The 56,882-nt window shown below is 72.0% G+C and carries 50 protein-coding genes (1 of these 50 running past the window's edge); 30 read left to right on the plus strand and 20 right to left on the minus strand.

The features are described 5' to 3' along the window. Window positions 1-100: 100 nt before the first annotated feature. The 3 genes from ACWD38_RS17060 to ACWD38_RS17070 are packed head-to-tail and all read right to left on the minus strand — an operon-like array spanning window position 101 to window position 4,115. On the minus strand, window positions 101-1,465 hold the full coding sequence (locus ACWD38_RS17060; protein ID WP_343071319.1) for a cytochrome P450: 1,365 nt from the start codon (window positions 1,463-1,465) through the stop codon (window positions 101-103). Next, the gene (locus ACWD38_RS17065) at window positions 1,462-2,541 is read right to left on the minus strand and encodes an alpha-hydroxy acid oxidase (protein WP_450124433.1); all 1,080 of its coding nucleotides are present in this window, start codon (window positions 2,539-2,541) and stop codon (window positions 1,462-1,464) included. Before ACWD38_RS17065 ends, ACWD38_RS17060 begins: the two co-directional genes overlap by 4 nt. After that, a complete protein-coding gene (locus ACWD38_RS17070; RefSeq protein ID WP_450124404.1) occupies window positions 2,541-4,115 on the minus strand; it encodes an NAD(P)-binding domain-containing protein in 1,575 nt (524 codons plus the stop codon). The genes ACWD38_RS17065 and ACWD38_RS17070 overlap by 1 nt, the downstream gene beginning before the upstream one ends. 210 nt (window positions 4,116-4,325) lie before the next feature. Between ACWD38_RS17070 and ACWD38_RS17075 the strand changes: the two genes are divergently transcribed. Together ACWD38_RS17075 and ACWD38_RS17080 are read left to right on the plus strand one after the other, a co-directional pair. Continuing rightward, window positions 4,326-5,864, plus strand: a complete 1,539-nt coding sequence (locus ACWD38_RS17075) for a class I adenylate-forming enzyme family protein (RefSeq protein ID WP_450124405.1) — start codon at window positions 4,326-4,328, stop codon at window positions 5,862-5,864. Window positions 5,865-6,218: 354 nt separating this feature from the next. Then, window positions 6,219-6,950 (plus strand): NPP1 family protein, encoded by a 732-nt coding sequence (locus tag ACWD38_RS17080; RefSeq protein WP_184485074.1) that lies wholly within the window; start codon window positions 6,219-6,221, stop codon window positions 6,948-6,950. Window positions 6,951-7,239: 289 nt separating this feature from the next. Here ACWD38_RS17080 and ACWD38_RS17085 read toward each other — a convergent pair whose 3' ends face one another. Next, a complete protein-coding gene (locus tag ACWD38_RS17085; RefSeq protein ID WP_450124406.1) occupies window positions 7,240-7,425 on the minus strand; it encodes a hypothetical protein in 186 nt (61 codons plus the stop codon). A 124-nt stretch (window positions 7,426-7,549) separates the two neighbouring features. On the opposite strand from ACWD38_RS17085, the gene ACWD38_RS17090 reads away from it, so the two are divergent. Next, window positions 7,550-8,578, plus strand: a complete 1,029-nt coding sequence (locus ACWD38_RS17090; protein ID WP_450124407.1) for a GlxA family transcriptional regulator — start codon at window positions 7,550-7,552, stop codon at window positions 8,576-8,578. A gap of 104 nt (window positions 8,579-8,682) precedes the next feature. Here ACWD38_RS17090 and aztA read toward each other — a convergent pair whose 3' ends face one another. Beyond that, a complete protein-coding gene (gene aztA / locus ACWD38_RS17095; RefSeq protein WP_343071318.1) occupies window positions 8,683-9,414 on the minus strand; it encodes a zinc ABC transporter ATP-binding protein AztA in 732 nt (243 codons plus the stop codon). A 48-nt stretch (window positions 9,415-9,462) separates the two neighbouring features. Here aztA and aztB point away from each other — a divergent pair, with 48 nt between their 5' ends. The 6 genes from aztB to ACWD38_RS17125 all read left to right on the plus strand — a co-directional run bounded on the left by aztB (window position 9,463) and on the right by ACWD38_RS17125 (window position 14,805). Further along, window positions 9,463-10,326 carry a zinc ABC transporter permease AztB gene (gene aztB / locus ACWD38_RS17100; RefSeq protein ID WP_184478654.1) on the plus strand — a complete coding sequence of 288 codons (864 nt, stop codon included), beginning with the start codon at window positions 9,463-9,465 and terminating at the stop codon, window positions 10,324-10,326. 235 nt (window positions 10,327-10,561) lie between these two features. Then, window positions 10,562-11,740 carry a hypothetical protein gene (locus tag ACWD38_RS17105; protein WP_184478653.1) on the plus strand — a complete coding sequence of 393 codons (1,179 nt, stop codon included), beginning with the start codon at window positions 10,562-10,564 and terminating at the stop codon, window positions 11,738-11,740. After that, window positions 11,737-12,657: a zinc ABC transporter substrate-binding protein AztC gene (gene aztC / locus ACWD38_RS17110; protein WP_184478652.1), complete on the plus strand. Its 921-nt coding sequence runs from the start codon at window positions 11,737-11,739 to the stop codon at window positions 12,655-12,657. The genes ACWD38_RS17105 and aztC overlap by 4 nt, the downstream gene beginning before the upstream one ends. Window positions 12,658-12,707: 50 nt before the next feature. Further along, window positions 12,708-13,871, plus strand: a complete 1,164-nt coding sequence (gene aztD / locus ACWD38_RS17115; RefSeq protein ID WP_184478651.1) for a zinc metallochaperone AztD — start codon at window positions 12,708-12,710, stop codon at window positions 13,869-13,871. Window positions 13,872-14,016: 145 nt separating this feature from the next. Next, window positions 14,017-14,313 carry a hypothetical protein gene (locus ACWD38_RS17120; protein ID WP_184478650.1) on the plus strand — a complete coding sequence of 99 codons (297 nt, stop codon included), beginning with the start codon at window positions 14,017-14,019 and terminating at the stop codon, window positions 14,311-14,313. 198 nt (window positions 14,314-14,511) lie between these two features. After that, entirely contained in the window at window positions 14,512-14,805 is a 294-nt protein-coding gene (locus ACWD38_RS17125; RefSeq protein WP_184478649.1) for a hypothetical protein, read from the plus strand. Between the two features lie 24 nt (window positions 14,806-14,829). Here ACWD38_RS17125 and ACWD38_RS17130 read toward each other — a convergent pair whose 3' ends face one another. The 3 genes from ACWD38_RS17130 to ACWD38_RS17140 form a co-directional block, all read right to left on the minus strand. Continuing rightward, window positions 14,830-15,627, minus strand: a complete 798-nt coding sequence (locus ACWD38_RS17130) for a DeoR/GlpR family DNA-binding transcription regulator (protein ID WP_184478648.1) — start codon at window positions 15,625-15,627, stop codon at window positions 14,830-14,832. A gap of 136 nt (window positions 15,628-15,763) precedes the next feature. Next, window positions 15,764-17,119: a GntT/GntP/DsdX family permease gene (locus tag ACWD38_RS17135; protein WP_450124408.1), complete on the minus strand. Its 1,356-nt coding sequence runs from the start codon at window positions 17,117-17,119 to the stop codon at window positions 15,764-15,766. After that, on the minus strand, window positions 17,119-18,507 hold the full coding sequence (locus ACWD38_RS17140; protein ID WP_184478646.1) for a homoserine dehydrogenase: 1,389 nt from the start codon (window positions 18,505-18,507) through the stop codon (window positions 17,119-17,121). Before ACWD38_RS17140 ends, ACWD38_RS17135 begins: the two co-directional genes overlap by 1 nt. A 296-nt stretch (window positions 18,508-18,803) precedes the next feature. Between ACWD38_RS17140 and otnK the strand changes: the two genes are divergently transcribed. Together otnK and ACWD38_RS17150 are read left to right on the plus strand one after the other, a co-directional pair. Then, complete coding sequence (gene otnK / locus ACWD38_RS17145; RefSeq protein WP_450124409.1) at window positions 18,804-20,060, plus strand: 3-oxo-tetronate kinase; 1,257 nt, start codon at window positions 18,804-18,806, stop codon at window positions 20,058-20,060. Next, window positions 20,057-20,695: a class II aldolase/adducin family protein gene (locus ACWD38_RS17150; RefSeq protein WP_184478644.1), complete on the plus strand. Its 639-nt coding sequence runs from the start codon at window positions 20,057-20,059 to the stop codon at window positions 20,693-20,695. The genes otnK and ACWD38_RS17150 overlap by 4 nt, the downstream gene beginning before the upstream one ends. A 395-nt stretch (window positions 20,696-21,090) precedes the next feature. On the opposite strand, the gene ACWD38_RS17155 is transcribed toward ACWD38_RS17150, so the two are convergent. Next, window positions 21,091-23,430, minus strand: a complete 2,340-nt coding sequence (locus tag ACWD38_RS17155; protein ID WP_450124410.1) for a GH92 family glycosyl hydrolase — start codon at window positions 23,428-23,430, stop codon at window positions 21,091-21,093. A gap of 533 nt (window positions 23,431-23,963) precedes the next feature. Continuing rightward, on the minus strand, window positions 23,964-24,569 hold the full coding sequence (locus ACWD38_RS17160; RefSeq protein WP_184478642.1) for a TetR/AcrR family transcriptional regulator: 606 nt from the start codon (window positions 24,567-24,569) through the stop codon (window positions 23,964-23,966). Between the two features lie 55 nt (window positions 24,570-24,624). On the opposite strand from ACWD38_RS17160, the gene ACWD38_RS17165 reads away from it, so the two are divergent. The 8 genes from ACWD38_RS17165 to ACWD38_RS17200 all read left to right on the plus strand — a co-directional run bounded on the left by ACWD38_RS17165 (window position 24,625) and on the right by ACWD38_RS17200 (window position 30,856). Further along, window positions 24,625-24,708, plus strand: coding sequence for a putative leader peptide (locus tag ACWD38_RS17165; RefSeq protein WP_416309450.1), 84 nt, complete (start codon window positions 24,625-24,627; stop codon window positions 24,706-24,708). Window positions 24,709-24,791: 83 nt separating this feature from the next. Next, entirely contained in the window at window positions 24,792-25,328 is a 537-nt protein-coding gene (locus tag ACWD38_RS17170) for a DUF4242 domain-containing protein (protein WP_184478641.1), read from the plus strand. A 3-nt stretch (window positions 25,329-25,331) separates the two neighbouring features. Beyond that, window positions 25,332-26,411, plus strand: a complete 1,080-nt coding sequence (locus tag ACWD38_RS17175; RefSeq protein ID WP_450124411.1) for a hypothetical protein — start codon at window positions 25,332-25,334, stop codon at window positions 26,409-26,411. After that, window positions 26,387-27,130 carry an ABC transporter ATP-binding protein gene (locus tag ACWD38_RS17180; RefSeq protein WP_450124412.1) on the plus strand — a complete coding sequence of 248 codons (744 nt, stop codon included), beginning with the start codon at window positions 26,387-26,389 and terminating at the stop codon, window positions 27,128-27,130. Before ACWD38_RS17175 ends, ACWD38_RS17180 begins: the two co-directional genes overlap by 25 nt. Beyond that, window positions 27,127-28,308: an ABC transporter substrate-binding protein gene (locus ACWD38_RS17185; protein ID WP_450124413.1), complete on the plus strand. Its 1,182-nt coding sequence runs from the start codon at window positions 27,127-27,129 to the stop codon at window positions 28,306-28,308. The genes ACWD38_RS17180 and ACWD38_RS17185 overlap by 4 nt, the downstream gene beginning before the upstream one ends. Next, a complete protein-coding gene (locus ACWD38_RS17190; RefSeq protein WP_450124414.1) occupies window positions 28,305-29,108 on the plus strand; it encodes an ABC transporter permease in 804 nt (267 codons plus the stop codon). Before ACWD38_RS17185 ends, ACWD38_RS17190 begins: the two co-directional genes overlap by 4 nt. Continuing rightward, window positions 29,108-29,281, plus strand: coding sequence for a hypothetical protein (locus ACWD38_RS17195; protein WP_450124415.1), 174 nt, complete (start codon window positions 29,108-29,110; stop codon window positions 29,279-29,281). Before ACWD38_RS17190 ends, ACWD38_RS17195 begins: the two co-directional genes overlap by 1 nt. A 42-nt stretch (window positions 29,282-29,323) precedes the next feature. Continuing rightward, window positions 29,324-30,856 carry an alpha/beta hydrolase gene (locus tag ACWD38_RS17200; protein WP_450124416.1) on the plus strand — a complete coding sequence of 511 codons (1,533 nt, stop codon included), beginning with the start codon at window positions 29,324-29,326 and terminating at the stop codon, window positions 30,854-30,856. 237 nt (window positions 30,857-31,093) lie between these two features. On the opposite strand, the gene gdhA is transcribed toward ACWD38_RS17200, so the two are convergent. From gdhA to ACWD38_RS17220, 4 genes are all read right to left on the minus strand, one after another. Then, the gene (gene gdhA / locus ACWD38_RS17205) at window positions 31,094-32,443 is read right to left on the minus strand and encodes an NADP-specific glutamate dehydrogenase (RefSeq protein WP_184478635.1); all 1,350 of its coding nucleotides are present in this window, start codon (window positions 32,441-32,443) and stop codon (window positions 31,094-31,096) included. Between the two features lie 421 nt (window positions 32,444-32,864). Next, window positions 32,865-34,286, minus strand: a complete 1,422-nt coding sequence (locus ACWD38_RS17210; protein ID WP_450124417.1) for a sodium:solute symporter family protein — start codon at window positions 34,284-34,286, stop codon at window positions 32,865-32,867. Further along, window positions 34,283-34,549: a hypothetical protein gene (locus tag ACWD38_RS17215; RefSeq protein ID WP_450124418.1), complete on the minus strand. Its 267-nt coding sequence runs from the start codon at window positions 34,547-34,549 to the stop codon at window positions 34,283-34,285. The genes ACWD38_RS17210 and ACWD38_RS17215 overlap by 4 nt, the downstream gene beginning before the upstream one ends. Window positions 34,550-34,894: 345 nt before the next feature. Beyond that, window positions 34,895-35,857: a 2-hydroxyacid dehydrogenase gene (locus ACWD38_RS17220; RefSeq protein ID WP_184478632.1), complete on the minus strand. Its 963-nt coding sequence runs from the start codon at window positions 35,855-35,857 to the stop codon at window positions 34,895-34,897. Window positions 35,858-36,352: 495 nt separating this feature from the next. Here ACWD38_RS17220 and ACWD38_RS17225 point away from each other — a divergent pair, with 495 nt between their 5' ends. The 7 genes from ACWD38_RS17225 (at window position 36,353) to ACWD38_RS17255 (ending at window position 45,407) form a co-directional block, all read left to right on the plus strand. Beyond that, window positions 36,353-37,978, plus strand: coding sequence for an ABC transporter substrate-binding protein (locus ACWD38_RS17225; protein ID WP_450124419.1), 1,626 nt, complete (start codon window positions 36,353-36,355; stop codon window positions 37,976-37,978). A 1-nt stretch (window position 37,979) separates the two neighbouring features. Further along, entirely contained in the window at window positions 37,980-38,909 is a 930-nt protein-coding gene (locus tag ACWD38_RS17230; RefSeq protein ID WP_450124420.1) for an ABC transporter permease, read from the plus strand. A gap of 235 nt (window positions 38,910-39,144) precedes the next feature. Then, window positions 39,145-41,196: a dipeptide/oligopeptide/nickel ABC transporter permease/ATP-binding protein gene (locus tag ACWD38_RS17235; RefSeq protein WP_221315767.1), complete on the plus strand. Its 2,052-nt coding sequence runs from the start codon at window positions 39,145-39,147 to the stop codon at window positions 41,194-41,196. Further along, a complete protein-coding gene (locus ACWD38_RS17240; RefSeq protein WP_450124421.1) occupies window positions 41,189-42,166 on the plus strand; it encodes an ABC transporter ATP-binding protein in 978 nt (325 codons plus the stop codon). Before ACWD38_RS17235 ends, ACWD38_RS17240 begins: the two co-directional genes overlap by 8 nt. Then, the gene (locus tag ACWD38_RS17245) at window positions 42,139-42,879 is read left to right on the plus strand and encodes a TSUP family transporter (RefSeq protein ID WP_221315766.1); all 741 of its coding nucleotides are present in this window, start codon (window positions 42,139-42,141) and stop codon (window positions 42,877-42,879) included. The genes ACWD38_RS17240 and ACWD38_RS17245 overlap by 28 nt, the downstream gene beginning before the upstream one ends. Before the next feature lie 72 nt (window positions 42,880-42,951). Then, complete coding sequence (locus ACWD38_RS17250; protein ID WP_450124422.1) at window positions 42,952-43,857, plus strand: alpha/beta fold hydrolase; 906 nt, start codon at window positions 42,952-42,954, stop codon at window positions 43,855-43,857. Between the two features lie 344 nt (window positions 43,858-44,201). Next, complete coding sequence (locus ACWD38_RS17255; protein WP_450124423.1) at window positions 44,202-45,407, plus strand: lipase family protein; 1,206 nt, start codon at window positions 44,202-44,204, stop codon at window positions 45,405-45,407. Window positions 45,408-45,543: 136 nt separating this feature from the next. Here the strand turns inward: ACWD38_RS17255 and ACWD38_RS17260 are convergent, their stop codons facing one another. Continuing rightward, window positions 45,544-46,524 (minus strand): DMT family transporter, encoded by a 981-nt coding sequence (locus ACWD38_RS17260; RefSeq protein ID WP_450124424.1) that lies wholly within the window; start codon window positions 46,522-46,524, stop codon window positions 45,544-45,546. 74 nt (window positions 46,525-46,598) lie between these two features. On the opposite strand from ACWD38_RS17260, the gene ACWD38_RS17265 reads away from it, so the two are divergent. Then, window positions 46,599-47,522, plus strand: a complete 924-nt coding sequence (locus ACWD38_RS17265; RefSeq protein ID WP_450124425.1) for a LysR family transcriptional regulator — start codon at window positions 46,599-46,601, stop codon at window positions 47,520-47,522. Between the two features lie 253 nt (window positions 47,523-47,775). Here ACWD38_RS17265 and ACWD38_RS17270 read toward each other — a convergent pair whose 3' ends face one another. The 4 genes from ACWD38_RS17270 to ACWD38_RS17285 form a co-directional block, all read right to left on the minus strand. Then, window positions 47,776-48,594 carry a siderophore-interacting protein gene (locus ACWD38_RS17270; protein WP_450124426.1) on the minus strand — a complete coding sequence of 273 codons (819 nt, stop codon included), beginning with the start codon at window positions 48,592-48,594 and terminating at the stop codon, window positions 47,776-47,778. A 92-nt stretch (window positions 48,595-48,686) separates the two neighbouring features. Then, a complete protein-coding gene (locus ACWD38_RS17275) occupies window positions 48,687-50,552 on the minus strand; it encodes an arabinofuranosyltransferase (protein WP_450124427.1) in 1,866 nt (621 codons plus the stop codon). Between the two features lie 582 nt (window positions 50,553-51,134). Beyond that, entirely contained in the window at window positions 51,135-51,779 is a 645-nt protein-coding gene (locus ACWD38_RS17280) for a response regulator transcription factor (RefSeq protein ID WP_450124428.1), read from the minus strand. Then, window positions 51,776-52,897: a sensor histidine kinase gene (locus ACWD38_RS17285; protein ID WP_343071308.1), complete on the minus strand. Its 1,122-nt coding sequence runs from the start codon at window positions 52,895-52,897 to the stop codon at window positions 51,776-51,778. The genes ACWD38_RS17280 and ACWD38_RS17285 overlap by 4 nt, the downstream gene beginning before the upstream one ends. Window positions 52,898-53,028: 131 nt before the next feature. Between ACWD38_RS17285 and ACWD38_RS17290 the strand changes: the two genes are divergently transcribed. Next, window positions 53,029-53,706, plus strand: a complete 678-nt coding sequence (locus ACWD38_RS17290) for a methyltransferase domain-containing protein (protein ID WP_184478426.1) — start codon at window positions 53,029-53,031, stop codon at window positions 53,704-53,706. Continuing rightward, window positions 53,706-54,341, plus strand: coding sequence for a DedA family protein (locus tag ACWD38_RS17295; RefSeq protein ID WP_184478428.1), 636 nt, complete (start codon window positions 53,706-53,708; stop codon window positions 54,339-54,341). Before ACWD38_RS17290 ends, ACWD38_RS17295 begins: the two co-directional genes overlap by 1 nt. A gap of 2 nt (window positions 54,342-54,343) precedes the next feature. Here the strand turns inward: ACWD38_RS17295 and ACWD38_RS17300 are convergent, their stop codons facing one another. Beyond that, complete coding sequence (locus tag ACWD38_RS17300; RefSeq protein ID WP_184478430.1) at window positions 54,344-55,165, minus strand: BTAD domain-containing putative transcriptional regulator; 822 nt, start codon at window positions 55,163-55,165, stop codon at window positions 54,344-54,346. A 611-nt stretch (window positions 55,166-55,776) separates the two neighbouring features. Between ACWD38_RS17300 and ACWD38_RS17305 the strand changes: the two genes are divergently transcribed. Next, window positions 55,777-56,882, plus strand: partial view of an MFS transporter gene (locus ACWD38_RS17305; protein WP_343071309.1) — the 5' portion only. It continues 265 nt past the right edge of the window; 1,106 of the gene's 1,371 nt are visible here — the first part of the coding sequence; the start codon lies at window positions 55,777-55,779; the stop codon falls past the right edge of the window.

Genomic DNA, 56,882 nt, shown 5'->3' on the forward strand with positions numbered 1-56,882 from the left:
CAGCGTTCTTCTCGCGAGGACAGCTTTTTCCCTCGTGGCGGAGCCACTTGGGAAAAAGATCCCGCAGCGAGAAGAACGCTGAGGTTCCGCCACCCAACCCCTACGCAGGCCGATGCGCGGGACACCCCGGAGGCGGCTCGAAGTAGCGACCGGCGAGGCGTTGGCTGCGGGCGTCGAGCACCATCCAGGTTCCCAGCACCAGCTGCCGGAGGCTGCGCTCGACGTCCTCCCACCGGTCGCGCACGCGCAGGAAGCCGAGCACCGCCGCGGTCGCCCGCTCCGGCGCTCCCCTGCGCACCAGCAGGCACGGCCCGCGCGAGGGCAGCGACCGGGTGTGGCGCACGCTGGAGTCGAGCCGGAACCGGCGCAGCACCTCCCCCGCCACCGCGCGCATCACCAGCGGCGACAACCGCCACGCCGGGCAGGGCCGGTTCGCGGCGATGCCGAACGGGATGTGCGGCACGTCCTTGGCGGAGAGCTCCGCCCAGCGGGACGGGTCGAACACCTCCGGGTCCTGGTGGCCGCTCGCGTGGTACTCGGGATAGCTGAAGCACAGCACCGATCCGCGCGGCAGCGTGGTGCGCTCGTCCACGTCGATGTCGCCGGTGGTGATGCGGTGTGCGATCCCGAACAGCGGGAACACCCGCAGCGTCTCGTCGAGGACGTGGGAGAAGTAGCGCTCGTCGGACGGGTTAGCCGCGAGCCGGCGCTGCACGTCGTGGTGCTGGGCGAGCACCAGCAGCAGGTGCGCCATCGCTTCCGAGAGCTGCACGACCGAGGTGTTGAAGAACGTGCCCTGCAGGTAGTGCACCTGCTCGGTGGTGTCCAGAGTGGACGGCAGCTCGTGCACCACGTCCCCGGCTTCGACACGGGCCCGCAGGTAGCGGGTGAGCCGGGCGCGGCGTCCGGGGTGGCGCAGGCCGGTGCACTTGAGCGCGTCGACGACGTCGGTGGCGTTGCCGACGATGAGGTCCCGCGCGGGCCGCGGGCAGGGTTCGCCGAAGACGAGCTCGTAGTTGAACTCGGCCCAGATCGGCATCATCAGATCCCGCAGCCGCACGGCGGTCACGTCCCGCCGGACCTGCTCGTCGAGCACCGCCGCCGCGCACCGGGCGGCGGTCGCCGCCAGCGATGCGCTGCTCCCGGCGAGGAAGCGCTGGGTGGTGCGGGCGACGTCGTCGTAGCGCGGGCCCGCCTCGAGGTGCTCCTGGTGCACTTCGGGGCCGGGCGAGAGCCAGTACCAGAACAGGTCGGAGAGCCCGGCGCCTTCGCTGCGCCCGCCCGCGTTGGGGTGCGAGTAGATCTCGCGGAACTTCTCGGGCCCGAACCGCTCGTCGGGCAGGGTGATCGCGTTGTCGCCGTTGACGAGTTCGAAGACCTTGCCGCGCAGCGCCACCACGCGCCGCGGCAACCAGCGCGGCGCGGTCAGCACCGCGGCCGCGGCCAGCACGGGGATCACCTTCACCAGCCACCTCCGAAACCCCGGCGCACCACCAGGTCGCGGGTCAGGTCGCCGCAGCGGCGCCCGCCGCACAGCGCCAGCGCCTGGTCGAACTCGTCGCGCAGCCGCTCCAGCACGTCTCGCACGCCCTTCTCCCCGTCGGCGGCGAGCCCCCACACCACGGGCCTGCCGACGCCGACGGCGGTGGCGCCGAGGGCGAGCGCCACGGCCACGTCGGTGCCGCGGCGCACCCCGCCGTCCAGCAGCAGCGGGATCGCGCCGCCGACGGCGTTCGTGATGTGCGGCAGCACCTCGATGGGCGCGGGCGTCGCGTCCAGCTGCCGCCCGCCGTGGTTGGACACGATGATCCCGTCCACGCCGAGACCGACCGCGAGGTGCGCGTCGTCGGGATGCAGGATTCCCTTGAGCAGCACCGGCAACCGGGTCATGGCCCGCAGCGATTCCACGTGCCGCCAGGAGATCTCCGGGGACATCTCGATGTCGCGGGTGCCTTCGGCAGGGCCGCCGGGCAGGCCGCGCATGTTCTCCGCCGCGTACCCGTCGGGCAGGTCGTGGAACCCGTTGCGCCGGTCCCGCTCGTGCCGGCCGAACACCGGCGAGTCCACGGTCACCACCAGCGCCGAGCAGCCCGCGCGTTCGGCGCGTTCGACGAGCGCGGCGGTGACCTGCTGATCGGGTTGCAGGTAGAGCTGGAACCACACCGGCGCCTCGGCGCGCACCTGGTGGGCTGCCGCGACGACCTCGTCGATGGCGACCGTCGAGGCCATGCTGGAGATGAGCACGGTGCCCGCCGCGGCGGCGGCTCGGGCCGTGGCGAGTTCCCCCTCGGGGTGGGCGAGGCGGTGGAACGCGGTCGGCGCCACCATGATCGGCAGCGCGTCCGGCGCGCCGGGCAGGCGCACCGCCAGGTCCCGGTTCGCCCCGCCTCGCAGCACCCGGGGAAGCAGCGCCAGCCGCGCGAAGGAGTTCTCGTTGTCCGCCAGGGCGCGTTCGTCGCCCGCGCCGCCCGCGAAGTAGTCGTAGGCGACCGGGTCGAGCACTTCTTTCGCGCGGTCGTGCTGTTCGGCGAACCCGTTCATCACGCGCCCGCCGGAACCGTCAGCCTGCCGCGCAGGAACTCGCGCAGCGGCGCGCGGTGCACCTGCTCGCCGTCCCACTCGTTCTCGAGGTTCTCGGTGATGTGGTGCTCGGCGAGCAGTTCCCCGCCCCGGAAGTGGCGCACCACCGGGTGCAGGTACCGGCCGTCGAGCCCGGCGGTGTCCTGCTGGGACACCCGGCCGGCGGTGACGTCGAACGGGTTGATCCGGTCGTGGTCCTCGCCGTACTCCAAGGTGATCGTCAGGTACGACTCGACGTCGCCGAACGCACCGTCGCCCGCCGCGTCGTGCAGGTGGTCGACCGGGACCTCCTCGGCGTAGCGCGGGCCATCCGGTCCCAGCAGCACGGCGTCACCGAGGAAGCCGAACAGCTGCCACAGCGCGGAGGTGCGGTTGACCCGCTCGATCACGGCGTCGGTCACGGCTTCCGGTGTCGCGGCGAGCGGGCGCACCGGCCAGGCCACGCCGTGCTCGCGGTGCTCCAGGATGCGGTGCAGCGCGCGGACCCCGTAGCGGAATCCGTGGATGAATCCGTTCGTCGACTTCTTGAAGTCGAGCACCTGGGTGATCGTGCCCGCGAAGTGCAGTCCCGGCACGTTCGTCGATTCCCAAGAACTGTCCTGCGCCGGGAACCGGTCGTTGACGGTGAGTTCCGGGCGGCATTCCGGCGCGAACATCGACGCGTCGAACCGGAATCCGGTGGCTAGGATGACCCGGTCGTAGCGGATTTCCTTCACGACTTCGTCGACGCGTTCGAAGCTCACCCGCACGAGCAGGCCGTCGCCGTCCCGCCGGATGCTCAGAATGCGACCGTCCAGCACCGCGTTCTGCGATTTCAGCTGGTAGGTGTCCAGGAAGTTGTTGTTCACCGCGCGCAGGTGCCCGACGAAGTGCGTCTGCCAGGCCAGCTTCAGCGATCCCGACCCCGCCACGTGGATGACGGACGCGTTCTCGATGAGGTTGTCGGCGGTTTCGAAGGCCGAGTTGCCGCGGCCGATGATGAGCACCCGCTGCCCGGTGAAGTCCGCGGGGTCGACCGACACCTCGGTGTAGGGCTCGGCGAGCTCGACGCCCTCGATCTCGGGGACGTTCGGCCGGGTCACCCCGGTCGCGACGATCACCCGCTTCGCCCGGTAGGTGTTCCCGTGCTGGTCACGGGCCAGGAAGTCGTCCGGCTTGGTGATCTCGACGATGCGGGTGCCGAAGTGGACGACCAGTCCGTGGGCGGCGGCGAAGTCGGCCAGGTAGCGCACGTAGTCGTCGGCGGCGGGGAAGTAGCGCGGCGTGTACTCGGTGAACAGCGGCGCGTTCTCCTCCGACAGCAGCGAGTTCCAGTCGGTGCGCAGGTTCAGCTCGGGATCGTCCGTGCCGGTGTGCACCTTGTTGATGGAGATGAGCTGCCGGTGCCGCGGGTACTCGGTGAAGAACGTTCCGGGGGATTCCCCTGATTCTAAGATCGCATAATTGCGACCGGCGCGTTGCAGGAAATATCCCGCTTGCAAGCCGGCGGGACCGCCACCGATAACGAGATAATCAAGCGAGTAGTCTTCGGCCACGGGTTCGTTCGCCTCCGGACTGGGCGGGAAGTTTCTTACTTGAAGCTTAAAACACTACCCCGGAGTAGTTGTTGGTGATGCACATCACACGTGCACCATGTGGTTGAACCACTGTTTCGATGATAGAGATCCACGTGCCGGGACCGCTCGTTCGAAACCGATGAGCCATGCGCCCGAAAACGTTCGACTATTCGACGGAAAGCGGTAAAAATGGGAGCAGCGAATCCCGCAGGTGATCATCACCACGAAGATCGGGCACAACCTTTTCCGCAAGCACTGCTCGACGCGCTCGGCGCCGACCCGCTCACCCCCGCGTTCGAGCAGGACGGTCGCGTCCTCGTCCGCGGCGAACTGCTGGAGCTCGTCGGCCGGTGCACCGCGGGGCTGCGCGCCGCCGGGCTCGGCAACCGCAGCGGAGTCGCGATCGCCACCGCCGTCAGCGCCGAGGGCTTCGCCGCGCAGCTCGCCGCGCACGTGCTCGGCTGCCGCGTCGTCGTGCTGCGGCCCGGCCTCACCCCGCAGCAGCTCGCCCACATCCTCGACCAGGACATCGACGCCGTCGTCACCGACGACCCCACCACCCGGCTGCGCACCGCCGCGGGCGGGGCGACCGTGCTCACGATCGGCCCGGAACTGCTGCGCGACCAGGAAACACCCGTGGCGCGCGGCGAACTCGACGACCCGGCGATCATCACGTTCACCAGCGGCAGCACCGGAACACCGAAGGGGACGGTGTTCGACTACCGCGCCCTCACCCGGCACTGGTCCTGGCAGCTGCCGGAGTGGACCGACGAGACCGCGCGGCTCGCCGCGAACTACCGCCGCTTCCTGCTGTTCGGCACGCTCAGCAGCGCCGTGGTGCAGGAACACCTCGCGCTGTGCCTGAACTCCGGCGGCACCGCGGTGATCCCCACCGGCACGCCGGAATTCCCGGACGTGCTCGCGGAACTGTCGATCACGGCCTGCCTGCTCACCGTGGCTCGGCTGCACCAGATCCTCGACGACCTCTCCGAGCGCGACGTGGACCTGAGCGCGGCGCGGATGCTGCTGGTCGCCGGGTCACCGCTGGAACCGCACCGGCTCGCGCAGGCGCACGCGCGGATCGGCTCCGCGGTGCACCTGGGCTACGGGCAGACCGAACTCGGCATGATCAGCCTGCTCTCCGCCGACGACATCGCGGCCCACCCCGCGGCGGCGCACTCCGTCGGGCGCCCGCGCGACGGCGTGGAACTGGAGATCCGCGACGACACGGGCGCACCCGTGCCCATCGGCGCGGACGGCGAAGTGTGGGTGCGGGTGCCGAACGCCCTGTCCGGGTACTGGCGCGCACCGGAGGAGACCGCCGCCGTGCTGCACGACGGCCGGGTCCGCACCCGCGACCTCGGCCACCTCGACCACGACGGATTCCTGCACCTCACCGGGCGCACCCGCGACGTGATCATGGTGAACGCGGTGCTGCACTACGCGGGCCCGATCGAACGCGTCCTCGCCTCGCACCCCGACGTCGATCAGGCCTACGTGGCCGGAGCTCCCGACGCCCGCACCGGGGAGGCCGTCCACGCCTACCTGGTCGCCGCCGGCGCGCGGAACCCGGACCACGAATCGTTGCGCGCGCTGGTGGCCGCCGAACTCGGCGCGGGCGCGGTGCCCGCCACCATCACCGTGCTGCCCGAGGTGCCGCTGACACCGGCGGGCAAACCGGACAAGAACGCGCTGCTGGCCCTGCGCACCATCCCGGCTCCGCGCTGACCCCGCAGCCGACCGGCGGTGCCGCCGGGTCCTCCGCAGCGGCGCCGCCGGTTCGCGCCCGGACCGGATCTCGAGCAGCCGAACGAGAAAAGCGACGGATCTTATGTCCGACCATCCAGCACTGCGAACGAATGTCCAATATTCGCCACGGCTGTATCGGGAGAAAGGTGAACCGGCCGTGAACCCGGCCGAACGCATCGGCCGACGCACTATCCAGCCCCACCACCGGACCATATGATCATGCCGATCTTATCGGCGCGATCGGAAGGCTCTGCTGCGATGGGAACACTGGAGACCGACAGAACGCGGAAGAACCCCCGGCGGTTCGGGAAGTCCTCGTTCGCGTTCCGCGCGATGGTCGGGACGGCCGTGCTGTTCATCGGCCTGCCGCCCGCCGCGGCCCTGGCCGACCCGCCGCAGGCGCTGCCGGGCAGCGCCACCGACGCCGACGCGAAATGGCAGCCCGCATTCGATTACGACGGTGACGGCTGCTACCCCACTCCGGCGATCGGACCGGACGGAACGCTCGCTCCCGGACTGGAACCGTCCGGCGCGCTCAACGGCAATTGCCACGACAAGTCCGACCTGGACAACACCAATTCCTACGTGCGCACCAAATGCGACAACGACTGGTGCGCGTACATGTACGACCTGTACTTCGAGAAGGACCAGGCCCTCGACGGCGTGCACGACGCGTTCGGGCACCGCCACGACATCGAGCACGTCGTGGTGTGGGTGAACGAAGACCAGGCCAAGTACGTCTCCACCTCGGCGCACGGCGACTTCTCCACCTACCCCGCGTCGGACGTCGGCTTCGAGGACACCCACGCGAAGATCGTCTACCACAAGGACGGTGCCAGCACGCACTGCTTCCGCCTGGCGAAGACGGACGAGGAGCCGGAGAACGACTACGGCACCTGGCAGTACCCCGACCTGGTCAGCTGGGACAACTACCCCGAAGGCATCCGGGACAAGCTGACCGGCGCCGACTTCGGCAGCGCCAGCCTCGGCATCAAGGACGGCAGCTTCGAGGACAACCTCGCCAAGGCCAAACCCTCCGACATCGAATTCAACCCGGGGGCCTGAGTCCGGCCTGCCTGGGTGGTCCGGTGGCGGAACCTCAGTTGCTTCCTCGCTGCGGGATCTTTTTCCCAAGTGGCTCCGCCACGAGGGAAAAAGCTGTCCTCGCGAGGAAGCCACTGAGAACCCGCGGGTGGTCGTTCTGCTTTGGTGGTCACTGCTCAGCGGCTTCGCCGCTGACAAGACAATGACCGCGACCGCGCTCACCTGGAGCGACTAGAGCAGTCGGTCGTTGGTGGTTTTCCTTTGGTAGGGCGGAAAGCGGTGCGGTTCCGGGGTGGAGCCGCACCGCTTTTCACTGGTCGGGGCAGGGGCGGTGGTTCGGGGCCAGGTCGGCGAGGTTTCGGGTCCCCGTCCGGCGGTCGGACGGTTGGGGGCGGGCTCGGTCGGTCCAGTTGCGCTGCGCCCAGGTCGCCAGGGCCGCCGCGAGGGTGACTGCCGCCGCGGACTCGATCAGCAGCGCGATCCACACCAGTGCCATCGTCGGTTCCTCTCCAGCCGCCCGAGACGGGCGCCGTTCGCTTTCGGGTCCGCCCGCCGGATGGGCGGGGGCATCGTCGTGGCATTCATCGTGGGCCTGCGGCGGAGCCGGGACGAGCGGCCCGATGGCCAACATGTGCAAGGATCGGGCCATGGGTGCTCATCGCCGTCCGGGCCGGTGCCGCGTCGCGGTGCTGGTGCGACCGGGGCTGCTGCCGATGGAGCTGGGCTTCGTGCACCAGCTGTTCTCACTCGCCCGCGATCCCGCCGGGGAACCGCTGTACGAGGTGGTGACCTGCGCGGTGCACCCGGGCGAGCTGCGCACCACCACCGACTTCGCCGTGCGCGTCGAGCACGGGCCGGAGGTGCTCGCGGCGGCCGACATCGTGTTCGTGCCCGCCGCCGACGAGGACTACGCGCCGCGAACCGAGCCGGATCCCGAACTGCTCGCCGCGCTCGCGCGGATTCCCGAGCACGCGCGGATCGCCTCGATCTGCACCGGAGCGTTCGTGCTCGCGGGGGCGGGCCTGCTCGACGGCAGGACCGCGACCACGCACTGGAACGCGGCCGAACGGTTCCGGCGGGCGTTCCCGGAGGTGGAGCTCGACCCGTCGGTGCTCTACGTCGACGAAGGTCCGGTGCTGACCTCGGCCGGCGAGGCGGCGGGCATCGACCTGTGCCTGCACATGATCCGGCAGGAGCACGGCGCGACGGTCGCCAACGACGTGGCCCGCAGCGCCGTCGTGCCCGCGCACCGCGACGGCGGGCAGGCGCAGTTCATCCGGCGCGCGGTGCCGGAGCCGCGCAGTTCCTCCACCGGCCGGGCGCGCGCGTGGGCGCTGGAGAACCTGCACCGGGCGCTGCCGCTGCGGGAACTCGCCGACCTGGAATCGATGAGCGTGCGCACCTTCACCCGGCGGTTCCGCGACGAGACGGGACTGTCACCGGTGCAGTGGCTCACCGGGCAGCGCGTCGAACGGGCGCGGCAGCTGCTGGAGGAGACCGACCTGCCGGTCGACCAGGTGGCGGCGGATTCCGGGTTCGGGACGGCGGCCTCGATGCGCCAGCACCTGCGCGCCCGGCTCGGCCTCTCCCCCAGCACGTACCGCAGCACCTTCCAACCGGGTCGGCTCGGCGACGCCGAGTCCGCCTGATCCCGCTACCACCGGCGGCGAATCCCCTGCGGCAGCAGGAATCGCGCACCTGATCCCGGTGGTCGGAACGCTAATTCCCCAGCGCCGCAACGACTTCCGGCGCGTCAGAACGCGGGTACGCCGCCCCAGACGGTGCTCAGCACGTCCCGGGTGAGGACGTCGCCCGGCGGCCCCGCCGCGAGCAGGCGGCCGTCGCGCAGCACCAGGCAGTGATCGGCCTCGCGCGCTTCGGCGAAGTCGTGGGTGACCTGCACGACCGTGGTGCCGCAGGACCGCTCCTGGTCGAGCGCCGCGGTGATGTACCGCTGCGCGGCGACGTCCAGCCCGGCCGCCGGTTCGTCCAGCAGCAGCAATCCCGCCCGCTGCGCCAAGCCCTGCGCGACGAGCGCTCGCTGCCGCTGACCGCCGGACAACGCGCCCAGCGAGCGATCCGCCAGGTCGGCCACGCCGAGCCGTTCGAGGCAGTCCGCCACGACCTCCCGGTCCCGCTTCGACAACCGGCGCCACGGTCCGGTGCTCGCCCACCGCCCCATCTCGACGGCGGCGCGCACCGTCAGCGGCAGCGCGTCCGACACCGAGGTGCGCTGCGCGACCAGCGCGGGCCCCGCCGAACCGGGCCGCCGCACGGTGCCGGACAGGACCGGGAGGACTCCGGCGAGCACGCCCAGCAACGTCGACTTCCCGGAGCCGTTCGGCCCCACCACCGCGGTCCGGCGCCCGGCCGGGAACTCGGCGGTGACGTCGTGCAGCACGGGGTGCCTGCGGTATCCGGCGCAGACCCCGCGCAGGGCGGCGGGGCGGTCGTCGGTGGTCACGTCGTCGGTGATGGCTCTCACGACGCTCACCCTACAACGAAAATCATTTTCACTATAGGGTGATCTGTCATGGATTGGTTATTCGTCCCTTTTGAGGTCTCCTTCGTGCAGCGCGCGCTGTGGGCCGGGGTGCTGGTCTCGCTGATCTGCGCGCTCGCGGGGACCTGGGTCGTGCTGCGCGGCATGGCCTTCCTCGGGGACGCCATGTCGCACGGGATGCTGCCGGGAGTGGCGCTGGCCGCGCTGCTCGGCGGGGACCTGCTGCTCGGCGCGGCGCTGAGCGCGGGCGTGATGGCCTTCGGCGTGACCGCGCTCGGGCGCTCGCAGCGGTTGTCGCGGGACACGAGCATCGGCCTGCTGTTCGTCGGGATGCTGTCGGCCGGCGTGATCATCGTGTCGCACTCGCAGTCGTTCGCCGTCGACCTCACCGGCTTCCTGTTCGGCGACGTGCTCGCGGTGACCGCGCCGGAACTGGGGAAGCTGGCCGCGGCGCTCGCGGTGGCGGTGATCGTCTCGCTCGCGGGACACCGGGCGTTCGTGGCGCTCTCGTTCGACCCGCGCAAAGCCCGCACCCTCGGACTGCGCCCCGGCCTGGCGAACGCGCTGCTGCTCGGGCTGGTGACGCTCGCGATCGTCGCCTCGTTCCGCATCGTCGGCACGCTGCTGGTGTTCGGCCTGCTCATCGCCCCGCCTGCGGCGGCCGTGCTGTGGGCCAAGCGCATCCCGGTGGTGATGGCGGCAGCCGCGGTGCTCGGCATGGCCGCCACCGCGATCGGACTGCTCGTCTCCTGGCACTGGGGGACCGCCGCCGGAGCGACCATCGCCGCCACCGCCGTCGTCCTGTTCTTCCTGTCCGCCCTCGGCGCCGAACTGCGCGACCGGGTCCGGGCAGTCCCGGAGAAGACCAACACGGAAGTCGAGCACGCACTGTGAGAAGTCCTTTCAGAACGACCTGCGTAGCTGGTCGCTCAGCGGAACCTCAGCGGCTTCCTCGCTGCGGGATCGATTTCTCATGTAGCTCCCTCCACCACGAAATCGCTGTCCTCGCGAACGAAGCCGCTGAGAACCCGCCGGTGGTCGGCCTGCTCTAGCCGGTCACTGCTCAGCGGCTCCCCCGCTGACAAGACAACGACCAAAAGATCATTCTGAAAGGGCCCCTGTGAGACAGATGAAATCCGCCGCGTTCGCCCTCGCGCTCGTCGCGCTGGCCGCCACCGCCTGCGGCTCCCCCGGCGGCGAAGCCGCCCCGCCACCGGACGTGCCGCACGGCTACGTCGAAGGCGCCGAGGAAGCCGCCGAAGCCCAATCCCGCCTCGTCGTCGCCGACGGCGACACCGGCGCGGTGCGGGTGCTCGACCTGATCACCGAGGAGGTCGTGGAGCTCGGGGCGGTACCGGGCGTCCAGGACATCACCGACGACGGCCGCTACGCCTACCTGACCGGGGACGGCGGCACCCGCGTCGTGGACAGCGGCTCGTGGATGGTGGACCACGGCGACCACGTGCACTACTACCGCGCCGACATCCATGAGGTCGGCGACCTCCCCGGCCGCACCTCCGGCGCGCACAACGACACCGGCGTCGCCGTCGTGTCCACTTCGGACGGTTCGGCGACGCTGTTCGACCGGGCCGCGCTCGACGGCGGCACCCTCACCGAGGTCGGCCGCGCCGAGCTCGCGCCGGGCACCGCCGCCGTCCCCTACGAGACGCACGTGCTGACCGCCGCCCCCGACGGCGCGGTGCGAGTGCTCGACCGGGAGGGCCGGGTCACCGGCACCGTCGAGCCGTCCTGCCCGCGGCCGAGCGGCGAGGCGCTCACCCGGCGCGGAGTCGTGTTCGGCTGCGCCGACGGCGCGCTGCTCGTCTCCGAGGACGGCGGCGCCTTCCGCGGCGAGAAGATCCCGTACCCGCGCCCGGTCGGCGAGGACGAACGCGCCCGCGAGTTCCAGCAGCGCCCCGGCAGCGCCACCCTCGCCGCGAAGGCGGGCGAGCACGGCACGTGGTCGCTGGACCTCTCGGACCGGAAGTGGACGCACGTCGAGACGGGTCCCGTCGTGGCCGTCAACGCGGTCGGCGAGGGCGGCCCGCTGCTCGCGCTCACCGCGGACGGCGTGCTGCACGCCCACGACGCCGAAACCGGTGCCGTCACGGCGAAAACCCGCATCACCGAACGTCCCGTCGACACCTCGGAGCCGCTGCCGGTGATCCGGATCGACACGACCCGCGCCTACGTCAACGACGTCGACGCCGGAACGATCCACGAGATCGACTACAACGATTCGCTGCGCCTGGCCCGCGAATTCCGGCTCGGCGGCAAGGCCTCGCACCTCGCGGAGACCGGGCGATGAGCCGGCGGATCACCGCGGCGCTCGCCGCGACCGCGGCGGCGGTGCTGCTCGTGCTCACCGGCTGCTCCGGCGGCGGGCCGCAGCGCGCCCAGGTGGTGGTGACCACCAACATCCTCGGCGACATCACCCGCAACGTCCTCGGCGACCAGGCCCAGGTGTCGGTGCTGATGCGGCCCGGTGCGGATCCGCACTCGTTCGGCATCTCCGCCCAGCAGGCCGCGGAGTTCGAACTCGCCGACCTCGTCGTCCACAACGGACTCGGGCTGGAGGAGGGCGTGCTGCGCCACGTCCGGGCCGCGGGGTCCGCCGGGGTCGCGACGCTGCCGGTGGGCGAACGGGTCGACCCGATCCGCTACACCAGCGACGAATCGCGCGGCCAGGCCGACCCGCACTTCTGGACCGACCCGCGCCGCGTCGCCGCCGCCGTCGACGTCATCGCGCAGCAGGTAGTCGAGCACGTCGACGGGGTCGACCCGGCGGTCGTGCGGGCCAACGCCGCGCGCTACCGGGGCGAGGTGGCGGCGCTCGACACCGCCACCGCCGAGCGGTTCGCCGCCATCCCCGCGCAGCGGCGCAAGCTCGTCACCAACCACCACGTGTTCGGGTACCTCGCGCAGCGCTACGACTTCGAGGTCATCGGCGCGGTCATCCCCAGCGGCACGACGCTGGCCTCCCCCAGCGCCTCCGACCTGGCCGGACTCGCCGGAGCCGTGCGGCAGGCGGGAGTGCGGGCGGTGTTCGCCGACTCCTCGCAACCCGACCGGCTCGCCCGCGCGCTCGCCGACCAGGCCGGGCTCGACGTGCGGGTGGTGCCGCTGTTCTCCGAATCGCTGAGCCCGCCCGGCGAGGGCGCCGGCACCTACCTGGAGATGACCCGGTCCAACGCCGACGCCATCGCCACCGGCCTCGGCGGATGACCCCGCCGAACACCGGAACCGCTGCACGGCACAAGAGAAGAGGAACATCCATGCCCACCACGAGGACCGCCGCCAAGACCGGCGTCGCGCTCGCCACCGCCGCGCTCGCGCTCAGCGCCTGCGCGTCACCCGAACCGCAGCCGCAGGCCGCACCCACCGGACCCGCCGTGGCGGAACCGGTGGTCGCCACCTACGACGGCGGCATCTGGGTGCTCGACGGCCGCACCCTCCAGGTCGCCGCCGACATCCCGCTGGACGGCTTCAACCGCCTCAACCCGGCGGGCGACGACGAGCACGTGGTCGTGTCCACCTCCGACGGGTTCCAGCTGCTCGACGCCGCGCACCCCGCGCTGACCGACGTCACGTTCCCCGGCGCCAAGCCCGGTCACGTCGTGCGCCACGCCGGGCGCACCGTGCTGTTCAGCGACGGCACCGGCGAGGTCACCTCCTTCGACCCGAAGGAGCTCGGCGACGGGAAACCCGCCACCGAGCAGCACAAGACCGCCGAGCCGCACCACGGCGTCGCCGTCGAACTCGCCGGTGGCGAACTGCTCACCACACTCGGCAACGAGGACGAGCGCGTCGGCATCGTGGTGCTCGACGAGAACCGCGACGAGATCGCGCGCAACGAGGACTGCCCCGGCGTGCACGGCGAAGCCGCCGCCCAGGGCGACGCGATCGTGGTCGGCTGCGAGAACGGCGCGGTCGTCTACCGGGACGGCGCCATCACGAAGGTCACCAGCCCGACCGAGTACGGCCGCATCGGCAACCAGGCCGGCTCCGAGCACTCCCCGATCGTGCTCGGCGACTACAAGGTGGACGAGGACGCCGAACTGGAGCGCCCCGAGCAGGTCTCGCTGATCGACACCACGACCGGGAAGCTGCGGCTGGTCGACCTCGGCACCAGCTACACCTTCCGCTCGCTGGCGCGCGGGCCGCAGGGCGAGGCCCTCGTGCTCGGCACCGACGGCGGTCTGCGCGTCATCGACCCGGCCAGCGGACGCATCGTGAACACCATCCCCGTCACCGGCTCCTGGCAGGAACCGCTGGAGTGGCAGCAGCCGCGTCCCGCGCTGTTCGTGCGCGGCGGCACCGCCTACGTCACCGACCCGAACCGCAAGGAGATCCACGCGGTCGACCTGGCGACCGGCGAGAAGACCGCCACCGGCACCCTGCCCGCCGCCCCGAACGAACTCAGCGGCGTCGTGTCCTGACCTCCCGGCCCCGCCGCCCAGATCGTGCGATGCGGGCGGCGGTCGCCGAGTTGCTGACATATGCGTGGTGGCTAATGTGATGGGGACCGCGAGGTTGCTCCACCTGGCGGTGCCGACCGACCGAAACGCAGCAGCGAGGTTCCTCATGACGACGGCTCACGCCCAGCACGCCGACCACCCGCACGCGCACGGGCCGGACTGCGGGCACACCGCGGTGCCGCACGGTGATCACACCGACTATGCGCACGACGGTCACCTGCACCGGGCCCACGACGACCACTACGACGAATGCGAACCGTCGGAGCACGTCGCCCACGACGGGCATTCCCACGAGCACGGGGCGGACTGCGGCCACACCGCCGTGCAGCACGGCGACCACACCGACTACCTGCACGACGGCCACCGCCACGCCGCCCACGGCGATCATTACGACGAGCACTGAGCACTGAACCCATCCGGCCGGTCGAGTTCGCTCGATCGGCCGGATTCTTCGTGTCCACCCCGTTTGGGCCGTTCAGGTGCTTCGTGCCATTCCCCCGACCTCCCGCGATCGAATTCGGCAAGATTCCCCGTGGAGCCGGAGAAACGGCTCCACGGCGCAGGAATCCGCCGCTGGGGGACCTACACCGCAGGGGGAATCATGAGCAGGACGACGCGGCGCATCGCCGCTTCGCTGGTGACGGTGGCAGCCGCGAGCATGCTGTCGTTGGCGGCGGCCGGACCCGCGCAGGCGACCGCGAAGGGGTGCGCCGCCTACCTCCACGACCAGGGGTACACCGTGGGACCGAAGGTGGAGAACGCCTGTTCGCTGGGTTCGCAGGGCGGCGGATCGCAGGCTTTCAAGAAGTGCTTGCACGACCTCCTCACCATCGAGGTGAGCAGGCCGCATGCCGAACTCGCCTGCAAGATCGCGGGCGATCCGAACACCGCCTGACGCCGCAGGCCCACGAGCCCGCAGCTACCCCTCCGGGCTCGCCAGGCGCAGATCGGTGCCCTCCGCCCGGATTCCCTCCGCGGCGGCGTCGGCCAGGGCTGCGTCGGTGATCACCTCGTCGAAGGCGGTCAGCGGCGCGACCTTGTAGCGGCCGAACACGCCGTACTTCGAAGAACCCGCCACCAGCAAGGACTTCGACGCGGCCGCCATCGCGGCGTGCTTGACCTCCACCTTGCGCTCCGACGGCGTGGTGACCCCGCGCAGCAGGTCCCAGGAACTCGCGCTCACGAACGCCACGTCCAGCGCCAGCTGCCGCAACGTCAACGCCGCCAGCCGCCCGACGCTGGAGCGGTTCGCGGGTTCGACGAGGCCGCCGAGGTGGATCACGTCGAGGTGGGTGGCCGGCAACAACCGCTCCACGGCGGTGAAATCGTTGGTGACCACGGTGAGTTCGGCGTGCTCCACCAGCAGCGGGATCATCGTGAGCATCGTGGTGCCCGCGTCGAGGTAGACCGTCATGCCGTCGCGGACGTGGCGGGCGGCGTCCCGCGCCATCGCCTGCTTCTCGGGCTGCTCGGTCACCGACTTCGCCTGGAACGTCGGCTCGGCGTGCACCTGGCTGGCGATGCGCGCGCCGCCGGGCACCGAGAACACCAGGCCCTGGCGTTCCAGTTCGGCGAGGTCGCGGCGCACCGTCATGTGCGAGATGCCGAACAGCTGGGTGATCTGCTGGACGCTGAGCACCCCTTCCCGCCGCAGGTGCTTGACCAGCTGCTCGCGGCGCTGATCAGGAATGAGCGGCGGGTTCTCCGACGCGTCCATGCCCCACTCCCCGTTCGTCGCGAACCGATCGCTCCCATTGTCGCCACCGCCCACCGGCGGCTTCCCGGAGCCCACCGCTGCCCGTTCAGGTGAACACCTCCTCCGCCCACGTTCACGGGCGGAGGAGGCGTTCACGTCAGGAGACGAGGGCGCTGAGCAGCAGCACGCCGCCGAGGCTCAACAGCGACTGCAAGGAGAGCATCAGCGTCCAGGTCCGGAAGGTCTGCGACACGCTGAGCTGGAAGTACTCCTTGAACAGCCAGAACCCGGAGTCGTTGACGTGCGAGAGCATCACGGCACCGGACGCGGTCGCCAGCACCAGCAGTTCCGGCGACAACCCGGGGTACGCCGCGACCAGCGGAGCCACGATGCCGGTCGCGGCGGCGGTGGCGACCGTCGCCGAACCGAGGCAGATCCGCAGCAGCGCGGCCACGGTCCACGCCAGCAGCAGCGGCGGCACCGCCCAGTCGACGGCGTACTGCGTGATCAGCTTGTCGACCTCGGTGGCCGACAGCATCTCCTTGAGTCCTCCGCCAGCGCCGAGGATCAGGATGATCGCGCCGACGGGCCCGAGGCCCTTCGCGGCCATCTTCTGCAACTTCGCGAACCCGAACCCGGATCGCACGCCCAGCGCGAAGAACGCGAACACGACCGCCGCCAGCAGCGACAGCACCGGCGTGTCGCACGCCTCGAACAGCACGTTCGCCCAGGTGCCCGGCGCGGTCATCGAAGTGCCGAGGGTGCCGATGAGCATCAGGCCCGCCGGGAGCACCACGGTGATCAGCGCCAGCACCAGCGACACGGGACGGCGCAGTTCTCCCTCGGCGGGACCGGGGTCGGGCACCGGGCTCTTGTCCAGGTCGGGCGCGGGGCCGAACCAGCGGGCCAGCAGCGGCGTCAGCACCGGGCCGCAGATGATCGCCACCGGGATGGCGATGACCAGGCCGAAGAAGATGGTCATCCCGGTGTTGGCGTCGTAGGCGGCGACCGCCAGCGTCGGCGCCGGGTGCGGCGGCAGCAGGCCGTGCGAGACGTAGAGCCCGGCCGCCATCGGCAGCCCGACGAACAGCAGGTGCGAGCCGGTCCGCTTGGCCACCGCGTACACCAGCGGCACCAGCATCACGAAGCTGACGTCGAACAGGTGCGGCATGCCGATCAGCAGCGCGGCGGCGGCGATCGCCGCGGGGATCCACTTCACGGGGCGGGTGCCGATGAACGCGGTCGCGATCCGGTCCGCTCCACCGGATCCGAGCAGGATGCCGCCGAGGATGGTGCCCAGGCCGATGACGGGCCCGGTGTCGCTGAGGGCGTCGCCGAATCCGGTCTGGAAGTGCTCGGCGGTCTCGCCGGGCGCGATGCCGTTGGCGAAGCCGAGCCCGAGCGCGGCGATCATCAGCGCCAGGAACGGGTGCAGCTTCATCTTCGTGATCAGCACGATCAGGACGACGATCGCACCTGCCGCCAGCAGCAGCGGGGTGAGCTCGGCGCTCATCAGGCGACCTCCCTAGCCCACTCGCCGCCCAGGTTCCAGGCCTCGACGAGCGCCGGGTCCGGGTTCGCCAGGTCGGACAGGGTGATCAGTTCTCCGGCGGCGACGTCGCGGCCCAGCTCGGCGTGCGCGGCGAGGTACAGCGGAGCGACGTCGGCGGGGGCGTCCTCGTCGCGCAGCAGGACGGCCTGCACGCCGGTGACGTCGTGGTGGTGCCCGCCCATGTCGAGCACGGTGCCGGCGGCGAGGTCGCGCTGGGCGCGTCCGGCGAGCACCGCGTGCCTGCCCGGCGGTGCGGCGTCCGGCGTCCGGCCGTGCGCGGCGATGGCGAGCAGCGTCGCCGGGGTCTCGACGCCCATCAGGTGGTACGGGAGGTAGACGGTCGCGTAGCGCCCGTCCTCGCTCACCACGTGGCCCTTCTCGGCGAGGATGCGCCAGGTCTCGGCGTCGTTGGTGCGCAGCACCACGAACTCGCCACCGGCGAACGAGGCCTCGTCGGGCAGGCGCAGCGCGCTGAACACGTCGACCGCGCCGGTCTCGTGCAGCACGCCGCCGTGCTCGCGCAGCGAGTAGATGTCGGCGAGCTCCGCGATCCGCGCGACCGGGTAGTGCAGCCGTTCCACGTCGGGCCGGAAGCCGGTGTTGTTGGCGACGACGGCCATTTCGCAGTAGTCGGCGGTCGCGCCGGTGGGCAGTGCGGCGACGGCGTCCGCGCGGGCCGCGAGGGTGCCGCGCACGTCCTCGCCGAGGGTGAGCAGCTCGCCGATCGCCGGAGCGGGCACGGTCCGGTCGAGCTGGGTCACCGTGCCGGTCGCCGGGTCGAAGACCAGGTCGTACTCGCTGGACTTGCCGATGGCCACGACGTCCATGCCCAGCAGCCGCGCCCAGTCGAGCAACCGGATGAGGTTGCCGGGCTGGTCGCCTTCGGCGGGGGCGTAGACGACGTCGTTGTCCGCGGCCAGCCTCGCCAGGTGCAGGCCGGCGACGGAGTCGACCTCCTTGCTGACCATGGCCACGTGCCTGCCCGCGGTGAGCGCGGCGCGGGCCATCGCGTAGCCGTGGGCGGGGCTGCCGGTGGCTTCGACGAGCACGTCCCACTGCCCGGCGCCGAGCAGTTCCTGGTCGGCGACGAGCGCGATGTGCCCGGCGGCGGTGGCCGCGGCGGTCTGCTCGGCGTCGGTGCAGGTGCGCAGCCGTTCGGGCGCGTAGCCCAGTTCGAGGCACAGCGCGTGCAGCCGGGGCACGTCCACGTCGCACAGCACGGCCGGGGCCAGCGCGGGGATCAGCAGGGTCTGCGCCAGCAGGGTGCGGGCGAATCCGCCTGCCGCTCCGGAGAGCGCGTAGCCGACGGGCCTGCCGCCGGTGCCCGGTGGGCGTGGCTGCACGTTCATGGGTCTCCTCGTTGAGTCCTCGCGTCGTTGAGCGCTGGCTCGGTGGCGCGATGGCCGATCCGGTCAAGTCCGACATCACACGGTTTAACAGAACATATTCACAGGTTCACATCAGAGTCAAGCGTGCTAACATTTTTTCACGGAGGCGGATCGGCTCGTCCTCTTCCCCCGACGAGGACGACGCCCCCGCGCGAACGTGGCCGGACACCAGGACCGGCCCCACTCTGCACGTCCGCGCCCCGCGGACGACCGACGACCCGCCCGCACCCGCGGGCGCACCGCGACCGGGAGGACGCATGCCGCTGATCGGCGCGATCGCCGACGACTTCACCGGGGCGACCGACCTCGCGACGATGCTGGTCTCCCGCGGCTTCCGCACCGCCGTGGTGATCGGCACGGCCGCCCCCGCCGAGCCGCTCGACGAGCTGGACGCGGTGGTGGTGGCGCTGAAGTCGCGCACCGCCCCCGTCGACGACGCCGTGCGCGACTCCCTCGCCGCGCTGCGCGCCTTGCGGACGGCCGGGTGCGAGCGGATCTACGTGAAGTACTGCTCCACGTTCGACTCCACGCCCACCGGCAACATCGGCCCGGTGGTCGACGCCGTGCTCGACGAACTCGGCGCCGACCGCGCCGTCGTGGTGCCCTCGTTCCCGGCCACCGGCCGCACCGTGCACCGCGGGCACCTGTTCGTCGGCGACCAGCCGCTGGCGGAGAGCCCGATGCGCGACCACCCGCTGACCCCGATGCGGGACTCGAACCTGCTGCGGCTGCTCGCCCCGCAGACCCGCCGCCCGGTGCGGCTGATCGGCCACGACGTGGTGCGGGCCGGAGCCGACGCGGTGCGCGACGAGCTCGCCGGAACGGGATCGGCGCTGGTGGTCGTCGACGCCGCCACCGACGCGGACCTGAAGACGATCGCCGCGGCCACCGCCGAGGACCCGGTGCTCACCGGCGGCGCGGGGCTCGCGCTCGGCCTCACCGGCCCGCACCCGGACAGCGCCCGCGCGAGCTCGGCAGGCGCGGGCCCCGCGGTGGTGCTCGCCGGTAGTGCCTCGGCGGCGACCCGGAACCAGGTGACGCACGCGAAATCCGCGCTGCCCCACCGCAAGCTCGACATCGCCGCGCTGCGCGCGGACTTCGACGCCGCCGTCGCCGACCTGGTCGAGTTCGCCCGCGCCCGGTGGGCGGCGGACCCCGACCTGCCGCCGCTGATCTACGCGGTCGGCGTGGGCGACGAACTGGAAGCGGCGACGCCGGAGGGCGCGACCCCGGCGGGGGAACTGCTGGAGCGGGCGCTGGCGCGGTGCGCGAGCGAGCTGGTCGCGCTCGGCGCGCGGCGGCTGCTCGTCGCGGGCGGCGAGACCTCCGGCGCGGTGGTGCTGGCGCTGGGCGCGACGGCGCTGCACGTCGGCGCCCAGATCGCCCCGGGCGTGCCCTGGTGCCGCACGGAGTCCCATGTGGACGGACAGGATCGCCCGGTGGACGTGGCGTTGAAATCGGGGAACTTCGGAGGGGTCGACATCTTCACCACGGCTTGGGACGCGCTGTCATGAGCAGGACGCGGAAAGAACTCGTCGCCGCAGGGGCCAGGCTCGCCGCCCTCGGCCTGAGCCCCGGCTCGTCCGGCAACCTCAGCGTGCGCGTCGGCGACCGGATGCTGCTCACCCCGACCGGTGCGGACCTCGCCGAACTCGACCCCGAGGCGCTCTCCGAGCTGTCGCTGCACGGCGAACACCTCGCGGGTCCCCGGCCGTCGAAGGAGTTCCCGCTGCACGGCGCGTTCTACCGCCGCGATCCGGGTACGGGCGCGGTCGTGCACCTGCACTCCCGCAACGCGGCCGGGGTCGCGTGCCTGGCGCCGTGGTCGCCGCGCAGCGCGATCCCGCCGCTGACCCCGTACTTCGTGATGCGCGTCGGCCAGTCCCCGCTGATCCCCTACGCCGCGCCCGGTGATCCGGCGCAGGCCGACGTGCTGGAAGCGCTCGACTTCGACTTCCGCGCGGCGCTGCTGCAGAACCACGGGCCGATCACCTCGGGCGCGACGCTCGCGGCGGCGGTGGACGCGGCGGTGGAGATCGAGGAGGTCTCGGCGCTGCTGCTGCGCCTGGGCTCGCACCGGCCGCGCCTGCTGGAGCCGGAGCAGATCCGCGAGCTCACGGCGAAGTACGGCACCACCTGGGACGGCTGACGACGCCGGGCTGCCCGCCTCGACGAGCAGGCACGGCCGTCACGTGCCCGGGGTGATTTCGACGCCACCGCACCAGATCCGGCGCAGCGCACGGGTCGCGCGGACGTCGGCCGGCGGGTCCCCGTGCCCCGTTGTACCGGCGCTGGAGCACCCCGGCCGGACTGGTGCTGGACGCGCTGACCGACCCGGCCACCGGCTTCGCCGTCGCCCCGGCGCCGGAGGCCGGTTCGCTGCGCGGCGACCCGGTGGCGGTGCTGACCGGTTTCGCCCGTGCGCTCGACGAGGTCCTGCTCCCGGGGCTCGCGCCGCGGGCCAGAACGGACCGAGGCCCCCGGCGTGAACCGGGGGCCTCGGATCCCTTCCGCGGCAACGGAGTCAGACCGTCCTGTTCGGACTCACTCGCCGGGTGCGCCGAAGGACGGCGGGGCGTCCTCCGGTGCGCTGCCCCACTCGGTGTTCGGCTCGGCGCCGAGGGCGTAGTCGAGCGTGCCGCCCTCGTTGACGAACTCCTCCGACAGCCACGCCTTCCCGCTCGGGGCGCCGTTGACCGCCAAGCCCTGCACGTACTCGGTGTCCCGCGAGGCTTCCGGAGCGTTGACCTCGATCGTCCTCCCGTCGCCCCGGTCGATGCTGATCGACGAGAACAGCGGGCTCGCCAGCACGAGCTCGGCCCGGCCCGGCGCCTCCGGGTACATGCCCAGCGACGCCCACACCGCCCAGGACGACATCTGTCCGAGGTCGTCGTTGCCGACGAGCCCGTTGGGCTCCGCGCTGAACAGGTCGGTCAGCGCGCGCCGCACCACGTCCTGCGTCTTGTGCGGCTGCCCGGCGTAGGCGTACGCCCAGGGGGTGTTCGCCGACGGCTCGTTGCCGAGGTAGGCGTTGGCCTTGTCCGGCCCGCCGTTGAGCTCCGCGAAGAACTCGTCGAGCCGCCCGGTGACCGCCTCGTCGCCGCCCATCCGGTCGAACAGCTCCCGGTGGTTGAACGGCACCATCCAGGTGTACTGCGCGGCGTTGCCTTCGACGTAGCCGTCCTGCTGGGCCAGGTCGAACTCGGGCCAGGAGCCGTCGGCCGCGCGGGGCTGGATCCAGCCGCTGTCCGGGTTGAGCAGGTTCTGCCAGTTCTGCGCGCGGGCCTGGAACTCGTCGTGCGTCGCGCCCTGGCCGATGCGCTGGGCGAACTGGGCCACCGCGAAGTCCGCGGCGGTGTACTCCAGGGTCGTCGACACCGATCCCCACGATTCCTCGTCGTCGGCGGCGATGTAGCCGAGCGACCCGTACTGGTCGTGCGCGGGCCGTTCGTCGGAGTTCGACGCGCCCGCCACCATCCGCTCCAACGCCTGGCCGGTGTCGAAGTCGGTGGCGCCGAAGGCGTGCGCGCTCGCGATCATGATCGGCAGCGGGTCGCCGGTCATCACGCCGGTGCCGCCGTTGGCGACCGTCCAGCGATCGAAGTACCCACCCTGGGCGGACTGGTTCACCGCGGACTGGGCGATGTCGGAGGCGATGTCCGGCGCGATCAGCGACACCAGCTGCATCTGCGAGCGGTACACGTCCCAGCCGGAGTAGTTCGCGTACTGGGCGTGGCCCGGTTCGGCGCTGCGCACCTGCCCGTCGAAGCCGGTGTACTCGCCGTTGACGTCGCTGAAGACGTTCGGGTGCAGCAGCGAGTGGTAGAGCCCGGTGTAGAGGCGCCGCTTGTCCTGCTCCTCGCCGCCGCCGACGTCGATCCGGCCGAGCATGTCGTTCCAGGCCGCCCTGGTGCCGTCGCGAACTTCGCCGAAGCCGCGCTCGCCGAGTTCCTCGGTGGCGTTGGCCTTCGCTCCGTCGAGGCTGACGAAGGACATCCCGACGCGCGCGGTGACGGTGCGGTCGGCGCCGGGGTCGAAGGACACGAACGCCTGCGCGCCGTCGTCCCGCGGAGCAGGCCGACCGTCCTCCGCGGGGGCGGCACCCCTGGCCGATCCGGTGATCTCCTTGGTCGACGGGTCGACCTGGCCGTCGCGCACGACGCCGCTACCGGTGAAGTCCTTGTCGAACTCGGCGTGGAAGTAGATGCGGTACTTGTTGCTCCCGCCGCAGAATCCGCCGCCGTCGGTGTAGCCGCTGATGCTGTTGCCCTCGACGGTCAGCGATCCGGAGGCGTCGTTGAACGCCTTCGCGGCGTCGACCGACAGCGACGCGGTCTGCCCTTCCGGATAGGTGAACTTCGCGATGCCCGCCCGCTGGGTCGCGGTGAGCTCGGTGCGCAGGCCGTTGTCGAAGGTGACGTCGTAGGCGCCCGGTGACGCGGACTCGTTCTCGTGCGAGAACGCGTAGTCCTGCGCCGGGGCGTCGCCGAGCACCGGCAGGAACGGGATGTTGCCGAAGTCCCCGCAGCCCGCGCCGGAGAGGTGGGTGAGGCTGAAGCCGCGGATCCGGTCGTCGTCGTACTGGTAGCCGCCGTGCTGGTATTCGGCGGTGTCCGGGCTCCACTGCATCATCCCGAACGGCGCGACGGCGCCCGGGAAGGTGTTGCCCGCACCGCCGCCGTGACCGAAGTCGGGGCCGCCGACCTGGGTTCCGGTGAACGGGTTGACGTACTGCGCGGGATCTTCGACGTCGGGCGCGGCCGGGGCCGCGGCCACCGCCGGGACGGCCGCCGCGGGCAGGGCCAGCGCGGTGACCAGCCCGACCGTGGTGACCAGCACCGATCGGTATCGGCCGGATGTGCGTCTGCGCCTGGATGTGCGCATCGTGCTCCTCTCCCTGGTGACGGGACGACGGGTTGAGGCGAGGCGGCGGGAGCGTTCGGCGCGGAAATCGCGGAACCGGAATTCTCCGCCGGATCTCGGGTGTTCCACTGCCGACGACGGAAAGGCGTCGACGCCATTCCGGCAGGCGTGCTCACGACTCGTGAACGAGGCGAACTCGACGCCTTTTCCGCGGACCGCTCCCGCGAGGAGGCGGGAACGGGTTCAGCGGATTCCGTTCTCGCCGGAGCGGACGCGAACCCTGCTCCGGCCGCGGCAACGCCACGAGGAATCTCCGCCGGCAGCGGGAAGAAGAGCCCGAAACGCGCACAGATCCCCCATGACAACGTTGTCCAATGCGGTGATCACGACGGTACCGATCGAGCGCGGAGGCGGCAATGCCGATTCCCGCCGAATGGTCCGGACCAGCCGTTTCTCGCGGCTTTTCCATCCGTTCAGGGCAATCCCGGCGAGACGCTCACACATTTACCAGAAGAACCGGCGGCGGAATTCTTCACCGCGCGGCCGGGGACAATTCACCGGGCCCGGCCGCGCGACGCGGTCCAGCCCTGCGCGCCGTCCAGCAGGCTCGCCGCGAGTTCTTTGCCGAGCTCGATCGGGGCGGTGCTGCGGCTGAACTTCGAGCCCGCGACCGCGCCGTCGTAGAGCAACCGGACGCGTTCGGCCACGCCCTCGACGTCCGAGGCGCCGGTCTGCTCGACGAGGTCCACCAGCAGCGCGTGCAACCAGGCGCGGTGCCGGTCCACGGCGGCGCGGGCGGGATGTCCCGGGTCGGGGAACTCAGTGGCGGCGTTGAGGTACAGGCAGCCCCGGAACCGCCGGGCGACCGCCGCTCCGTGCGCCAGGTCGAACAGGGCGAGGATCTTGTCGCGCGGAGTGTCGAGGCCCGCGGTGGCCTTCTCCCACTTCCGGCGGTCGGCGTCGTCCTGGTCGTCGAGGTACGCCGCGACGAGCGCGTCCTTGGAACCGAACGCGTGGTACAGGCTGGCCCGCGCGACACCCGCCTCCGCGATCACCCGGTCGATCCCGACCGCCCGGATCCCCTCCCGCACGAACAGATCGCCTGCCGCCTCCAGCAGCCGCTGGGCGGGCGCGGTCCCGCCTGATCGCGTGGTGGCCATGGCCACACCGTAACACCAATAGACAGACCGATCCGTCTGGTCCTAGGGTGGGGCCATGCCACGTTCGGAGCTCGTGCGGCGACTGCAGGTGGACCTGCTTCGCGTCGCCAGCGCGGTCTGTCCTGCTCCCCTGGCCTGAATCTCCCCTTTTCCGCGGCAGTTCCGCGACGGCTGAGAGCCGTCCGCCGCCGCATGTCCCGAGCCAGTTCCGGAGGCTTCGCCATGTCCTTGTACCTGTACGAGATCGTGCCCACCGACAGCGCCCGCCCGGAGACGGAGAAGCTGCTCAGCGCCTTCGACGCCGCCGCCCGCACCGCAGGCGGCGAAGTGATCGAGTCCCAGGTGACCGGCTCGCTGGACCGGGTGTTCGTCGTGGTGGAGGCCGCCGACGACGCCGATCTCGGCAGCGCGCTGAACACCGAGCGCCTCCCCGAGGTCGCGGAGCTCTCCGGCCCGCACCTGGTCCGCCTGGTCGGCGCCGAGCTCGCCGACGTGAAGGCCGCCCGCCCGGAGGCCGGTTACCTCGTCGAGTGGGACTTCCCCGCCGACCTGGACATGGACACCTACCTGGCGAACAAGAAGGCCAAGGCGCCGAAGTACGCCGAGGTCCCCGAGGTCACGTTCCTGCGCACCTACGTGCGCGAGGACATGGCGAAGTGCCTGTGCTTCTACGACGCCCCCGACGAAGACGTCGTCCGCAAGGCCCGCGACGTCGTGAGCACCCCCATCGACCGCCTGCACACCCTGGATCGGGGCTGAACCATGACCTCCGCGCACACCGCCGCGCGCGTCGCGGCGCCCACCGGCTACCCGGAGCGCGCGGCCGTCGCGGAGTTCTTCACCGCGCAGGCCGGTGAGCTGGACCGGGGCGGCTGCGACGTCCGCCCCGGGCTGCGCTTCCTCGGCGAACTCGGGCTGCTCGGACTCGGCGCCCCGGACAACGCGGGCGACGAACTGGCGACCATGCTGCTGGTGGTCGAGGACGTCGCCGCGAGCTGCATGAGCTCCGGTTTCTCGTTGTGGGCGCAGCGCATGGTCGTCGAGTACCTCGCTCGCGGGGCCACCGGCCCGGAGCTGGACGGCGAGCTCGCGGCGCTGCGGGACGGTTCCCGGATCGGCGTCACCGCGATGGCCCCGGCGATGAAGCACGTCGCCGGGCTCGAACCCGTCCCGGTGATCGCCGAGCGCACCGCGGACGGCGTGCGGCTCGACGGTCCGATCCGCTGGGCGTCGAACCTCTTCGACGACGCGCTGGTCGTGGTGCCCGCCCGGTTCGCCGACGGCGGCGGGCTGATCGCGGTGCTGCGCATCGACGATCCCGGCGTGACCGTCCACGACGCGCCGGAGCTGCTGGCCCTGGGCGGCACGCGGTCGTCCTCGGCGACGCTCACGGGGGTCGAGGTGCCCGCCGAGCACGTGCTCAGCGAGGACCTCACCGGGTTCGTGCGCTCGGTGCGCCCGACGTTCCTGCTGGTGCAGAGCGCGTTCTGCGCCGGGCTCGCCGGAGCGTCCCGGCGGTGCTCGGCGGAACTGCTGGACGGTTTGAACGCCGAGTTCGGTGCGGACTTCGCCGAGCTCGCCACCGATCACGACTCGGTGCGCGCCCGGCTGTTCGACTTCGCCCGCGCGCCGCGCCACCCGTCCGCCGCGGACCTGCTGCGGCTGCGCCTGGACGCCGCGCGCGTCGCGGGCGCGGCGACCAGGCTGGAGTCCGCCGTCACCGGCGGTCGCGGCTACGTCGCGACGAGCGCGACGAGCCGCCGGCTGCGCGAAGCGGCCTTCCTCCCGATCCAGGCTCCGACGGAAGGGCAACTGCGGTGGGAACTTTCACGGTCCGCCTGACCGGAGCGGACAAGTCCTACGGCCACGGCCCGCGACGACGCAGCGTCCTCAGCGGACTCGAACTGGCGGTGCGGGACGGGGAGTTCCTGGTGATCCTCGGGCCAAGCGGCTGCGGCAAGTCCACCTTGCTGCGGGTGCTGGCCGGGCTGGAATCCCTCGACGGCGGCTCCGTGCAGTGGTCCGGCGGTGACGTCCGGCCGCCGATCGGCGCCGTGTTCCAGCAGCCGCACCTGATGCCGTGGCTGACCGTGCGGGACAACGTGCTGCTCGGCGGGCGCTACCGCGCCAACCGGGACCGCTTCGCCCCCGTCTGGGCCGACGAGCTCGTGTCCCGGCTCGGCCTGGCCGAGCTCGCGGACTCCTACCCGGACCAGCTCTCGGGCGGGCAGGCGCAGCGCGTCGCGGTGGCGCGGGCCGCGGCGATCGAACCGGCGTTGCTGCTGCTCGACGAGCCGTTCAGCGCGCTCGACCCGGCCGCGCGCGACGACCTGCGGCGCTGGGTGCGGTCGACCACCGACGACTTGGCGCTGACCTCGGTGCTGGTGACCCACGACGTGGACGAGGCGCTGCTGGTCGGCGACCGCATCGCGATGCTCGACGGCTCCGGCGGCGTGGCCCAGGAGTGGTCGAACGCGCCGGGCAGCATCGACGGAGCGCTGCGCGACGAGCTGCTGGCGCGGTACCCGGCGGGCCCGGTCACCGCGGGGGCGATCCGATGAGCTCGTCGTGGAGCCGTCGCTCGCTGCTGCTCGGCGCGGGCGCGCTCGGGGCGGCGGCCGGGATCGGCGCCACCGCGGACCTCGGTCTGCACGCAGCCCAGCACCGCGACGCCTCGTCGGCGGCCATGCGGATCGGCTACCTGCCGATCACCGACGCCGCGCCGCTGCTCGTCGCGCACGGCAGCGGACTGCTCGACGCCCACGGCACCGGGGCGCAACGTCCCGTGAAGTTCCGCAGCTGGGCCTCGCTGGCCGAAGCGTTCCTGACCCGCCAGGTCGACGTGGTGCACCTGCTGATGCCGTTCGCGGTGCAGCTGCGCTACTCGATGGGTACCGCGTGCCGGGTGCTGGCGTGGAACCACACCAACGGCTCCGCGCTGACCGTGCACCGCTCCCTCGACCGGATCGAGCAGCTCGCCGGGCGCAAGGTCGCCATCCCGTTCTGGTGGTCCATCCACAACATCGTGCTGCAGCGGATGCTGCGCGCCGCCGGGCTCACGCCCGTCGTGCGCCGCCAGCCCTCGGTCTCGGACGGGACGGTGGAGCTGGTGGTGATGAGCCCGTCGGACATGGTTCCCGCGCTGGACAACGGTTCCGTCGGCGGCTTCATCGTCGCCGACCCGTTCAACGCGATCGCGGAGATCAAGGGCGTCGGGCGGATCCTGCGCTTCGTCGGCGACGTGTGGCGCGATCACGCCTGCTGCGTGGTGCTCGCCCACGAGGACTTCGTGCGCGCCGCCCCGGATCGGGTGCAGGGGTTGGTCGACGCGCTGGCGCTGTCGCAACTGGGGCTCGCGCGGGACCGGCAGGCCGGGGCGAAGGCGCTCACCGGCGGCAAGTACCTGCCGCAGCCGCTGAAGGCGGTGACGAAGGCGTTGAACTACCCGCCCACCGACTACGTCGAGCGCGGCGCGCTGCGCCACCCGGGCTGGGCCGGTCAGCGCATCGGGTTCCAGCCGTTCCCGTTCCCCGGTTTCACCGCCGAGCTCGTCGCGTCCATGCGGGACACGGTCGTCGACGGCGACACCGGGTTCCTCACCGGCCTCCGTCCTGAGGAGGTGCACGGGCAGCTCGTCGACGACCGGTTCGTGCGCAGCAGCCTGGACCGCTTCGGCGGTCTCGGCGCGTTCGGCCTGCCCGACTCCCTACTCCGCCGCGAAGAGGTGAACCCCGCATGATCGCGACTTCCCCGCGCGGAGCCGAGGAGACCGCTCCGCAGTCCTCGACCGACGGGCGGCTGCTGCGCCGCGCCGGCCCGCCGCTGGTCGCGGTCCTGGTCGCCGTCGCGCTGTGGTGGCTGGTGACCGACGTGCTCACCGGCGACCGCTTGCTGTCCTCGTTCGCCCCGCAGCACGCGGTGCCCGCCGTGGGCGAGCTGCTGGCGCGGGGCGTGCTGCTGCCGGACGTGGCGGCGAGCCTGTGGCGGCTGCTGCTGGGCATGCTCATCGCCGCCGTCATCGGCATCCCGGTGGGGCTGCTGGTGGGGTCGCTGGACGTGGTGGAACGCGCCACCCGCCCGGTGTTCCAGTTCCTGCGGATGATCTCGCCGCTGTCCTGGGCGCCGATCGCGGTGGCCGTGTTCGGCATCGGCCACCGGCCGGTGACGTTCCTGGTCGCGGCGGCGGCCGTGTGGCCGATCGTGCTCAACACGGCGGCGGGCGTGCACGCCGTGTCCCCCGGCCACCTCCAGGTGGCGCGCTCGCTCGGCGCGAGCCGGTTCGAAGTGCTCACCAGCGTGGTGCTGCCGACCGCGCGCGGCCACGTGCTGACCGGGCTGCGGCTGGCGCTGGGCATCGCGTGGGTCGTGCTGGTGCCCGCGGAGATGCTGGGCGTGGATTCCGGGCTGGGCTACCAGATCCTGAACTCCCGCGATCAGCTCGCCTACGACCAGGTGATGGCGGTGATCCTGGTGATCGGCGTGCTCGGCTACGCCCTCGACGCCCTCGCCCGCACCGTCCTGCGCCCCCGCCGGGGCTGATGGCGGGGCGGCGCGCCGACGTCTCCTGGAGGTCGCGCGCCGCCGTCGAGTCCGTCGCCGCCGCGCACGAGACGCTGCCGCGGGCCCGCACGCCCCATCCGATCCGGGCCGACTGCGCCCACCGGCCGGACCGCGCGCACGTCGAGCTGATCCGTTCCCCGGCCAGCCGATGATCTTCGGCTTTCGCGGACGCGGCGGCGTGGGACGATCTCGGAATGACCAGGTCTTCGTGGCGGGGCGCAGGATCGGGGCTGCTGCGGTGGTCGTACGTCGTCGTGGTGGTGCTGCTGCTCGGAGCGGGGCTCGGGCCGGCTCGGGTGGATTCGGGCGTGGTCCGCACGACGACCGTCGTCGACGGCGTGCCGGTCGACCTGGTGCGTCCCGCCGGTCTGAGCGCCGGGAAGGCTCCGGCGGTGGTCGTGGCGCACGGGTACGCCGGGAGCCGTCGGCTGATGGCCGACTGGGGCACGACGCTGGCCCGGTCGGGATTCGTCGTCGCGCTGCCGGACTTCGCCGGGCACGGGGCGAACCGGACGCCGCTGCCCGACGGCTCCGCGCGGGAACCCCGGCTCGCGGCGGACCTGACGGCGACCGTGGGCCTGCTGCGCCGGACGCCGGAGGTCGATCCGGGCCGGATCGGACTCGCCGGGCATTCCATGGGAGCGGGGGCGGTGCACCGGTTCGCCGCGGAACATCCGGAGATCGCGGCGACGGTGGCGATCTCGCTGCCCGGCGCCGGCGCCCCGCCCCAGGACCCGGCGCTGCCGGAGGACCTGCTCCTGCTCACCGGACGGTACGAGTTCCCGGCGTTCCACCGGGCGTCCGAGGACGCGCGGCGGCACCCTTTTCCCGGCTCGCTCGGCGGAGATCCCGCGGTGGACAACGCTCGGCGGGCCCGCACCGTCGACGGCACCGAGCACATCACGATCCTCTTCGCGCCTCAGGCGCATGCGGAAGCCGCGAGTTGGCTGCGCGCGTCGCTGCACGCCACCACCGCACCGGTCGGGAACGCGGCCGGTGAACGGGTGCTCGCCGCCGCGCTGCTCTGGGGGGCTTTCGCGATCGGCTTCCTGCCCTTCGCGCGCATGCTCTTCCGCCCGGCGCCTTCGGATGGAGCGCGTGCGGCTGGGCCGACTCGGATCGCCGGTGCGGTCGCGGCCGGAACCGCCATCGCCGTCGCCGGTTCCGCGCTGGTCCCGGCCGGATGGTCGCCGCTGGCGGTCGGCGGCGAGGTCGGCTGGTTCCTCGCGCTGTTCGGGCTCGGCAGCGGACTCGCGTTCACACTGGTCGCACCGGAACCTGTCCGATGTGGACGACCGCGCACGCCGTGGAGGTCGGCGGCGGTCACCTGCTACGCGGTGCTCGCGGTCGCCGTGCCCATCGGATTCGGCCTGGCCGAGCCGATCCCGCACGGTCCGCGCTGGTGGTGGGCACCGCTGGTCGTCGCCTGCTGCGGTGTCGCCTGCGCGGCGGCGGAGTTCCTGGTCCGCGGCCTGCACGGGTGGCGACGGGACGGCGCGCGGGCGGCGGCGCTGGGCGCCGCGCTGCTCGGCATCGGCTTCGCGGCGATCGCGGGCGTCCTGCCGAGCTTCGTGCTGCTGATCGCGCCGCTGCTCGGGGCGTTGCTGCTCTGGCACCTCGCCTGGGCCGCGCTCCTCGCCAGGAGCAGCGCCCCGTGGTGGCTCCCCGCCGTCGTGGGCGGCGTGCTCCTCGGCTGGCCGCTGGCCGCGGTGAGCCCCCTCATGTGAGCGAACGGAGCGCGGAACCCGCCCTGCCGTCGCAGGCCCCGGTGCGGCCGATCGCCGCCCCGCGATCAGGGGCACGCGCCGCCGCGTACCGGCTCGACCAGTCATCTCGGACCGGGGCAGCACGGCAGCAGGTCGGTCCGCGCAAGAGGAACAGGGGCTCACCGCCCGCGAACCCCGGCCATGGACGCGACACGCCTCCGTCCCATCGGGACGGAGGCGTGTCACCTCAGGTGTTCGTCAGACGACGCCGAGGGCCAGCATCGCGTCGGCGACCTTGGTGAACCCGGCGATGTTGGCACCCGCGATGTAGTTGCCGGGGGTGTCGTACTCGTCGGCGGTCTGCAGGCAGCGCTCGTGGATGCCGCGCATGATCTCTTCGAGGCGCTGCTCGGTGTGCTCGAACTTCCACGAGTCGCGGGAAGCGTTCTGCTGCATCTCCAGCGCGCTCGTGGCGACACCGCCCGCGTTCGCAGCCTTGCCCGGCGCGAACTTCACCCCGGCCTCGTTGAGGAACTTGATGCCCTCCGGCGTGGTGGGCATGTTCGCGCCCTCCGCGACGATCTTGCAGCCGTTGCGGACCAGTTCGGCGGCGTGGTCGGCGTCGAGCTCGTTCTGGGTGGCGCAAGGCAGCGCGATGTCGCACGGCACCTCCCAGGCCGTGCGCCCGGCCACGAACCGCACCTCGGAGCCGCGCGCCTTGGCGTACTCCTCGATCCGGTCGCGGCGCACCTCCTTGATCTCCTGCAGCAGCGCGACGTCGACGCCCTTCTCGTCCACGACGTAGCCGCTGGAGTCCGAACACGCCACGACGGTCCCGCCCAGCTGGTGGACCTTCTCGATGGCGAACTGCGCGACGTTGCCGGAACCGGAGACGACGACCTTCTTGCCCTCGAAGGAATCCCCGGATGTCTTCAGGATCTCGTCGACGAAGAACACCGTGCCGTAGCCGGTGGCCTCCGGGCGCACCTGGGAACCGCCCCAGGTCAGACCCTTGCCGGTGAGCACACCGGACTCGTAGCGGTTGGTGATGCGCTTGTACTGGCCGAACAGGAAGCCGATCTCGCGCCCACCGACGCCGGTGTCGCCCGCGGGGACATCGGTGTACTCGCCGATGTGCCGGTACAGCTCGGTCATGAAGGACTGGCAGAAGCGCATGACCTCGCCATCGGATCGACCCTTCGGGTCGAAGTCCGAGCCGCCCTTGCCGCCGCCGATCGGCATCCCGGTCAGCGAGTTCTTGAAGATCTGCTCGAAACCGAGGAACTTGACGATGCCCAGGTAGACGCTGGGGTGGAACCGCAGCCCGCCCTTGTACGGCCCGAGGGCCGAGTTGAACTCGACGCGGAAGCCGCGGTTGATCTGCACCGAGCCCTTGTCGTCCACCCACGGCACCCGGAAGATGATCTGCCGCTCCGGCTCGCACAGCCGGCGGATGACCTCGGCGTCGACGTACTGCGGGTGCTTCGCGACGACGGGGCGGAGGCTGTCGAGGACTTCGAGCACCGCCTGGTGGAACTCGTCCTCACCGGGGTTGCGGTGCAGCACCTCGTCGTAGATGTCCTGCAGCTTCTCGTCGAGATTCGCCAAGGCTCGCTCCTATCTCGGCTGATCACCCGGCTCGGCGGTCAACATCGGCGTGAAACCTGGTGAGCCCTGCCCGCGACCAGCGTTGTTCCGGCGGCCCGCTACCGCCTCCGCGAGACCCTATCTCGGTCTCCGAGACCGCGAACGCCTTCTGAATCCGCCCCGAGCCCGTCTCGCGTCCCGTTCCACCCGGCCACGTGCCCCACTCCGGGAACGGGGGAAAAGGGGCGTGTGCGCGGGTTTCCGGCATGTTTCCGGCACGTTGCGGCGGAGTGGCACCGCGAGCGGGCCCGGCCGAGTTCGCCGCCGCGGAACCAGCGATGGTCTTTACCAGTGGTTTTGCTCACCCGTGGCCCTACTCACAGGAAAGATCACTCGTCGCGTCCGGCGCGGAACCCACCGCAGCGGGCTCCGCGCCGGACGGTCACGCCCCGATCGGCTCGCGCGGCGCGGGAGCACGGCGCCGCAGCGCGACGGCCGCGCCCAGCACCAGCAGGTTCACCGCCAGGCCCGTCAGGCCCGAGTTGACGCCGAACGGGCTCACGCCGAGCAGCGCCGCGCCCAGCACGACGCACTCCCCCGCGATCAACCCGGCCAGCACCGCCGACGACCGCACCGGGACCGGTTCGCGCAACGCCAGCAGGTTCGCCGGCGCCAGCTGGATCATGCCGCTGTAGGTCAGCAGGTACAGGTCGGCCATCAGGTCGGGCCGCCCCAGCGTCAACGCCAGCACCAGCACCGACACCACCGCCGCGGTGATCCGGCTCGCCCGCAGCCGCGCCTGCTCCGGCACTCCGCTGGGCACCAGGTTGCTCGACACCAGCGTCGCCACGCAGATCAAGCCGCCCGCCGCGGGCACCATCGCGCAGGCCGCGCCGCCGATGAGCACCACCGCCAGCAACCACGGCGGCAACGTCGCCTGCGCCAAGCTCAGCAGCGCGGCGTTCTCGTCCCCGGCCCGGGTCGTGGCGTCCGCGACGGCGTAGAAGCCCACCATGACGGGGATCGCGACGGCCATCGTGTACAGCGGCAGGAACACGTGGTTGGACGCCACCGCCTTCGAGGACCGGCCGGACAGCACCGCGGGCCAGCTCGACGGCAACGTCATGCACCCGAAACCGGCCGCGCTGACCAGGATGCTCGTCACGTACCAGGCCGTTCCGTAGGTGCCGGACGGCTGGATGACGAGCAGCTCCCGCGCGCCCTGGAACACGGCGGTGAACAGCCCGCCCTCCGGCTGCCGCGCCAGCAGCACCCCACCGGCGATGACGACGAGCGCGACCACCATCAGCACGTCCTTCAAGTAGGACGTCGCCGCCACCCCGTGCAGGCCCGACCACAGCACGAACAGCAGGATCAGCAGCATCGCCACCACGATGCTCACCGTTCCCGACGACTCGTCGCCGGTCATGAACGACACGATCGTGCCCAGCCCCACCAGCTGGACCTGGATGACGGGCATGAAGAACACGATCGCCAGCACCGCCGTCAACCCGCCCAGCAGCGGGCTGCCGAAGCGGTGGCGCAGGAAGTCCGAGTTCGTCCGGTAGCCGTGGCGCTTGCCCAGCCGCCACACCAGCGGGCCCACCAGGAACATCCCCACGTAGCCGAGCACCAGGTACGACGGCATGTACATCGCGGCGACCCCGCCGCCGAGCACCATCCCGGACATGCCGAGGAACGTGAAGGTCGTGAAGATCTCCCCGGCCTGCAGGAAGAACGTGGCCACGGCACCGAAGCGGCGCCCTCCGACGGTCCAGGCCGCCAGGTCGAACCCGCCGCCGAGCCTGCCGAGCAGGCCGACGACGGCGATCAGCACCAGGCCGATCAACGCGATCGCGATCATGCCCGGCCCTCCCGTCCCGCGGGGTCGGCGGCAGGATCCGGGGCGTCGGCCTCGGCCGGGTCGTCGTCGCCGATCAGCCCGGCGCGCTCCTCGCGGCGCAGCACCCACGCCAGCAGCAGGCTGGTGAGCACGCACCACGCGCACACCCACACCACCACCGACGGCAGCCCGAACCACGGCGTCGCGGCGTTGACGAACGGGAAGAACGGCGTCCCGAGCAGCGCGACGACCGGTAACAGCAGCACCACGTGGAAGGGCCTCATCGACGACCTCGCCCTCGGTCGCGATCGACCCGACTCATCCCGGGCGACGGCCCGCTCCCACCCTGTCCGCTCACGTCAGCCTCCTAGGCAGGTGACCGTTCCCGCCCGCGATCGTCGCGGGTCGAGCGGACACCGTGCGCAGGACACGCTAAGAACCCCGGCCCCCGGAGGCAACGCCCTTCCGCGGCCCGCGCGAGTAACGCCGCACACGCCCGCCCCCGCGAAGCGAACGGACCGTCCGACCAATCCCCTTGGACGAACGGTCCGCTCACCCACGAACCAACCGAGTCAACGGACCCTCCGACCAATCCCCTTGGACAAGCGGTCCGTTCGCTCGGGGTGGTGTCAGGTGAGCGGGGGCACGGGGGTGGCGAGGGTGCCGTCGGTCATGAAGCGGTCGAGGTTGTGGAAGGTGAGCTCGCCCATGGCCTGCCGGGTCTCGTGGGTGGCGCTGGCGATGTGCGGGAGCAGCAGGACGTTGTCCAGCTCCAGCAGCGGGGCGGGCACGTTCGGCTCGTCGGCGAAGACGTCCAGGGCGGCGCCCGCGATCCGGCCTTCGGCGAGCGCCGAGACCAGGGCCGGCTCGTCGACGACGCTGCCGCGGGCGATGTTGACGAGGTAGCCGCGCGGTCCGAGCGCGTCGAGCACGTCGGCGGAGACCAGGTTCCGCGTCCCGGCGCCGCCGGAGGTGGCGACCACCAGCACGTCGGCGCCGTCGGCCAACGCACGGGGCGAGTCGGCGTAGCGGTGGCGGACACCGTCGACGGGACGCCGCGAGTGGTAGCTGATCTCGGCGTCGAAGCCTTCCAACCGGCGGGCGATGGCCTGCCCGATGCGGCCGAGCCCGAGGATGCCGACGCGCTTGCCGCTGACCTTGGTGCGCAGTCCGAACCCGTTCGGCACCCACTCGCCCGCGCGCACGTAGCGGTCGGCCGCGGCGAGACCGCGCAGCACGTCGATGAGCCCGCCCACGGCGAGGTCGGCGACGCAGTCGGTGAGGACGTCGGGCGTGTTGCTCACGTCGATGCCGCGGGCGCGGGCGCGCGCCACGTCGGTGGTCTCGTAGCCGACTCCGAAGTGGACGATCGCGCCGAGCTTCGGCAGCGCGTCCATGAGTTCACGGCTCACCCCGACGCGCGCGCTGGTCACCGCGGCCACCACCTCGGAGCCGTGTTCGGCGAGGTAGCGGGCCGAGTCGGGCTGCTCGGCGAGGCGCACCACCTCGTAGTGGGCCGCGAGGGACTCCTCCAGCGACGGCAGCAGCGGGCAGACCTGCAGGACGGTGCCGTGCGGGGCGGACTGGGGCATGCGGAACTCCTCGTGCTGCCCGGCGCTCGTGGTGCTCGCGCTTCGCCGGGAGGTGGGCGGCTGCTGGCGAGCCTAGGTCGGCGGTGATGCCGGATCTAACACCGATCCGGCATCCGCCGATACCTTTTCTGACTTCGTCCGGTGGGTTCGATGCCTGGCGGCCGGAGGCGGCCCGGATCGACGCCCGGCCCGCCGATCACGCGGTCCCGCACCGCGCGGGGGCGTCGACGGACGGGCCTTGACCTCCACTGATACCGCTCGGCGAACGATCAGGAATGCAGGCAGCCAGGCAGGATCGCAGCACTCCGGAAACTCGCGCCGGCCGCTGCGGAAGCGGACCCGGAGCGGCGTCGCGGGTGTATTGACGGTCACGTTCGACACGCCTAAGTTCCGTCTACACATGCAGACCGATTGCACGTTTATAGACAGCTCGGCGTTCCAGCACCGGGTGAACGTGTCGCCGGGAGCGAACGACCAGAGGACCCCGGAGAGACGATGCTGTCTTCCGCACCTGCCGCGACCGGGCCGCGCCCCGGCTCACCCGACCGCCCCCGGCGCGCGCCCCTCCGGAAGTTCCTGCGCCGCGCCGTCGTGCTCACCACCGCCGCGGCGACGCTGTCGGGGTGCGCGGTCGCCAACAGCGACTCCACCGGCGACGCGGGTGCGGCCGACGGCGCCACGCTGCGCATCGTGCTCACCCAGGAACCGCCGACGCTCGAACCGTGCGAGTCCTCGCTGACCTCCACCGGAGTGGTGGTGCGCTCCAACATCAGCGAACCGCTGATCGAGCGCGACCCGACCTCCGGCGCGCTGCGGCCACTGCTGTCGACCGGCTGGCGTCAGAGCTCCCCCACCACGTGGACGTTCACCACCCGCCCCGGAGTGCGGTTCCACGACGGGCGCCCGTTCACCGCGGAGGACGCCGCGTTCTCCATCGACCGCGCCGTGAACTCCGACCTGGCGTGCAACGTGGACGGTTACGTCTTCGAGGGCCGCGACCTCGGCGCGCGGGCCGACGACGCGAACACCCTCACCGTCACCACGGCCGAACCGGACCCGATCCTGCCGCTGCGGCTGAGCTTCGTGGAGATCGTGCCGCGCGGCACCAGCACCGCGGCGAAGGTGCGCGAACCCGTCGGCACCGGCCCCTACTCGATCGCCGACTGGCAGACCGGCGTGTCCATCTCGTTGCGCCGCAACGACGACTACTGGGGCCCGCGGCCCGCGTTCCCCGCCGCGCGCTACGTGTGGCGCGGCGAGTCGAGCGTGCGCGCCGCGATGGTCACGAAGGGCGAGGCCGACATCGCCGCCGGATTGGACCCGGAGGACGCCGACGCGGACCACTCCGTCGCGTACCCGAACAACGAGACCACCGCGCTGCGCCTCGACGGCCGGGAGGCACCGCTCGACGACATCCGGGTGCGCACCGCGATCGGGCTCGCCATCGACCGGCGGGGGATCACCGACGCGCTGCTCGACGGCCTCGCCGAGCCCGCCGCGCAACTGGTGCCCGAAGGCGTCGTCGGCTTCAACCCGGCGATGACCGCGCCACCGCCCGACCCGGAGGCCGCGCGGCGCCTGGTCGCCGAGGCCGCCGCCGACGGCGTGCCGGTGGACCGACCGATCACGCTCATCGCCCGCAACGCCCAGTTCCCCCGGGTCTCCGAAACGGCCGAAGCGCTGCAGTACCAGCTCAACCAGGTCGGCCTGCGGGTGCGGATCCAGCTGGCCGACACCGCCGAGCACCTCCAGTACCAGCTGCGCCCGATGCCGGTGGACGCCGGACCGGTGGCGCTGCTGATCATGCACGGCAACCAGGCCGGGGACGCCGCGTTCACCACCAGCCAGTACCTGCTCAGCGACGGGCCGCAGTCCAACTTCGGCACGCCCGAGCTCGACGAGCGCATCGCCCGCGCCGACGGGCTCTCCGGCCGGGCCCGGCAGGACGCGTTCGCCGCGATCTTCGCCGCCGAGCGGGAGACGGTGGCGCAGTACGCCTACCTCGCGCACATGCGCGGACTGCTGGGCATCGCGAAGTCCGTGCGCTACGAACCGAACTCCGCCACCGGTGACGAACTGCGGCTCGCCGCCGTCACCCCCGCCGACGGGCAGGTCCGCTGATATGACGACCTTCCTGCGCAAGCGCATCGTCTCCAGCGCGATCCCGCTGGTCGTGGTGGTGCTGGGCGTGTTCTGCCTGGCCCGGCTCACCGGCAGTCCGGTGAACCTGTACCTGCCGCTGAGCGCGACCGTCGAGCAGCGCGCCGAGTTCGCCGCCGAGCACGGCTTCGACCAGCCGGTCCTGGTGCAGCTGTGGGACTACGTGCTCGGAGCGCTACGGCTGGACTTCGGCGAGTCGCTGCGCACCGGGCAGGGCGCCGGCGAGATGGTGCTCGCCGCGTTCCCCGCGACCTTGCAGCTCGCGGCCGTCACGATGCTCATCGCGATCGCGGGGGCGGTGCTGATCGGCAGCCTCGCCGCGTACCGGCCGAACTCGCCCGCCGACCGGACCGCGAGCTTCCTGTCGATGACCGCCGCCAGCATCCCGGACTTCTGGTTCGCGATCATGGGCGTGCTCGTGTTCGGGGTGAGCCTGGCGCTGCTGCCGACGTCCGGCGTCGACGGTGGCGCCGAGGTGTGGGTGCTGCCCATCGCGACGCTGCTGATCCGGCCGTTCGGCGTGCTGGTGCAGGTGGTGCGCGGGGCGATGGTGGCGGCGCTGTCGGCGCCCTACGTGAAGCTGGCGCGCAGCAAGGGAGCCGGTGAGCGGCGCGTCGTGTTCGGGCACGCGCTGCGCAACGCGACGGTGCCCGCGCTGACCGTGGCGGGCGACCTGACGATCGGCCTCGTCAACGGCGCCGTCGTGGTGGAGACGATCTTCGGCTGGCCGGGCATCGGCAAGCTGATGATCGACTCGATCCTGCAGCGCGACTTCGCGGTGCTGCAGGCGGCCGTGCTGCTGACCGCCGTGACGATCTTCGCCCTGAACATCCTCATCGACGTCTGCTACGCGCTGCTCGACCCGCGCGTGCGCCAGACCGCACCGGCGTGAGGAGTTCCGCAATGACCTGCACGAGTGCCCGGGAAGCAGAACTCCCCCGCCGCAGGATCGGCTTCACCTGCGGCCCCGCCGTCCGCACGGGGAAGCCGCCGAGGCCCCGCCGGTGCTCCGGCCGCGTGCGCGGCCACCGCTCGGCGTCCCCGCCACCGGCGGGACCACGAGCAGCGTCATCCCGTGCGCACGCCCACCTGGCCGCCGCAGCACCGCCGAGTCGGAGGAAACGACGATGACCACTGCCGAAATCCCGGCCGCCGCGTCCCGGCGACCGCCGCGCTGGTGGACGCTGCTGGGCAAGGACCGGACGGCGGCCGTGGCCGCCGCGCTCCTGGGGCTCGTGCTGGTCACCGCCGTGTTCGGGCCGCTGCTGCTGGGCGACGCGGCCGTGCGCCAGGACCTGCGCGCGTCGCTGCTGGCGCCGTCGTTCGACCACGGTGTCACCGGCCTGCTCGGCACCGACGTGCTGGGGCGCAGCGTGCTCGCCCGGCTCGTCGAGGCCGCCGGGACCACGTTGTCCATCGCCGTGCCAGCGGTGCTGTGCTCGTTGCTGCTGGGTTCCGCGGTAGGCATGTGGGCGGGATTCCACGGCGGCAGGCGGGAGAACGTCGCGATGCGCGTCGCCGACGTGATCCTGAGCTTCCCGTCGCTGCTGCTGGCGGTGGTGGTGCTGTACGTGTTCGCGCCGAGCGCGGCGAACATCGTGCTCATCATCGCGCTGGCCCGCATCCCCGTGTACCTGCGCACCGCCCGCGCCGAGGCCGCGGAGCTCAAGAGCCGGTTGTTCGTGGACGCGGCGCGCACGTTCGGCACCGGCAGCGGCCCGACGATCTACCGGCACGTCCTGCCGATCGCGATGCCGACGCTGCTCACGGTGGCCGCCACCGACTTCTGCTTCGTGATGCTCACCGAGTCCTCGCTGAGCTTCCTCGGCATCGGCATCCAGCCGCCGGAGGTCAGCTGGGGCCTGATGGTGGCGCAGGGCCGTCAATACCTGCAGACGGCCTGGTGGATCGCGGTGCTGCCGGGCCTGGCGATCGTGGTGACCACGGTGTCGGCGACGGTGCTGGCGGCGTGGGTGCGGCTGGCGACGGATCCGGCGCAGCGCTGGCGGCTCACGCTGCCGCGCGCGAAGGAGGACCGATCTGCGCGGGGATCGAAATCCGGCGGAAATCCTTCCCGCGCAACGACTTCGGCCCTCGGGAACGCCGGTGGCCAACGCATCGCGGCGGAGTCCGACGTGGCGGACTCGGCCCCGGGGACGAGCGCGGGGCGGACGGCGGAGCACGGCACGGCGGACGGCGGCCCGCAGGCCGCGCTGGCGGTCGAGGACCTCACCGTGGACCTGCGCACCCCGCACGCGACGGTGCGCGCCGTCGACCACGTCGGATTCTCCGTCCACAAGGGACGAACGTTGGCGCTGCTCGGCGAGTCCGGCTGCGGGAAGTCGATGACCGCGCAGGCGATCGTCGGCCTGCTCGACCCGGTCGCGCGGGTCGCCGGCGGTTCCGTGCGGATCGCCGGGACCGACGTGCTCCGGCTCGACGCCGCCGCCCGCCGCAAGCTCGCCGGGCCGACGCTGTCCATCGTGTTCCAGGACGCGCTCACCGCGCTCAACCCCGTGCAGCCGGTCGGCAGGCAGCTCGCCGAACCGTTCCGGATCCACCGGGGCCTGTCGCGGCGCGAGGCCCGGGAGAAGGCCGTGGAGCTGATGGAGGTCGTCGGCATCCCCGAGCCGCGCGCCCGCGCGCGCTCCTACCCGCACCAGTTCTCCGGTGGGATGCGGCAGCGGCTGCTCATCGCGATGGCCGTGGCCCTGGAGCCGGACGTGCTGCTGGCCGACGAGCCGACCACGGCGCTCGACGTGACGGTGCAGGCTCAGATCATGCGGCTGCTGCGGGATCTGCAGGTGCGCCACGACATGGCGCTGGTGCTCATCACGCACGACCTGGCCGTCGTCGCCGAGCACGCCGACGACGTGGCGATCATGTACGCGGGCACCGTGGTGGAGACCGGCCCGGTCGCCGAGGTCTTCGCGCACCCGCGCCACCCGTACACCAAGGGCCTGCTCGACTCGGTGCCCGAGCACGCCGAGAAGGGCGGTCCGCTGCCCGCCGTGCCCGGCAGCCCGCCGGAGCTCGGCGCCATCCCCGCGGGCTGCGCGTTCCAGGCCCGCTGCCCGATGACCCGCGACCGCTGCACCGAGCAGCGCCCCGTCCTGACCGCCATCGGCGACTCCCGCGCCGCCGCCTGCCACTTCACCGAGGAGCTCACCCATGCCTGAGCCGCTGCTGGAGGTTTCCGGGCTGCGCAAGACGTTCCGGGTGGCGCGCGGGGCCCGGCTCACCGCGCTCGACGGCGTGGACCTCCGGGTGGGGCGCGGCGAGACGCTCGGCCTGGTCGGCGAGTCCGGCTGCGGCAAGTCGACGCTCGCCCGGGTGCTGCTGATGCTGGAGCGCCCCGACGAGGGTGCGGTGCGCTTCGCCGGGACGGACCCGTTCTCGTTGCGCGGCAAGGAGTTGCTGGCGTGGCGGCGACGGGTGCAGATGGTGTTCCAGGACCCGTTCGCCTCGCTGAACTCGCGGATGACGGCCGCCGACCTCATCGGCGAGCCGTGGCGCACGCACCGCGACGCCGCGCCCACCGGCCCCGCGAAGGACGCCCGGATCCGGGAGCTGCTGGACCTGGTGGGGTTGCGCGCGGGCGACGCCCACCGCTACCCGAACGAGTTCTCCGGCGGCCAGCGGCAGCGCCTCGGCATCGCCCGCGCGCTGGCGCTCGGCCCGGACCTGATCGTGTGCGACGAACCGGTCTCCGCGCTGGACCTGTCGGTGCAGGCCCAGGTGCTGAACCTGCTGGCGGAGCTGCAGCAGCGGCTCGGCGTGTCGTACGTGTTCATCTCGCACGACCTGTCGGTGGTGCGCCACGTCGCCGACCGGGTGTCGGTGATGTACCTCGGCAAGATCATCGAGCAGGGCCGCACCTCGGACGTCTTCGACCGGCCGCTGCACCCGTACACTGCCGCGTTGATGTCCGCGGCACCGAAGCTCAGCCCCGCGCCGGGATCCGAGCGGATCTTGCTCGGCGGCGAGATCCCGTCCCCGCTGAACCCGCCCTCGGGCTGCCGGTTCCGCACCCGCTGCCACCACGCCACCGACCGCTGCGCGGCCGAAGCGCCCGCCGTGGTGCGCCGCGGCGGCGTGGGCTGCGAACCGCACGAAGGCCGGTGCCACTTCCCGCTGACGCCCGCATGAGCGGCGGCGTGTTCGCGGCGCTGTGCGTCGTGGTGCTCGTCGGCGCGCTGCTGCAGGTGTCGATCGGGTTCGGGCTGGGCATGCTCGCGGCCCCCGTCCTCGCGCTGCTCGCGCCGGAGCTGCTGCCCGCGGTGGTGGTGCTGCTCGCGGCGGCGGTGACCGGGGCGGTGGTGCTGCTGGAAGGCGAGCACCTCGACGTGCGCGGCACCGCGTGGGCACTGCTCGGCCGCGTTCCCGGAGTGGCCGCCGGGGCCGTCCTGGTGGCGCTGCTGCCCGCGCGCGCCCTCGCGCTGTGCGTGGCGGCCGTGGTGGCGCTCGGCGTGCTCGCGTCCTGGTGGGGCTTCACCCCGCACCCGACGCGGCGCGCGGTGATGGTGGCGGGCCTGGCTTCCGGCCTGATGGCGACCACCACGGCCATCGGCGGGCCGCCGATGGCGATGGTGTGGCAGCGGTTGGCCGGCCCGCGGCTGCGCAGCACGATGAGCGCGTACTTCCTGCTCGGTTCGATGATGACCTTCGCCGGGCTGTGCCTGGCCGGGGTGGTGACCGCGGAGAGCCTGCGCTACGCGGTGCTGCTCGCTCCCGCCGCGGCGGTGGGCGTGCTGCTGGCCCGCCCGCTGGCCGCGCACCTCGACCTGGCCCGCACCCGGAACCTCGCGATGCTGCTGTCCCTCGCGGGCGCCGCCACCCTCACCGCCCAGCAGCTCACGTAGCGGGGCCGAGCGCCCCTCGCCCGATACGCTGCGAAGCGAAAGCACCGACGAGCCCTCCGGCCGAGGAGTCCCGTGGACGACACCGCGAGCACGGCTCCCCGGGGAGAGCGCTTCGTCGTCCCGGGCGGCGCGATGCTGCTGCACCGGTCCGGCACCGGCGGCCCGCCCGTGGTGTTCCTCGCCGGTGGCGGGATGTCCGGGCTGTACTACTGGAACGTGCACGACCTCGTCGCGGAGTTCACCACCAGCGTGCTCCACGACCGGCTCGGCCTGGGTTGGAGCGACGCGGTCGAGCTCCCGCGCACCGGCGCCCAGGTGACCGACGACCTGCGCGAACTGCTGCGCGCGGCGAACGTGCCCGGCCCGTACGTGCTGGTCGGGCACTCGCTCGGCGGTCTGCACGCGCGGCTCTACGCGAAGCGCTTCCCCGCTGAGATCGCCGGGCTGGTCCTGCTGGACCCCACGCACGAGGACATCGCCGACTACCTGCCGGAGCAGCAGGCCCGGCGGCTGCGGAACCGGAATCCGGACGTCCCGGATCCGCCCGCCGAGCAGGTGTCCGCGATGCGCTCCGCGTACCGGGCGGCGTTCGAGCGCGCGCTCGCCGATTGGCCCGCCGCGATCCGGGAACCGCTGCTGGACCGGGGATTCGGCGACGAGGGCTACCGGCGATCGCTGCGGGAACCGAGGAACCTGCCGCTGCTCTTCGACGAAGTCCGCGCGGCCGGTCCCGAGCCCGACGTGCCGCTGATGGTCCTGTCCGCCATGGGACCCGATCCGATCGCCGACGAGCTCGCACCGCCCGGATCGCGGGACGCCGCCGAATCCGGCCGGGCCAAGCACCGGCTCTACTCGGACCTGGCCGCGGCACGCCCCCGAGCCGAGATCCGGCGGCTGGACGACGCCGGGCATTCGAACCTCACCTGGAGCCTGCCGGACGCGGTCGTGCGCGCGATCCGGGACGTCCTGGCCCGCTGACCTGACGGCCCCGGTGGTGGGCCGAGCGCGCGAAAACCCCGCTGCGCAGCGGAAATCGCTCGGTCTCGCCATCGCGCAGACCGAACAGGTTACTCGTGCGTAATGAGATCGTCGAGGAGTTCCACGTCCCGTTTCGGCGATCTACACTTCCGTCCTCGCACGGCTGTGATCAGCGACGATCTCGCCGACACGGCACCTGTTCCGACCCACCGCCCGTTGCCTCCCACGCCGGAGACGGCCCGGCTCGCACCGACGATCCCGAACCCCGCACCCACCGGGATTCGCGACCGTTTACATCGGTCAGGAAGGCGCACGACGGCGTGCGCGCTCAACGAGGAGTCCCCGTGCCACCGATCCCCTCTCCCCGCACTCCGGTCCGCGCGTTCGGCTGGCGCACGCTCGCGGTCGCCGCGGCGCTGGCGCTGGCCGCTCCCTCCGGAGCCGCCGCGGCCACCGCCGAACCGCCGCAGGGCCCACCCGGCGACGAGTTCTACCAACCGCCCGCTCCCCTGCCCGACGGCGTGAACGGCGACGTGATCTGGTGGCGGGAACTGCCGCAGCAGCTGGGCACCAAGGTGTACCTGGTGCTCTACCGCTCCGAATCCGCGACCGGGCAGCCCATCGCCGTCACCGGCCGCGTCCTCGTCCCGACCGCCGAGTGGAGCGGCGAGGGCGAGCGGCCGGTCGTGTCGATCGGGAGCGGAACGCGCGGGATCGGGGACGATTGCGCGCCGTCGAAGTTCCAACCGGACTACGAACGTCCGCTGGTGGAGCCGATGCTCCAGCGGGGCTGGGCGGTGGCGATCACCGACTACGAAGGGCTCGGCACTCCGGGGACGCATCCTTACGTGGTCGGACGATCCGAAGGCCGCAGCGTGATCGACGCGGCGCGCGCCGCCACCAGGCTGCCCGCCGCCGGGTTGAGCCCGGACGGTCCGGTCGCGTTCTCCGGGTACTCGCAGGGCGGCGGCGCCGCGGCCTGGGCCGGTGAGCTGGCGCCGGAGTACGCGCCGAACATGGATGTCGTGGGCGTGGCCGCGGGCGGGAACCCGGCCGATCTGGCGGCGGTGTCGACCTTCTTGGACGGCGGCGTCGGGTTCGGTTTCGCGATGCTCACCGCCGCCGGTTTCGACGCGGCGTACTCGGAGCTGGACCTGATGTCGTTCCTCAACGACAAGGGGAAGGAGACCTTCGAGAAGGAGCAGGACGCCTGCGTGGACGCGGTGTTCGGGCACGCCTTCGAGCGCTTGGAGGACTACACGACGCACAGCCCGCTGGAGGATCCGCGCTGGCAGGCGCGGCTGGCGGAGAACTCGCTCGGGTCGCGCCCGCAGCAGGCGCCGATCTACCTGTTCCACGGCACGCACGACGAGATCCTCCCGCGCGACCAGGCCGAAGAACTCCGCGACCAGTACTGCGCGGCGGGCTCCGAGGTCACCTGGCGCACCTTCCCCGGTGAGCACGTGAGCACGCTGCTCACCGGCGCGGGCTCCGCGATCGACTACCTCGCCGACCGCTTCGACGGCGAAGCACCGGAATCCGACTGCTGACCGCCCGTCCTTGATCTCGTCGCGCCGGGCGAGCGACCCGCTGCGCAGGCCGAGATCGAAGACGGCTTCCGGGACACCCGGCCGGGCCGCTGCCCTGAGGGCGGCCCGGCCGGTCGGCGGCGGTGCGCGGGCCGCGTCAGGACTTCGCCCCTTCGACCTCGCGTTCCGCCTCCAGCGCGAGGTCGCCTTCGGAACGCCGTGCGGGTCGTTTCGAGCGCGCCCTCCCCGCGGTCAGCACCCAGACGGTGGCCAGCACGATCGCGCAGCCCGCGGATTGCAGCGGCGTCGGAACGTCGCCGAGCCAGATGATCCCGATCAGCACCGCGCCGATCGGCTGCAGCAGCAGCAACGTCGACGACAGCGCCGGAGCCAACCTGGGCAGCGCCGCGCCCACCAGGAGCCAGCCGACCGCCTGCCCGAACAGCGCGACCAGCACCAGGCAGACCCACGTCCGCGGCGCGAGGTCGACCTCGATGCCGGACGTGAACAAGCCGGTGATCGCGGCCATCGCGGCGGCGGCGAACGTCGCCAGGAACACCGGGGCGACCAGGTACTCCGGCGACCGCACACCGCAATCCCTGGTGAAGTAGAGGTACCCGGAGTAGCCGAGCGCCGCGGCCAGGGCGAGCAGCGTGCCCCGCAACGGCGCGCCTCCCTCCGGGGCGGGGCCGACGACTCCGCCCGCCAACGTCACCGCCACCAGCAGCACCGGGATCGCGACGACGAACCGGCGGGCGAGCGGCGTTCCGGTGATCACCCGCACCACGACGGGGAACAGCACGATCTGCATGTTCACCAGGACGGTCGCGATCCCCGGGCCGACGTCGCCGATGCTCACGTTCCACAGCAGGTAATCCGCGCCGAGGAACGCGCCGCCGAGCAGCGCCATCACGACGAAGCGCCGGTCCGGCAGGCCGTGCCTGCGCACCTCGCGGATCAGCAGCGGCAGCAGCATGAGCAGCGCCAGCGAGCACCGGTAGAACGCCGTGGTCACCGAGGACGTACCGGCCAGCGCGATCAGCGTCGCCGACATCGACAGCGACAACGCCCCCAGCACGACCCACACCACGGGCGCCGTCGACCCCGTCGCGGCGGACTTCCCCCCATCAGCATTCACGGCTTTCACTCTGCCGCCGCAGACTGCTCAGCACTAGTTACTATTTCTCCGATGATCAGATTAGGATCGCTAAGGTGTTGAACTGGGAGCGCCTCCGCGTGCTGGCCGCGGTCGCCGAGCACGGCTCGGTCGGAGCGGCGGCCGCCGCGCTGCACGTCACCGGGCCCGCCATCACGCAGCAGATCCGCAAGCTGGAACGCGAGGCCGGTACCGCGCTGGTCGAGCCGGAGGGGCGCGGGATGCGCCTGACCACGGCCGGCTGGATCGTCGCGGAGGCCGCAGGCGCGGCGGGCGGCAAGATCGCCGCGGCCGAGCACGCGCTGACCGAGCTCGACGGCCGCGCCGTCGGACCGCTGCGCATCGGCGCCCTGCACAGCAGCTTCCGGCTGCTGCTGGCGCCCGCCCTGCACGCGCTCGCGCAGCGCCATCCCGACATCGTGCCCAGCGCGCGCAGCGGCGGCGGGGCGATCGACATGATCCCGCTGCTGCTCAGCCACGACCTCGACGCGGTGATCATCGAGAACTGGTCGCCGCTGCCGATGCGGGTGCCGCCGCGGGTCCAGCTGCACCCGCTCGTCGACCACGACGTGGTGCTCGCCGTCGGTTCCGAGCACCCGCTCGCCTCCCGCGAGCACATCGACCTGGCCGACGTGCGCGACCAGGCCTGGGCCGCGTGCCCGCCCGGAACGGACCACCACGAGGCGCAGCTGCAGATCATGCGCCGCCACGACGTCGAAGTGGACGTCCGGTTCGTCGCCGACGACTTCCCCACCCAGATGACGATCGTCGCGGGCGGCCTGGCGGTGTCACTGGCACCGCGCGCCGCCGTCGAAGGCTTCCCCGGCGTCCGGCTGATCCCCGTCAGCCCCGCCGTCACCCGCACCATCGCCGTCGCGATCCGCGGCGGCCCACCGTCACCCGCCGTCGAAGCCCTCGTCATCGCACTCCGCGAGGTCGTCCGGGTCATCCCCGGCCAAACCCCGACCGACCGCATGTGACACCAGGAACCAGGCGCCTTGATCTTGTCGCCCGGTGAGCGACGCCTTCGGTCGTTTTCCTGTCAGCGGCGAAGCCGCTGAGCAGCGACCACCAGAGCAACCGGCACCGCAGCGGGTTCTCAGCGTTCTTCTCGCGAGGACGGCTTTCTCCCTCGTGGCGGAGCCACTCGGGAAAAAGATCCCGCAGCGAGAAGACACCTGAGGTTCCGCCACCCGACCACCCGAGCAAAACGAGCCCAGGGCCAGTCCCTGCTCAAGCCGGACGGGCCTCTTCCGCTGCTCGTTCGGCTGCTTTTTCCTTGCGCCACTGCTCGTCGTTCTTGCCTTCGCGCCAGTAGCCGGAGATCGACAGGCGATCCTTGGCCACTCCGCACTCGTTGAGCAGGTAACGGCGCAGCTCCCGCACGAATCCGGCCTCGCCGTGCACGAAGGCGTGCACGTCACCGGCCGGGAACTCCGCGTCCCGCACGGCGCCGACGATGTCGTCGCCCGACGAGCGGTGCAGCCAGCGGATCTCCGCGTCGGCCTTGGTGGACAGCGACTGCTGCTCCTCGGCGCCGTCGATCAGGACGAACGCCCGGACCTGGGCTCCGGCGGGCATCGCTTCCAGGGACGCGGCGATCGCGGGCAGCGCGCTCTCGTCCCCGACCAGCAGGTGCCAGTCCGCGGCGGCGTCCGGCGCGTACGCCCCGCCGGGTCCGGCCAGCAGCAGTTCGTCGCCGGGCGCGGCGTTCGCCGCCCACGGCCCGGCGAGCCCGGTGTCTCCGTGGTGGACGAAGTCCAAGGTGAGCTCGCCGGCCTGCCGGTCGTAGTGGCGCACCGTGTAGGTGCGGGTGCTGGGCCACTGCTCGCGGGGCAGTTCGGCGTTGATCACGCCCAGGTCGAACGGCTCCGGGTAGGCCACGCCGTCGACGGGGAAGACCACTTTCACGTACGCGTCGGTGAACTCGTTGGCCTGGAAGGCGCGCAGCCCGTCCCCGCCCGCGACGATGCGGATCATGTGCGGGGTGAGTTGTTCCTTGCGCAGCACTCGCAGCCGCTTGACCGGCCTGGACTTGCCCGCTTGAGCCATCAGCTCTCCTCATCGCGACTGGTTCTCTGAGGCAAGGCTAACCTGATGATGGGGTCCGCTTCACCTCACCCGGGCAGGACCGCCCGAAACGATCAGCGCGTAGCGATCACCGCGAACGGGCCCGCGTCACGCCGGACGAAGGCGGGCGAGTCGAACAGCGCCGGGTCGAACCGCACGTCGTAGACCTGGACGTTGGGCTGGTGCGGGAACGCGTCGTGCGACAGCGTCAGGTGCAGCCCGTCGCTCTCGCGGCGCAGCAGGAACGCGTCCGGAGCGGGGAACGGACTGCGCCGCAGCAGCGCGGACAGCTCGCCGGGACCGCGCGCCGCCGCCCACTCGCGGATCACGGCGGCGCGGTCCTCGTAGGCCGACAGCGGGTTCGCGTAGTGCGGCGTCTCCTGCTGGAAACCCCAGTACGGGGCGAACGACATGATCGGGTGGTAGGTCGTGAGCACCGTGATTTCCGCAGGTGTGCGGCCGGTGAGCTCGCCGAGCGCGGCCGTGAGCTCGTCGTTCCAGGAGCCGGGCAGCGCCGGGTCGGTTCGACGCTGCGCGTTGGCCCCCGTCGGGTAGTAGTCCTGGTAAGCCGGAGCCGCCGATTCGTCCACAGTGGACGCGAGCGCGGTTTCGACGGTGCTCACCGCACCCGCCAGCGGCAGCAGGAGACCGAGCGCCGCGACCTGCCGCCGGAACCGGGCGTCCAGCCGGGTGCTGGCCCAGCCCCACAGGTCGAGCAGCCCCAGCACTCCGGCCACCGCCAGCAGCACCTCCAGCGCGGCCGTGGTCCGGAACGCCAGCAACGTCGTCTGCGCCGCCACCGCCAGCGTCGACAAGCCGAACCACGCGTACACCGAGGCCGTCAGCACCAGCAGCGCCGCCGCGGCCTCGCTGCGCCGGAACGCCAGCACCAGCCAGCAGAAACCGGCCAGGCACAACGCGCCGAACAAGGTCGGTTCGAGGAACGGGAACGGCGGCACCGACTCCGCGGGCAGGTACCGGTTCGCAGCGCCGGCCGATGCGGCACCGCCCAGCTTCGCCAGCACGAACGGCGCCCACACCAGCAGCGCCACCGCCGCCGCGACCGCGCCGATCACCGCGAGCCGCAGCACCGGTCCGCCGACCACGCGGCGCCACGCGCCACCCGCCCGCAGCCGCCGCGCGGCGACCACGGCCGCCATCACCACCAGCACCATCGCCGCGAACGCCAGGTACAGCGCGTAGGTGATCGCCGCGAAGCCCAGGTACAGCCCGATGCCCACCGTCGCGGCCCGGTGCGGATGTTCGCGGCAGCGCAGCACGTGCCAGGCCGCGACCGCGACCGGCACCAGCCACGCCACCGACATCCACGCGTACGGCTCGTCGAAGCCGTGCAGGAACCCGCTGAGCGTGGTGGCGACCGCGCACAGCACGGCGATCCGCCTGCGGACCACGGCGCTCCACAACGTGAACGCGACTCCCGCGGTCACCGCGATCGTCAGCAGCGCGAACGGTTTGAACGCGGCCCACCCCGGCATCCCGGTCAGCTCCGCGAAACGTCCTCCGAGCCAGAACCAGCCCGCCGGGTAGTACGGCGCCAGGCCGGGGTAGTTCATGTCGGCGAGCGCGGGCGAATCGGCGAACCGCGTCAGGTACTGCATCCGGAACATCTGGTCGACCGAGACGCCGCCGTAGTACAGCCGCGTCGGCTCCAGCGGCCACGCCAGCACGGTGGTCGCCAGCGCGGGCAGCGCCACCCACACCGCGGGCAGCCGCAGCGCCGCGGGGACCCGGTCCGCCCAGCGGGCGCCGCCGAGCAGCAGCGCCAGCAGCAGCGCGGCGCAGGCGGTGGCGGCGATCGCGGGGAGCTCGGTGGGGACGCTGAGCCCGAGCCGGGCGATGGGGAACTGCACCGCGAGACTCACGCCGACGGCCACCACCACGACGACCGGGAGTTCACCCGCCAACCGCCCCGGCGACATCCGAAGTGAGCACCCGTGCGCATTCCCTGCGCCACCCGCAGCCGAACTCATGATCAGGTGACCATACGTATCCAGAGATCACCTACAAGGGCCAATAAGACGGACGAACAATACGACGAACGCCCGAACCCGCCACCCCACCCGATGCACGAACCGCCCATCCACGGACAACTTCCACAATTCCGCGGAAATTGCTCAGCCCCGACCAGACTCGAAACCCACCCGCGAACTCGGCGAGGCAACTGCTCAAGTCGGCAGTTCGACCTCTCCCGAAATCCCGCCGGAACGAACCAGGTCCGGCATGGTTCTCGAAGGGGGAGACCGCAGCACCGTCGGGTGCGCACCATCGACCTCGGCTTCCCGAACGCACGGCGCCGGCGGTCGTTGTCCTGTCAGCGGCGAAGCCGCTGAGCAGTGACCACCAAAGCAGGCCGACGACCCGCGGGTTCTCAGGTGCTTCCTCGCGAGGACGGCTTTTTCCCTCGTGGCGGAGCCACTCGGGAAAAAGATCCCGCAGCGAGGAAGCACCTGAGGTTCCGCCACCCGAACCCCTGCTCAAGCCGAGACCGACAGCAGGCGGGCTCAGTTCTCGGCCAGCCAGGCGCAGAGGGCTGCTTGGACGCGGTTGCCCACTTCGAGCGCGGCGAGGATGCGGCTCACGTGCGCCTTCACGGTGCTCTCCCGCATCCCGAGGGCGGTCGCGATCTCGGCGTTGCCGCCGCCCGCAGCCAGCTCGGCCAGCACTTCGCGTTCCCGCGGGGTGAGCCGGTCGATCTTCGCGCGCGCCGCGGCGGCTTCCGCGCCGGTGTCGCGGTGGTAGTGGTCGACGAGCCTGCGCGCCGCCGCCGGGTGCAGCATCGCCTGCCCGTGCGCGACGACCCGCACGGCGCGCACGATCTCGGCGGGTTCGCTGTCCTTGAGCAGGAATCCGGCCGCGCCCGCGGCGAGCGCGCCGTGGACGTACTCGTCGAGGTCGAACGTCGTCAACGTGACGACCTGCGGCGGATCGGGCAGCGCGCGCAGCTTCCCGGTGGCCTGGATGCCGTCCATGCGCGGCATCCGCACGTCCATCAGCACGACGTCGACCCGGTGGGCGGTAGCCTGCTCGACCGCTTCGAGCCCGTCGCCGGCCTGGGCGACGACGTCGATGTCGGGGGCGTCGTCGAGGATGTCGGCGAGCGCGAGGCGCACCAGCGTGTCGTCGTCGACGATCAACGTGCGGATCATGTCCCCTCCGGGGAGTGGTCGCCGGCCGGGATGCGCGCGCTCAGCCGCCAGCCGCCCGCGCCGGACGGCCCGTGCTCCAGCGTTCCGTGCAGCGCGTCCACGCGCTCCGCCAAGCCGAGCAGGCCGTGCCCGCCCGGTTCCCGGCGCGAGCCGGGATCGCCCGCCGTGTTCTCCACGTCCACTGTGGACTCCGGCGGGCCGTGCTCCACCCGCACCCGCACGCTCGATCCCGGAGCGTGCTTGCGCGCGTTGGTCAACGCCTCCTGCACCACGCGGTAGATCGCGAGCCGGTGGCTGAACGGCAGCGCGGTCGCGGCGCCCCGGATCTCCGCCTCCACCTGCTGGCCCGCCGCGCGCGCCTCGTCCAGCAGCACCGGCAGCTCCCGCAGCTGCCGCGGTCCCGGAGCGCCCTCGGTCTCCGGGGCGCGCAGCCCGCCGAGCACGTCGCGCAGGTCCCGCAACGCGTCCGTGGAGGTGGCCCGCAGCAGATCGATGCGATCGGCGACCTGCGGGGGCAGGTCCGCCGAATGCCGTTGCAATGCGCCGGTGTGCAACGCCAGCACGCTCAGCGAGTGCGCCAGGGCGTCGTGCAGTTCGGAGGCGACGCGGATCCGCTCGGCCATCCGGGCGTGCTCGGCCCGCAGCTCCCGCTCCACCCGCAGCTGTTCGACCTGCGCGGTCATGCTCGTCAGCAGCCGCCTGCGGCTGCCCGCCCACATCCCCAGCGCCACCACCGCGACCAGCAGCAGCACCGGCCCGTACGAACGGGTGCTCCACAGCGATTGCTGCGGCTGCCCCAGGAAGTTCCCCGCCATGGCCGCCGCCGCGCACACCGCCGCCGCCACCAGCCTGCCGCGGGAGGCGAACGAGAACAGCACCACCACCAGCGGCAGCACCGCGCCCAGCGCCGCCGCGAGCGCCGTCGCCAGCACGGCGGGCACGGCCGGGTACCTCGTGCGCCACGCGAGCGCGGCCGTGGTCAGCACCGCCGCACCGACCTGCGGGCTGAGCACGGTGCCTCCCGCGACCACGTACCCCTCCTGCGCGGACAGCAGGCCTACCGCCAGCAGCAGCGCCGCCTCGGCCCACGGCCGGAGCGGACGTTCGGTCCCGTCCACCGCGCACCTCCCGCCGCGTCCGCGGTCATGACGGTCGAGCATAGAAATCAGCCGACCCCCTACTTTCGTACCGGTCGCCGTGTCCGAGCGACCGATGCCGATTCGGCCACCGCGCCCTACCGTGGGCGAACGTGGCCCAGATCCAGACACCGAACACCAGAGCCGGATGGCTGAACTTCTCCCGCGAGGCCGTCCGCAGCTTCCACACGACCGGCGCGTTCGCGCCGAGCAGCGCCCGCCTGGCCGCCCGGCTCGCCGCACCGCTCGCGCCGCCGCAGCAGCGGAACCCGGCGCGCGTGCTGGAAGTCGGCGCGGGCAGCGGTGTCGTGACCCGAGCGCTTGCCCGACGGCTCGGCCCCGCCGACCGGCTCGACGTGGTCGAGGTCAACCCCCGCTTCGTGCGGATGCTCGCCGAGTCGCTGCGCACCGACTTCGCGCTCTCGGCGGCGTCGGACCGCATCCGGCTGCACGAGCGGTCGATCCTCGACGCGGAGCTGGAACCCCGCTACGACGTCGTCGTCTCCGGTTTGCCGTTCACGAACTTCGACCCGGCCGTGGTGCGGTCGATGCTGCAACGCCACGTCGACCTCCTGGTGCCGGGTGGGGACCTGACGTTCTTCGGCTACCTCGGCACCCAGCGGGCGCGGACCGCGTTCGCCGGTCGCGCCGAAGCGCGGCGGCACCGCGGGGCGGTGGCGGTCGAACGCGAGTTCATCGACCGCTACGGCCTCGGCCGGGCGACGGTCTGGCGCAACCTGCCGCCCGCGCACGTCTGGCACCTGCGCGCGCCGAGCCCGGAGCAGACCTGATGCCCGCCCCGGCCGAGTGGCTCGCGCAGCTGCCGCCGCTGACCGCGTACGGGCTGCTCGCGGGCCTGGTGTTCGTCGAGGGCGTCCTCGTGGTCAGCCCGTTCGTGCCGACCTTGGGGCCGTTGCTGGTCGCGGGAGCGCTCGCGTACTCCGGCGCGCTCGACCTGTGGCTGGTGGTGCTGTTCGCCGCCCTCGGCGCGGTCTGCGGCGACGCCCTGGGCTTCTACACCGGGCTGCGGCTCGGGCCACGGCTGCGTTCCACCCGCGTCGCCCGCCGCGCGCACCGGGCGTGGGACCGGGCGAGCGACCTGTTCCGCCGCCACGGCGGCCCCGCGCTCATCCCGTGCCGCTTCGTCCCGCTGGTCCGGTCCGCGGCACCGCACCTGGTGGGCGCCTCCGGCATGCCGTACCGGCGGATGGCGCCCTACAGCGCGCTTGCCGCGGTGCTGTGGACGTGCGGCGAAGGCGGTGTCGGCTACCTCGTCGGCGCCTCCTACACCGGCCTGTCCGGGGTGTTCGGCGTGGTGCCGGTGGTCGCGGCCGTGGTCGTGGCGCTGGGCATCGTGCTCTGGCGGCGTCGCCGTCGCCGCGAGCGGCACGAGGACCCGCGGGCGGAAGCCGAGCCGGTGTCGTAGCACTACGGTGCGGGCACTCGGCATTCGGTGAGCGCCCGCTCGTCGTCGCGCAGGATCGCCAGGTGCAGCGCGCGCACTTCCGCGCTCGGGTCCACGCCGAACTCGTCGCGGATCCGCACCGTCAGTTCGCCGTAGGCCATCAGCGCCTCCACCCGACGGCCGCAGCGGTACAGCGCGAGCATGAACTGCCGCCAGAACGGTTCGTGGAAGGGGTGCTCGAAGGTCAGCGCGCGCAGTTCCGCGACGAGTTCGTCGTGGCGCCCCATGGCGAGGGACAGCGCCGCGCGGCGTTCCAGCGCCCACATCCACTGCTCGTTGAGCCGGGGGACGACCTCGCGGTGCAGCGAGTCCGAAGCGACGTCCGGCAGCACCCGGCCGCGCCACAGGGCCAGCGCCGCGCGCAGCGCCTCGGATTCCCGGGCAGGGTCGCCCGAGCGGGCCGCCGCGCGCGCGGAGCCCAGCAGCTCGGTGAACCGGGCGAGGTCGAGGTTCTCCGGCGGCAGCTCGATCATGTACCCGGCGTGCGAGGTGCGGATCAGTTCGGCCGCCGGTCCGAACGGGTCCTTCATCGCGTGCCGGAGCCGGGTCAGGCAGGTGTGCAGCGCGCGTCGCGGCCGGTGCGGCGGGGTGGCGTCCCAGATCCGGTCGACCAGTTCCTCCACGGACACGACCTGGTTGAACTTGACGAGCAGGGCCGCGAGCAGCACGCGTTGCCTGCCGCCGGGGACCGGGAGCCCGCGGCCTCCGACCTGCACCGACAGCGGTCCGAGCACGTGGAACGACAGCGACCGGTTCACCTCGAACCTCCCCAGTGTGGCGTCCACCGACCGCCTGCTCGCGGCCGCTCGCCGGCCGTGCGGTGAGTTCCGGCGCGCCGCGGTCGCCGTGGAATGCGCCGGGCCGGGCCGGAATTGGATCGCCTCTTTCTAGCACCGTTGTTCAGGGCGCGGCAATGGAATTGTCCGATGTTCGGCGAAGTGCGGATTCGAGGATCGATGCTTCCTTTGCAGCTCGTATTTGCAATGGTGTCGAGCGATGCTTCGCCGATCGTGAAAGTGGCAAATTATCCACGTTTATGAGAAGTGATCACTCGGCGTGGCGGGGCCTTGTTCCTTCGTTGGGGTGAATATCGTCGGCAACCCGGCGAGTCCGGCGGTCCGGTTTGTCGCGCTTGTTTCTCATGTCCAGGATATGCTGCCTGAACTGCGAAAAGAACAAATCGGACGACGCGGGTGGGGATTCGGCTCGAATTCGCGCGGTGGCTCTCGATTCGCTCGAAGGGGGAACTAGGGTGGCCCCCGAGACCTGGAGATCAGTTGCTCCGCGAGGGCTCGGGGATCGCTCGGGCCGGCGGCGAGAAGCAGGTAGAGGGGTGTTCGCCTTGTCAGGGGATGGCTCGTCCGACGCGAATTCGGGCGAATTTTCTGTATCGGACGTGACGGTCACCGAACCGAACGTGATTCGGCGCGCGGTCGGTGCGGCTGCCATCGGCAACGTCACGGAGTGGTTCGACTTCGGCGTCTACTCCTACTTGGCGGTGAAGATCGAGGGAGTGTTCTTCACCGGCCTGTCACCGACGATGGGCACGATCGCGACGCTGGGGACCTTCGCGGCGGCGTTCCTGGTGCGCCCGTTCGGAGGCCTGTTCTTCGGGCCGCTCGGTGACCGGATCGGCAGGCAGAAGGTGCTGTCGCTGACCGTGATCATGATGGCGATCAGCACGTTCATCATCGGCATCCTGCCCGACTACCACGCCATCGGTGTCGCGGCACCGATGCTGTTGTTGCTGGCCAGGCTGCTGCAAGGCTTCTCCACCGGTGGCGAGTACGGCGGGGCGATGGCGTTCATCGCCGAGTACGCGCCGGACCGCAGGCGCGGATTCCTGTGCAGCTTCCTGGAGTTCGGCACGCTGACCGGCTACGCGCTCGGCGCCACGTTCGCGACGGTGCTGGAGGCCACGCTCTCCGAGGACGCCCTGCTCAGCTGGGGCTGGCGCATCCCGTTCCTGATCGCGGGCCCGATCGGCGGCGTCGGGTTGTACCTGCGGATGAAGCTGGAGGAGACCCCGGCGTTCGCGAAGATCGCCGCGGAGTCCGAGGGCCGCGAGGGCAACCAGACGCTGAGCGAGTTCCGCAAGATCTTCATCAACCACTGGCCCGCGATGCTGGTGTGCGGCGGGATCGTGCTGGTCTTCAACGTCACCAACTACATGCTGACCAGCTACATGCCGACCTACCTCACCCAGACGCTGCCGCAGCACGGGCACGCGGGCACGCCCAGCGTGGTCTCCGAGGTGCTGCAGATCCTCGTGCTGCTGGCGTCGATGGTGCTGATCACGTTCGTGGGGCGGCTCAGCGACAAGATCGGGCGCAAACCGGTGCTCTACACGGGCTGCGTGCTGCTGGTGGTGCTGTCCATCCCGGCGATCATGCTGCTGAAGATCGGTGGCACGGTGGCGACCTTCGGCGGCCTGCTGCTGATGGGGTTGATGCTGCTGTGCTTCAACTCCACGTGTCCGTCGGTGCTGCCCGCGCTGTTCCC

It is taken from the genome of Saccharopolyspora sp. NPDC002578 (assembly GCF_053592695.1).

Coding starts and splice junctions, on each gene's coding strand:
- ACWD38_RS17065 (WP_450124433.1), bottom strand. CDS start 2,541: ATGAACGGGTTCGCCGAACAGCACGACCGCGCGAAAGAAGTGCTCGAC.
- ACWD38_RS17075 (WP_450124405.1), top strand. CDS start 4,326: ATGGGAGCAGCGAATCCCGCAGGTGATCATCACCACGAAGATCGGGCA.
- ACWD38_RS17080 (WP_184485074.1), top strand. CDS start 6,219: ATGGTCGGGACGGCCGTGCTGTTCATCGGCCTGCCGCCCGCCGCGGCC.
- ACWD38_RS17085 (WP_450124406.1), bottom strand. CDS start 7,425: ATGGCACTGGTGTGGATCGCGCTGCTGATCGAGTCCGCGGCGGCAGTC.
- ACWD38_RS17090 (WP_450124407.1), top strand. CDS start 7,550: ATGGCCAACATGTGCAAGGATCGGGCCATGGGTGCTCATCGCCGTCCG.
- aztB (WP_184478654.1), top strand. CDS start 9,463: ATGGATTGGTTATTCGTCCCTTTTGAGGTCTCCTTCGTGCAGCGCGCG.
- ACWD38_RS17105 (WP_184478653.1), top strand. CDS start 10,562: ATGAAATCCGCCGCGTTCGCCCTCGCGCTCGTCGCGCTGGCCGCCACC.
- aztC (WP_184478652.1), top strand. CDS start 11,737: ATGAGCCGGCGGATCACCGCGGCGCTCGCCGCGACCGCGGCGGCGGTG.
- aztD (WP_184478651.1), top strand. CDS start 12,708: ATGCCCACCACGAGGACCGCCGCCAAGACCGGCGTCGCGCTCGCCACC.
- ACWD38_RS17120 (WP_184478650.1), top strand. CDS start 14,017: ATGACGACGGCTCACGCCCAGCACGCCGACCACCCGCACGCGCACGGG.
- ACWD38_RS17125 (WP_184478649.1), top strand. CDS start 14,512: ATGAGCAGGACGACGCGGCGCATCGCCGCTTCGCTGGTGACGGTGGCA.
- ACWD38_RS17130 (WP_184478648.1), bottom strand. CDS start 15,627: ATGGACGCGTCGGAGAACCCGCCGCTCATTCCTGATCAGCGCCGCGAG.
- ACWD38_RS17135 (WP_450124408.1), bottom strand. CDS start 17,119: ATGAGCGCCGAGCTCACCCCGCTGCTGCTGGCGGCAGGTGCGATCGTC.
- ACWD38_RS17140 (WP_184478646.1), bottom strand. CDS start 18,507: ATGAACGTGCAGCCACGCCCACCGGGCACCGGCGGCAGGCCCGTCGGC.
- otnK (WP_450124409.1), top strand. CDS start 18,804: ATGCCGCTGATCGGCGCGATCGCCGACGACTTCACCGGGGCGACCGAC.
- ACWD38_RS17150 (WP_184478644.1), top strand. CDS start 20,057: ATGAGCAGGACGCGGAAAGAACTCGTCGCCGCAGGGGCCAGGCTCGCC.
- ACWD38_RS17155 (WP_450124410.1), bottom strand. CDS start 23,430: ATGCGCACATCCAGGCGCAGACGCACATCCGGCCGATACCGATCGGTG.
- ACWD38_RS17160 (WP_184478642.1), bottom strand. CDS start 24,569: ATGGCCACCACGCGATCAGGCGGGACCGCGCCCGCCCAGCGGCTGCTG.
- ACWD38_RS17165 (WP_416309450.1), top strand. CDS start 24,625: ATGCCACGTTCGGAGCTCGTGCGGCGACTGCAGGTGGACCTGCTTCGC.
- ACWD38_RS17170 (WP_184478641.1), top strand. CDS start 24,792: ATGTCCTTGTACCTGTACGAGATCGTGCCCACCGACAGCGCCCGCCCG.
- ACWD38_RS17175 (WP_450124411.1), top strand. CDS start 25,332: ATGACCTCCGCGCACACCGCCGCGCGCGTCGCGGCGCCCACCGGCTAC.
- ACWD38_RS17185 (WP_450124413.1), top strand. CDS start 27,127: ATGAGCTCGTCGTGGAGCCGTCGCTCGCTGCTGCTCGGCGCGGGCGCG.
- ACWD38_RS17190 (WP_450124414.1), top strand. CDS start 28,305: ATGATCGCGACTTCCCCGCGCGGAGCCGAGGAGACCGCTCCGCAGTCC.
- ACWD38_RS17195 (WP_450124415.1), top strand. CDS start 29,108: ATGGCGGGGCGGCGCGCCGACGTCTCCTGGAGGTCGCGCGCCGCCGTC.
- ACWD38_RS17200 (WP_450124416.1), top strand. CDS start 29,324: ATGACCAGGTCTTCGTGGCGGGGCGCAGGATCGGGGCTGCTGCGGTGG.
- ACWD38_RS17210 (WP_450124417.1), bottom strand. CDS start 34,286: ATGATCGCGATCGCGTTGATCGGCCTGGTGCTGATCGCCGTCGTCGGC.
- ACWD38_RS17215 (WP_450124418.1), bottom strand. CDS start 34,549: ATGAGGCCCTTCCACGTGGTGCTGCTGTTACCGGTCGTCGCGCTGCTC.
- ACWD38_RS17220 (WP_184478632.1), bottom strand. CDS start 35,857: ATGCCCCAGTCCGCCCCGCACGGCACCGTCCTGCAGGTCTGCCCGCTG.
- ACWD38_RS17225 (WP_450124419.1), top strand. CDS start 36,353: ATGCTGTCTTCCGCACCTGCCGCGACCGGGCCGCGCCCCGGCTCACCC.
- ACWD38_RS17230 (WP_450124420.1), top strand. CDS start 37,980: ATGACGACCTTCCTGCGCAAGCGCATCGTCTCCAGCGCGATCCCGCTG.
- ACWD38_RS17235 (WP_221315767.1), top strand. CDS start 39,145: ATGACCACTGCCGAAATCCCGGCCGCCGCGTCCCGGCGACCGCCGCGC.
- ACWD38_RS17240 (WP_450124421.1), top strand. CDS start 41,189: ATGCCTGAGCCGCTGCTGGAGGTTTCCGGGCTGCGCAAGACGTTCCGG.
- ACWD38_RS17270 (WP_450124426.1), bottom strand. CDS start 48,594: ATGGCTCAAGCGGGCAAGTCCAGGCCGGTCAAGCGGCTGCGAGTGCTG.
- ACWD38_RS17275 (WP_450124427.1), bottom strand. CDS start 50,552: ATGTCGCCGGGGCGGTTGGCGGGTGAACTCCCGGTCGTCGTGGTGGTG.
- ACWD38_RS17280 (WP_450124428.1), bottom strand. CDS start 51,779: ATGATCCGCACGTTGATCGTCGACGACGACACGCTGGTGCGCCTCGCG.
- ACWD38_RS17295 (WP_184478428.1), top strand. CDS start 53,706: ATGCCCGCCCCGGCCGAGTGGCTCGCGCAGCTGCCGCCGCTGACCGCG.